Origin of the sequence: Plantibacter flavus (assembly GCF_051487245.1) — a bacterium.
Taxonomy (GTDB): Bacteria; Actinomycetota; Actinomycetes; order Actinomycetales; family Microbacteriaceae; genus Plantibacter; species Plantibacter flavus_B.
The window spans coordinates 513803-570806 of record NZ_JAHVDH010000001.1; the positions used below are offsets into that span (position 1 = coordinate 513803).

The window sequence follows — 57004 nt, forward strand, 5'->3', positions numbered from 1 at the left end:
CTCTCGGCAGGTCAGAGGGCTTCACGAAGCTCTGGCCGACGGTCACCTTCGGTGTCGCGCTCGTGCTCAGCATGGCCGGCCTCGCGTGGGCCATGCGCGACATCCAGGTCGGAACCGCCTACGCCGTCTGGGTCGGCATCGGTGCCGCGCTCACCGTCGGCTACGCGATGACCTTCGGTGGCGAGCAGCTGTCCGTCGTCAAGGTCCTGCTCATCCTCGGCCTCATCGGCTGCGTCATCGGCCTGAAACTCGTCGGCGGCGAGCACTAGCCGCCGCCTCCGGGCACGTGCCCGGTCTCGCGGCACGTCGTGCAACGCGTGCCCCGGGCACTCAGGCGTGCCCGACCTCCGGGCACGTGCCCCGTCGGTCGGCGTCAGGACAGGTGGACGGCCGCCAGCGCCAGCAGGGCGATCAACAGCCACGAGCCGAGTCCGACGACGAGTGCCCGCCAGCCGGTGGTCACGAGCGTCCGCACGCGGATCGCGGCACCGAGGGCGAACAGCGCCATCGCGAGGAGCGCGGTCTGCAGTGTGTCGGCCACCGCGAGCACGACCTCCGGCACCGGCAGCAGCGTGCGGACGAGCACGGCCGCGATGAACCCCGCGACGAAGAGCGGCACGAGCGGTGGACGCGCGGCAGGGACATCATCACCGGTGCCGCCCGCGCCCGTCGCGACCGTCTGCAGGCGTCGACGTTCGACGGCAGCGGCTACGGCCACCATGGGAGCGAGGAGCACCACACGCGTGAGCTTGACGACGACCGCGACGGCGAGAGCACTGGTCCCGGCGATCTGCGCGGTCGCGACCACCTGACCGACGTCGTGCACGCTCGCGCCGACCCAATGGCCGAACTGCTCCTCGGTCAGCCCGAGCGGACCGCGCAACGCGGGCAGCACGAAGATCGCGAGGGTGCCGCACAGCGTCACCAAAGCCACCGGTGTCGCCTGCTCCTGGTCTTTCGCCTTCACCACTCCAGCCATCGCGCCGATCGCTGAGGCGCCGCAGATCGAGAAGCCCGTGGCGATGAGGAGCGGTTCGGGCCCGGTGAGGCCCATCCGCTGCCCCAACCACAGTGTTGCGACCAAAGTGATGACGACGATGGCCACCGTCGTCGCGACGGTGACCCAGCCGAGACCCGCGATGTCGACGAGGCTGAGCTTCAGTCCGAGCAGCACGATGCCGATCCGCATGAAGCGCTTCGCACTGATGCCGAGACCGGCTCTCAGCGCGCCGCCCGCGAGCCGCTGAAAGGCGGGGACCTGGCCCGCGACCATGCCGAGCAGGACGCTCGCCGTGAGGAGGGGCACGACCGGGAACACCGAGTGCAGCCCGAGGGCGAGGAGGGCCGCGAACCCAGCGACGAGCACGCCGGGCAGTGCGCGGCGCGCCCCCGCGGGCGTGCCGATCATCGCGAGGATCTGATGCATGGCGCTCCGATCAGATCCAGGACGGCAGCCACGCGTGCAGGTGCCAGAACCAGTAGGGCACGGTGATCGCGGTCCACAGCGGATACCAGAAGATGCTCAGGAGCGTCGTGATGGTGAGGAACACTCCCGTCACCCCGACACCGGCGACGCGTCGTTCATCAGGGTCGTCGCGTGAGCCGAGGATCTTCCCGATCGCGAACACGAGCCCGAGGATCAGGTACGGCTCGAACACGATCGTGTAGAACTGGAACACCGTGCGGTTCAGGTACAGGAGCCACGGCAGGTAGCCGGCCGCGACGCCCAGCAGGATCAGTCCGACCTGCCATTCGCGGTAGCGCACGAGCCGGTACACCAGGTAGCCGAGCGCGACCGCGGCACCCCACCAGATCAGCGGGTTGCCGATCGACGTGATCGCCGAGGAGCAGGCGTCCCAGGAGCAGCCGGGGTCGCCGGTGGCAGGGGACTGGTAGTACATGCTCGTGGGCCGCAGCATGAGGAGCCAGCCGAGCGGGTTCGCCGCGTACGGATGCGGTGTGCTGAGGCCGACGTGGAAGCCGTACGCGCTCTGGTGGTAGTGCACGAGGCTCTGGAACCACAGCGGCACCCAGGAGAACAGACCCGTCCAGGCGTTTCCGGCCACGGTCGCCCACTGTCGGTCGTAGCCGCCCGAGGTCGTGATCCAACCGCTCCAGCTCGCGAGGTACACGACGGCCGCCGGCGGCACGAACGTCAGGAACGACACGGGCCCCTGCTTGAGGATCGCGGCGCTCGCCCAGAGGGTGAGCCCGAGGCGTCGTCGGAGCAGGAGGTCGGTGACGATCACGTAGACGCCGAAGGCCGCGAGGAAGTACAGCCCGTTCCACTTGACCGCGGTCGCCGCGCCGAACGCGATGCCGGCGGCGAGGAGCCAGGGTCGCCACCACAGCACTGGGCCCCAGGCAGGGTCGTGCCCCGATGCCCGATCGGCAGCCACTCTCGCCGCGAGACGGGACGCATGCCACGAGCGGTCGAGCAGGATCGCCCCGAAGCCCGCGAGCACGAACAGCATGACGAAGTTGTCGAGGAGCGAGACGCGGGCCATCACGATCGCGTGGCCGTCGATCGCGAAGAGGAACCCCGCCATCACCGCGAGGATCGACGACGTGAAGAGCCGCTTGGCGATGAGCGTGATGAGCAACACCGCGAGTGTGCCCGCGATGACCGTCGAGATCCGCCAACCGGTGCTGTCGTCGATGCCGAACACCGCGATGCCGAGTGCGATCAGCCATTTGCCGAGGGGCGGGTGCACGACGTAGGAGGGTGTCGTGCCGGGGCTGCCGGCGTCACCGCTCGCGAATCCGTCGTCGGCGCCCTCCGGCCAGGCGCTCTCGTAGCCGTTCAACCACAACGACCACGCGTCCTTCACGTAGAACGTCTCGTCGAAGACGAGTGAATGCGGATGGCCGAGGTTCCAGAACCGCAGCAGGAACGCGAGGAGCGTCACCGCCGCCGGACCACCCCAGACCCACAGCTTGCGGCGGCGCTCCGTGCGGAGCATCCGCTCCCACCAGCGGTCGAGGGGGGAACCCGTCGCAGGGGTTTCGAGAAGATCGACCGACACCGTCTCATCTAACCACTCCGCCCGGGTGGGAGACTGGTCGGGTGATCATCCTCGGCGCGACCCCCATCGGCAATCTCGGCGACGCCTCGCCCAGGCTCCGGGAGGCGTTGCAATCGGCAGAGGTCATCGCGGCCGAAGACACCAGGACGGCGATCCACCTGCTCCGAGCGCTCGGGATCGAGTCCCGTCCGCGGCTCATCGCCATGCACGACCACAACGAGCGCGAACGCGCCGCGGAGATCGTCGAGCTCGCGCGGGGGACCGACGTCCTCGTCCTCAGTGACGCCGGCATGCCGACGGTGTCCGATCCCGGTTTCCACCTCGTCGACGCCGCCGCTGCGGCCGACGTCCAGGTGACGGCCATCCCCGGACCCTCCGCAGTCGTGACGGCGCTCGCCGTCTCCGGCCTCGCGACGGACCGCTTCACCTTCGAAGGGTTCCTGCCGCGGAAGCCCGGCGACCGCCGCAGTGCGCTCCGGGCGCTCGTGACGGAGCCGCGCACGATGGTCTTCTTCGAGTCACCCAACCGCATCGCCTCGTCACTGGCAGACGTCGCGGCCGTGCTGGGAGCCGATCGTCGCGTGGCCGTCTGCCGGGAGCTGACGAAGCTCTACGAGGAGGTCAAGCGCGGCACTGCGGCGGAGCTCGCCGAGTGGGCCGCCGCTGGCGTGAAGGGGGAGATCTGCCTCGTCATCGCGGGCGCCGAGGGGGTCGCCGCCGACTCCGACACCGCGCTCGAGCAGGTGCTCGCGCTGGTCGCCTCCGGAACGCGCCTGAAGGACGCCTCGAACGAGGTCGCCGAGGCCACCGGCCTCTCGAAGCGCGACCTCTACCAGGCCGCCCTCGCCGCCCGCCCGGCGAAGGCGGCACCGACGCGGTAGTCGCCGCCGAAGGTAACAGGCGCGGCGGTGGCGTCCGCTCGTCCTAGGATTGACCCCATGGCCGACGGCAGCTCCTTCTACATCACCACGCCCATCTTCTACGTCAACGATGCGCCCCACATCGGGCACGCGTACACGGAGGTGGCGGCCGACGTCCTCGCGCGCTGGCACCGCCAGGCGGGCGACCGCACCTGGTTCCTCACCGGTACGGACGAGCACGGCCAGAAGATCCTCCGCACGGCGACCGCGAACGGGGTCACGCCGAAGGAGTGGGCCGACAAGCTCGTCAGCGAGTCGTGGTACCCACTGCTGGACACCATCGACATCTCCAACGACGACTTCATCCGAACCACGGACGAGCGTCACGAGACCAACGTGCAGCTGTTCCTGCAGCGCCTGTACGACGCCGGGTTCATCTACACCGGCGAGTTCGAGGGCTACTACTGCGTTGGCTGTGAGGAGTACAAGCAGGAGAGCGACCTCGTGCAGGGCACCGGCGAGTACGTCGGCCAGCTCGTCTGCGCGATCCACTCGAAGCCCGTCGAACTGCTCCAGGAGAGCAACTACTTCTTCCGCATGAGCGACTTCGCCGAGCGTCTCCTCGCGCTCTATGAGGAGCGCCCCGACTTCGTGCAGCCCGAGTCGGCCCGCAACGAGGTCATCCAGTTCGTCCGCCAGGGCCTCAAGGACCTCTCGATCTCCCGGTCGACCTTCGACTGGGGCATCAAGGTGCCGTGGGACGAGAGCCACGTCGTCTACGTGTGGTTCGACGCGCTGCTGAACTACATCACCGCTGCCGGGTACGGCTCCGACGACGAGGCCTTCGCTGAGCGCTGGCCGGCGACCCAGATCGTCGGCAAGGACATCCTGCGCTTCCACGCGGTCATCTGGCCCGCCATGCTCATGGCTGCCGGTATCGAGGTCCCGAAGCGGGTCTTCGGCCACGGCTGGTTGCTCGTCGGTGGCGAGAAGATGTCGAAGTCGAAGCTCACGGGCATCGCGCCGAGCGAGATCACCGACACCTTCGGATCGGACGCGTTCCGCTACTACTTCATGCGCGCCATCGCCTTCGGGCAGGACGGGTCGTTCAGCTGGGAGGATCTCTCGGCGCGCTATCAGGCGGAACTCGCGAACGGCTTCGGCAACCTCGCCTCACGCGTCATCGCCATGGTCACCCGCTACTTCGAGGGCGTCGTCCCGCCGAGCGGTCCCGCTGAGGCGTCCGACCTCGCGATCCAGCAGACCGTCCAGACCGCGGTCGTCGATGCGAACGCCGCGATCGAGCGCCTGGCCATCCAGGACTCGCTGGCGGCCATCTGGAAGATCGTCGACGAGCTGAACGGCTACATCACCGAGCAGGAGCCCTGGGCTCTCGCGAAGGACGATGCCAAGCGTGAGCGTCTCGGCACGGTGCTGTACACGGCCGTCGAGGGGCTGCGGTCGTTGTCCGTCCTGCTGCACCCGTTCGTGCCGAAGGCGACGACGAAGCTCTGGGCCGCTCTCGGCGCCGAGGACTCGCTCGGTGCGCTCGGTGCGCAGCGCATCACCGACGTCGGGAACTGGGGTCAGCTGCCCGCCGGCACTGCCGTGAACGGACTCGAGCCGCTCTTCCCACGGATCGAGGCCGTCGCCGAATGACGGGCGGAGGCGAGGCGCAACCGCACCTGCGGCAGCGGGAAGCGGGGGAGCGCAAGCAGCTGAGCTTCCCTGAAGCGCCCGCACCCCTGCCGTTCGCGGTGTACGACAACCACACGCACCTCGAACACGCCGACGGCGACGCCCCCCTGACCCCCGATGAGCACCTCGACCGTGCGGCGGCGGTGGGGGTGCGTGGCATCGTGCAGGTCGGTACCGACGTCGAGACCTCGCGGTGGTCTGCTGCGCTGGCCGCTCGCGACCCTCGGGTGCTCGCGGCGGTCGCCATCCACCCGAACGACGCACCGGAGCTCGAGCGTCGCGGTGCGCTCGCCGAGGCGCTCGCGGAGATCGACCGGCTTGCTGCCGAACCGCGCGTGCGTGCCGTCGGCGAGACGGGCCTCGACTTCTTCCGGACGGAGGAAGACGGCCGCGCTGCGCAGTTCGCGTCGTTCGAGGAGCACATCGCGATCGCGAAGCGTCACGGCATCGCCCTGCAGATCCACGACCGCGACGCGCATGACGAGGTCGTCGAGACGCTGCTGCGGGTCGGTGCTCCTGAGCGCACGGTCTTCCACTGCTTCTCCGGCGGTCGAGAGCTCGCACGGGTGTGCGCCGAACACGGGTGGTACACCTCGTTCGCCGGGACGGTCACGTTCAAGAACGCGGCGCCGCTCCGGGAGGCGCTGTCGATCATCCCGCGCGAGCTGATCATGGTCGAGACCGATGCGCCGTACCTCACGCCGTCGCCGTTCCGCGGTCGGCCGAACGCGCCGTACCTGCTGCCCTACACGCTCCGAGGTATGGCCGACCACCTCGGTGAGGACGTCGCCGCGCTCGCCGCGACCGTCGCCGAGAACACCGAGCGCGTCTACGGCCCCTGGTGACCCCGCCCGCCTGACTCCCGCCGGCGCGGTGCGCTGGACCGAGCGGCTCGCGTCAGCGGCGCCGAGCGAGTGAGCGACGACGCAGTGCGCCGTACCCCTGCATCAAGCGGGGGACGACGACGTACACGGCGAGCGGCACGACGACGAGGGTGAGGACGAACGCGCGCAGGACGGGGTGCCAGTCGCTGCTCACCGGCGCGAGCAGCGTCATCCCGAGGGCGACGAGGGGGAAGATCGCGAGCCAGGTGATCACGGCGCGCAGATGCGTCGATGGGATGTGGGGCAGGTGCGGCACATGCGGTGCCGTCGGGGTGCTCGCGGTGGCGGTCTGCTCGCTCAATGGATCTCCAACTGACTGGTTGCTTTCGGGGCTGGGATCACCGTAGACCCGTTCCCGTCAATCTGCAACTATACGGTTGGATTCAGTTAGACTCGCCGCATGGCCTGGGATACGGAGCGCACCAAACGCCTGTTGCTGGACGCGGCGACGGCGGAGTTCTGCGCCAACGGACTCGCGGGAGCCCGTGTCGACCGCATCGCCTCCGAAGCGGGAGTCAACAAGGAACGGATCTACCAGTACTTCGGGCGCAAGGACGAGCTCTTCGACGTCGTGATCGCGAGCCAGCTCCGCCGGGTCATGGACGAGGTCCCGATCGAAGGAAGCGGCCCCGAGGCCCTCGCCGCGTACGCGGGGCGGCTCTTCGACCACCATCAGGCCGACGCGGTCCTGCCGCGGCTGGTGTTCTGGGAGGGGCTCGAGCGCGGAGACCACGTGGTCGACCGCGCCGAACGCACTGACCGCTGCCGCAGCAAGATCGACCGGACGCTCGAAGCACTGCCCGGCGTCTCGCGCGAGGACGCCGCAGACCTCCTGCTCACGATCATCGCGCTCTGCGACGCCTGGGCGGTCCTTCCCGAGCTCGACGGCCTGATGGTCGCGAGGGACGAGGGTCGCGCGGCGCGGCGACGGGCGGTGGTCGTCGCGACGGTGCGTCTCGCGGCGCAGTCGCTGGTCGATGATGTCGCCCCCGCCTGACGGACTCGGAAGCTGCGGCAAACGTGGATACGGCCTCGGCCAGCGCGATGCGCTGGCTCGAGCGCGCCGCTCGGGAGGCCCGTGCTCTCGCCAGCGGGGTGCGCTCGGTCCAGCGCACCGCGCTGGGGGTCTGCGATCGGGGATACTGGGGGGATGACCGCTTCCGTCTCACTGCTCGGCCCAGCCGAGATCCGTGATCTCGCCACCCTGCTCGATGTGACACCGACGAAGAAGCTCGGTCAGAACTTCGTCATCGACGCGAACACCGTCCGCAAGATCGTCTCCGTCGCCCATGTCGCCCCCGGTGACGTCGTCGTCGAGATCGGCCCTGGCCTCGGCTCGCTGACCCTCGGCCTGCTCGAAGCGGACGCGAGCGTCGTCGCGGTCGAGATCGACGGCAGGCTCGCCAAGCAGCTGCCGATCACCGTCGGCCAGATGGCGCCCGGCATGATCGATCGCCTCTCGGTCGTGCACGAGGACGCGCTCCGCATCGTCGAACTCCCCGCGCAACCCAACCGGCTCGTCGCGAACCTCCCCTACAACATCTCCGTGCCGGTCCTCCTGCACTTCCTGGAGCACTTCACCTCGCTCACCGCCGGGGTCGTCATGGTCCAGGCGGAGGTCGGCTACCGCCTCGCCGCGGTCCCCGGCAGCAAGGTCTACGGTGCCCCGAGCGCGAAGGCCGCGTGGTACGGCGCCTGGCGGATCGCCGGCCAGGTGAGCCGCCAGGTGTTCTGGCCGATCCCCAACGTCGACTCCGTCCTCGTCGGCTTCGAGCGGCGCAGCGACGTCATCGGCACCGAGGAAGAGCGGGTCGAGACCTTCGCGCTCATCGACGCGGCCTTCCAGCAGCGCCGGAAGATGCTCCGCCAGGCACTCGGCGGCGTCCTCGGCAGCTCGCAGGCGGCGACGGACCGGATGGAGGCGGCCGGCGTCAAGCCGACCGCCCGCGGTGAGGAACTGACCGTCCACGACTTCCTGTCGATCGTGCGCGCCGGGCGCTAGCGTTGGGTGCATGAGCACAGATCCGCGCTTCCCCACGAACGTCCCCGACATCCACCGCCCCTACGCAGCGTCGCCAGAGCGGTACTCCAACACCTCGTACCGGCAGGTCGGCACCTCAGGGCTGTTCCTGCCGCCCATCTCGCTGGGCCTCTGGTACAACTTCGGCGACAACCGTCCGTTCGACTCCCAGCGCGCGCTGCTGCGGCATGCGTTCGACCACGGCATCACCCACTTCGACCTCGCGAACAACTACGGTCCGCCCTACGGGTCCGCTGAGACGAACTTCGGTCGGATGGTGCGTGAGGACTTCGGTGCGTACCGCAACGAGCTCATCATCTCCTCGAAGGCGGGCTACGACTTCTGGCCGGGCCCGTACGGCAACTTCGGTTCGAAGAAGTACCTCACGGCGAGTCTCGACGAGTCGCTCGAGCGCATGAGCCTCGACTACGTCGACATCTTCTACTCGCACCGAGTCGACGAGGTCACGCCCATCGAGGAGACCGTCGGGGCACTCGACGCCATCGTGCGCTCAGGCAAGGCGCTCTACGTCGGGATCTCGTCGTACTCGGCGGAGCGCACGGCCGCCGCCCATGCTGTCGCTCGCGAGCTCGGCACACCGCTCGTCATCCACCAGCCGTCGTACTCGATCCTCAACCGGTGGGTCGAGGACGGCCTCACCGAGGTGTTGACCGAGACGGGCCTCGGCGCGATCGCGTTCGTCCCGCTCGCCCAGGGACTCCTCACGGACAAGTACCTGGGCGACGGCCCGGCGGAGCGTGCCACGAACCGTCCGTCGTTGCCGAACCGCCAGGTGAGCGAGGAGATGTCCACCCGCCTGCACGCTCTGAACGAGATCGCCGCGCGCCGCGGTCAGACCCTTGCCCAGATGTCCCTCGCGTGGGTGCTCAACAACCCGGCCATCACCTCCGCGCTCATCGGTGCCTCGCGTCCCGAGCAACTCGACGAGAACCTCGCCGCGCTCGACGGGCCGGCCTTCGACGCCGAGGAACTGGCCGAGATCGATCGCCTCGCCGAGGGCGCCGACGTCAACATCTGGGCCGACTCGTCCGACAAATGATCGAGCGGTCGGGGGCAGTCGGCGGATCGGCTAACTTGGAGGGATGACCACCACGGCCAGCCTCGACCACGTGCACGTGAGAGCCCCGGGGAAGATCAACGTCTTCCTCAAGGTGGGCGACGTCATGGACGACGGCTACCACGACGTCGCGACCGCGTACCAGGCGATCTCGTTGTACGAGGACGTCCACGCGTACCCGGCCGACGGTTTCAGCGTGTCGTTCACGGGCTCGGTCGACGTCTCCGGCGTACCCACCGACTCCAGCAACCTGGCGATCCGCGCGGCGAAGGCGCTCGCCCGGCGCACCGGCTACAAGGGAGGCGTGCGGCTCGAGATCGAGAAGCACGTGCCCGTCGCCGGTGGGATGGGCGGCGGCTCCGCCGATGCCGCTGCCACCCTGCTCGCGTGCGACGCCCTCTGGGGCACGGAACGGAGCCGTGACGAACTCCTGGCGCTCGCCGCCCGCCTCGGTGCCGATGTCCCGTTCGCCCTGCTGGGCGGGACGGCCGTCGGCACCGGTCGTGGTGACCAGCTGAGCGCCGCCCTCGCGAAGGGCACCTTCGAGTGGGTGCTGGCGCTCGCCGACTTCGGGATGTCGACGCCGCAGGTCTACCAGGAGCTCGACGCGCATCGCGCCCGCCACGTGCTCGACATCTCGCCCGCAGGGACGCAACCGACGGTCGACACGGCCGTCCTGCAGGCGCTCCGGGCCGGCGACGCCCATCTGCTGGGCGAGGTCATGTTCAACGACCTCCAGGCCGCTGCGCTGCAGTTGCGTCCCGTCCTCGGTGAGGTGTTGGAGTTCGGAGACTCCGAGGGTGCGCTCGGCAGCCTCGTGTCGGGATCGGGCCCCACGATCGCGTTCCTCGCCGGCGACGCCGACGACGCCCTCGAGCTGCAGGTCACGCTCGCGTCCTCCGGTTTGAAGGCGATCCGCGCGCACGGTCCGGTGCACGGCGCCCGCATCATCTCCCAGCGCTGAGATTCAGAATTCAGGGAATCCGTGCGGAACCCCGCGCGAATGTCCGTTTTCCGCTCGTGGAGAGCCGGTTTCACGGCAGCCGGCGCAGGATTCCCTGAATTCTGAACAGGCGGAACGGAGGCAGGTCAGGCGGCGACGCCCCGGACGCGCAGGGAGTTCTCGATGATCGTGAGACCCTCCATGCCCGGGAGCTTCGCGATGTGGCTGTCGATGCGCCGCACCTCGTCGAGGCCGTCGGCGTCGCCGAACAGGTGACCCATCACGTGAGTGACCTCGGAGTCCGGCATGACACCGGAGCCGACCGGACCCCACACCTTGCGGAGCAGGAAGCGGGTGAGCCGGCGGGCGCTCTTCGACGACTCGAGTCGGGCACGGGCCTGACTCGCATAGAAGGCCACGTGGCGGGTCTCCTGCTTCGCGATGCGCTTGAGGAGCACGGAGAGCACCGGGTGGCGCTCCAGCTGTGCGAGGCGCGTGTAGGCGGCGGTCGCAGACCACTCGTTCGCGGCACCCCAGCTCATGTGCACGGCGATGAAGTCGGTGCCGACGAGGTTGCCGAGGATCGACTGCTTGATCGGGTCCAGACGGTCCTTCCATCCGAGCTTCAGACGCGTGGCCTTCAGCTCGTCGAAGTCGACCGTGATGTCGTGCGCGGCGAGCACGGCGGCGAGCGCCTCACCGTGCCAGAACTCCTCGCGGTTCCACATCGTCATGAACGCACCGATGTCGTCGTCCTCGTGGGACGGCGTCATGAGCATGTCGCGGAGGTAGCAGACCGTGTGGTACTCGATGTCGCACATGTAGCGGAGGCTGCGGAGCGTGGAAGCGGGCAACGGGTTCGTCTTGAACTCGTCGAAGTCGAGGTCGCTCCAGTTCACCGAGACGCTCGTCTCGGTGAACTTGTCGATGTCAAACGCCATGTGCGGTGGGGCGGTCGGGGATCGTGTCCTCGGCCGTCCGCTCTCCTCTCGGCTCAGCGGGGCGCGGTGCGCGGGTCAGTTCGTCTTCGGAGCGGACGCCTCCGGTGGTTCGGGCCCATTCTCTCACCGTCCAGCGGTTCGCCTGCGCGAGCGTGTACAGACGGTGGTCGGGGTTCACGGCGACCGGGTTGCCGAGCAGCTGCAGCCAGGCGTGGTCGGCGTGCGAGTCGCCGTAGCCGTAGGAGTGCGCGAGGTCCATGCCGTGCTGCTCCGCGTACTGCGTGAGCCACGCGCCGCGCGCCTCGTCGACGAGCGGGGGTGCGTCGAGGTAGCCCGTCAGGCGGCCGTTCTCGGCGTGCATGGCGCCGGCGACGACCTCGTCGAAGAACGGCTCGAGCGGGGCGGCCATCAGGTCGATCGTGCCGGTCACGAGGATGGTGCGGTGTCCGGCGGCGCGATGCGCGGCGATCTGTTCGAGCGCCTGGGGGAGGAGCCTCGCGCGGACGGCCTTGCCGAAGCCGCCACGCACGATCTTCTCGAGCTGTGCCACGTCGACACCCTCGTAGCGCCGCATGAAGGTGCGGATGAACTCGCCGCGGTCGCGGAGCTCCGCACCGATGTAGCCGGGCATGGAGGCGCCGAGCGCGGCGATCTCGATCGGCCAGCGGGAACGGGAGGTCGCAGCGAGACGCAGCCACAGGTACTGCTCGATGAGGTTCCAGGCGAGCACGGTGCCCTCGAGGTCGAACACCGCGAGCACGTCGTCGCGCACCGGCAGGATCTTCTGCTGTTTCGCGGCTCCCGCCTTCCGGTTCGCGAACGCCCGGGTGAGCGTCGTCACGGCCGGGAAGTGGATGCGCTGGAAGTAGTCGTCCCAGTCGATCGTCGTGACGTCGAAGCCGCGATCAGCCTGCTGGTCGGCGGGCAGGGACGCGTGGAGCTCGCGGGTGCGCTGGTCGTCGAAGACGATCTCGCTCTGTACGTAGGAGCGGTAGAGGCCGGTGAAGTCGCGGAGGGAACCGAGGTCGCTCGACGCCTTGCGGATGCGGTCCTGCCACCCACGCGTCCGGCTGTTCGCGGGCAGGTGGGAGACGATGCGACCGGCTGCCGTCGTCGCCTTCTGCCGGCGGTCGATCGAGCGCTCGATCGCGCGGCCGCCCGGGAAGTTCCAGGTGGGGACGCTGATGTCGCCACCGTCGGCCGGGATCGGGTGCTCGGAGAAGTAGCTGTGCACGTTCTGGTACATCTTGTGGAACGGCAGCGGGTTGCTCGCGCCGGAGCTCACATGGAAGTACCGGGCGGCGGATGGTTCCGGGGGCGTCTGCGCTGCCGCGAGGATCGCGTTGACGACGAAGTCGACGGGGATGATGTCGAGCACGCTGTCCGGCAGGCCGGGGAAGTCGGGCAACTGGCCGCGACCGTAGGCGATGATGAGCGGGTCGGCCACCTTGTAGCCGTCGATCCACCCGGGGAACGGGTGCGCGAGGGCGCTCTCGATGATGGACGGACGCACGACGGACAGGCGGTTGCCGGTGCCGGCCCAGCGCTCCTCGGCGACGCGCTCGGCGAGCGCCTTCGTGAAGGTGTAGACGTCGGTCCAGCCGAGGCTCTCGGCACGCGCGCGCCCGTGGGCGACGAGGCGGCTGTCGACCCACGCGATGCGTGCGGCCTCGGCTGCGCTCGAGACGGCCTGCGGGCCGGCCTTGCCGTTCTCGCGGCGAGCGTTCGCCATGAGCTTCTTGAGCACCTCCGGGCGACGTGACGACTCCTCGGCACGGATGCGCGCTGAGCGGGCGGCTTCGGCCTCGACGCGCCAGTCAGCGCTGTGGACGAGGCTGCGCTCCGGCTGGATGCCCTTGCGGGTACCGCCGACGTAGGCGGTGGAGACGTGCACGACGTGCGGAGTCGCTCCGCTCTTCGCGAGAGCCGCGTACAGCGTCGTCGCGCCGCCGACGTTCGTGGCGAAGGCTTCGTCGATCGGCGGGTCGAAGGAGACGGTCGATGCGCTGTGGACGACGACGTCGAGGTCTGCCGGCAACGCCATGTCGTCGAGTCCGCCCTCGATCACCGAGACCCGCTCGGCGACGATCGCCGCAGCGGCCTCAGCACCGACGCGCTCGCGCCAGGCCTTGAAGACGGGCTTGCGCAGCAGCGTCTGGAGGCGGGCGCTGCCGGCCACCGAGCCCTTCTTCCGGATGAGGAGGCTCACGCGGGTCGTCGGGTGGTCGGCGAGGATGCGCTCGAGCACGGCCTGGCCGAGGAAGCCGGTGCCGCCGGTGACGAGCACGTGGGCGCCGTCGAGGGCGTCGGGGGTGAAGGCCGCCGGCGTGGTGTCGGTCTGCTCCACGGCGTCAGGGGTGGGGGCGTCGGTCATCGGTTCTCCTCGAGGCTTCCGTGGCGTCCACGGCGGGCGAGCTTGGCGGCGAGATGGAGGCCGGACTGTCCGGGCAGCGCATCGATCGATGCGTCGATGGCCGTGACGGCCGGGTCGCTCCAGGTGGCGGTGCTGCGGAAGACGAGCGCGGCGAACCGCGCGGTCTGCTGGGGGCCGTGCGCATCGGAGCCCGTGGGCCAGACGGCGCTGCGGATGCGGCGGCGGGTGATGCCCTGCGCTCGCGGGGAGGTGGCGAGGCGGTCGCGCGCCTGCGCCTCGAAGAACACCAGATGGCGTGCCTTCGTCTCGAGGATCTCGTCGATGAGTCGGTCGAGCGCGGGATGCGGCTCACGTTCGCGCACGGAGGCGTACGCGGCGCGGGTGATGAGGTCGTCGACCGTGCCGATCGTCATGTGCCAGGCGATGATGTCCTCGCCGAGCACGTTCGCGACGACGGCCTGACCGATGGGGGCGAAGCGGTCGCGGAACCCGCGGAACCGGCTGCGGAGGTTCTTGGTGCGGCCAGTGATGCGTGGCGTGCCGTTCGCCTTGAGGACGGTGTCGAGCGTGTCGGTGATCCAGTACTTCTCGTACGCCCAGGTGATCAGGAACGCGGTGACGCGGGCGTCCTTGTGCGTGGGCGTCACGAGGACTCCGCGCAGATACTGCATGGTCGCTCGCTCGATGTCGGACAGCGCGCGCAGCAGGGCGACCGTCTCGGCGCTCAGCGGCGTGGCTGCGAAGGCCTCGACGTCGATGTCCTTCCGGCGGCTGCCGACGGCCGACTTCGCGTAGTCGCGCACGCTGAAGTCGTGGGCGGGGCGCAGCAGTTCGCTCTCCTGCTCGGCGCCGTCGAGCGCGGCAGTGCCCGCCTCGAGCGGCGATTCCCGGTTCACCATGGCGTCTCCGTTCCGTGACGATCCGACCTCATCACTGTAGCTTGCAACGATACGCAACGCGTAGCGTATTCTGATCCCCATGGCTTCAGCTCTCGTCACGGGTGGCACGTCCGGCATCGGCGCCGCATTCGCGACGGCGCTCGCCGCGCGCGGTTTCGATCTCATCCTCGTCGCACGGGACGCCGACCGGCTCGAGCGCTCCGCCGAGCAGCTCCGCGCCACGGGCCGCACGGTCGAGGTCATCGCAGCGGATCTCTCTGACCGTGCCGACGTCGCGAAGCTCGCCGCCCGAATCGAGGACCCGGCCTCGCCCATAGAGGTCGTCGTGAACAACGCAGGGTTCGGTGTGCATGCGCGCCTGACCGATCCCGACACGACCGAGCTGGACAACGCCATCGAGGTCATGGTCCGCAGCGTCACCGTGCTCTCCGGTGCCGCGGCACGAGCCATGCGCGAGCGCGGCCACGGCACGATCATCAACGTCTCGAGCACCGCCGGGTACATCACCACCGGCGGCTACTCCGCCGTGAAGCGCTTCGTCACCACCTACACGGAGGCCCTCGCGGTCGAACTGGCGGGCACCGGTGTCCGCGTGACGGCGCTCTGCCCCGGCTGGGTCCGTACCGAGTTCCACGAGCGCGCCGGCATCAGCACGCGGTCCATCCCCGCGGGGCTGTGGATCGACGTCGACCGGCTCGTGGCCGACGCGCTCCGCGACGCCGGCCGTGGTGTCGTCGTCTCCATCCCGAGCTTCCGCTTCAAAGCCCTCATGACCCTCGTGAAGTTCGCTCCGCGTTCCTCGATCCGTTGGATCTCCGGTCGCATGTCCTCGAGTCGCCGTGCAGCGACCGCCGCCGCCCAGTCAGGAGCCCGCCGATGACCGCAGAGACGCGGTTCACCTCCGCAGCGCACGCCAGCGCCCGCTTCGTCGCCCAACGGATGCTGCTGAAGCCGCTCGTCTGGTCGCTCACCAGGGTCACGGTGACCGGACGGGAACGGCTCGCAGCCGTGGAAGGCACCTTCATCGTCGTGGCGAACCACCAGTCCCACCTCGACGCACCGCTCGTCGTCGGCGCCATGCCGCGGCGACTGTCGCGCTACCTTGCAGCCGGTGTCGCCGCCGACTACTTCTTCGACGTTCCGGCCCGCCGCTGGTTCGCCGCACTGTTCTTCAACGCCTTCCCGGTGGACCGCTCCGGCGACCGCAAGCGCGCCGGCGTCTCCCGCGAGCTCCTCGAGAGCGGCGTGCCGATCCTGATCTTCCCTGAGGGCGGACGATCGCGGACCGGCGAGCTCGGACGCTTCAAGCCGGGCGCCGCCGCCCTCGCCACCCGCCAGGGCATCCCGTGCCTCCCGGTCGCCGTCCTCGGCACGCACTCGGCCATGCCGAAGGGGCGCAACTGGCCTGTCCCGGGACGACCCCGTGTCAAGGTCGTCTTCGGCCGCCCGATCCACCCGCAGCCCAACGAGACACCGGTCCAACTGATGGACCGCGTCGTCGCCGAGATCGTCGCCCTGCGCGCCTCGGCAGAGCCGGGAGCCGCCGTATCGATCGACACACCACGAAAGGAAGCCGGATGACGTCTGTGGAGCACATGAAGTGGTGGGGTTGGGGAGTCGAAGGCGTCGCCTTCAACCACAGCAACAAGCCGGACTTCGCGCCGTTCGTGAAGCAGGCGGTCGGACTCGACCTCCGGAAGCCGGCCCAGCCGCACCTCGACTTCGACGAGCTCACGGTCCCCGCCTCGATCGCCCCGGAGTCGTTCATCGCCGAGTTGTCGACGCTGGTCGGTCAGGGGCACGTCGTCGTCGACGACCTCGACCGCGTCGTCCACACCTACGGGAAGAGCATCCGCGATCTCCTCCGGATCCGCGCCAACCACCTGCCGCGCACCCCCGACGTGGTCGTGTACCCCGCGAACGAGGCCGAGGTCGCATCCGTTGTCGCCGCCGCTGTCGCAGCGGACGCCGTCATCATCCCGTTCGGTGGCGGTACGAACATCGCCGGCTCGCTCGACCCGCAGCCCACCGAGACCCGCGTGATCATCTCGCTCGACCTCGGGCGCCTCGACCGCGTGCTGTCGATCGACGAGGGCTCCGGTCTGGCGACCATCCAGGCCGGAGCGCAGGGCCCGTCCATCGAGGAGCAGCTCGGAGCCAAGGGCTGGACGATGGGGCACTTCCCAGACAGCTTCACGCACTCCACGCTCGGTGGCTGGGTCGCGACCCGCTCCTCCGGCATGCAGTCCGACAAGTACGGTGACATCGCCGACATCACCAAGGGTCTCCGCATGGTGCGCCCCAACGGGATCGTCGCCATCCGCCCGGTGCCGAGCGCCTCGACCGGACCGAGCGTCCGCGAGATGATCATCGGCAGCGAGGGGCGCCTCGGCATCATCACCGAGGTCACCGTGCAGGTCCACCGCGTGCCGGCCGTCAGGGAGGTGCTCGGCTACTTCTTCCCCACTTGGGAGGCGGGTCTCGCCGCCATGCAGGAGATCGCCGAGAGCGACGCCAGCCCGTCGGTCACGCGCGTGTCGAACGCTCGCGAGAGCGGCTTCTCGCTGGCCACCCGCAAGGCGTCGACGGGCGTCTCCGCGCAGGTCACGAAGGGCCTCATGAAGGTGCTCACCGCGCGCGGTTGGGACCTCGAGCAGCTCTGCCTGTCGTTCATCGGCTATGAGGGCTCGGCGTCGCACGTCCGCTACGAGAAGCACCTCGTCGGCGCGATCGTCCGCAAGCACGGTGGGATCGGCGTCGGCAAGGGCCCTGGTGCCATGTACGACCAGAAGAAGTTCGACACCCCGTACCTGCGCGACTTCCTGCTGGACCGCGGAGCCGCGGCGGACGTGTCGGAGACGGCAGCACCGTGGTCTCGTCTCCAGGAGGTCTACGACGCTGCGAACGACGCCGCCAACGCCGCGTACGACAAGCTCGGGGTGCACGGCTGGATCATGTGTCACCTGTCGCACTCATACCACTCGGGCGCGTGCCTGTACTTCACCTTCGCGTTCATCACCGGCGACGACCCGATCGGCGAGTACGAGCAGGTGAAGTCGGCGATCCAGCAGTCGTTCGTCGACCACGGTGCGACGCTGTCGCACCACCACGCCGTCGGCAGCGAGCACTCGCCGTGGATGGAGCAGGACATCTCTCCGGAGGGTGTCGCCATCATGCGTGGACTCTTCGACAGCGCCGACCCGGGGTCGAACTTCAACCCGGGCAAGATCCTCGTCGACTAGCACCTCGACAGGCTCGGTGGCCGGCAGGAGTGGCCCATGGGCCGGTTCCTCCGGTCGCTGAGCCTGTCGATGGGCGGTCGTCTCAGGTCCGTCCGAGTCGCGCCGTCCGCGGCGTCGTCGCGGGCAGGCGAACGAGCAGCGAGCCGGCATCGACGGTGACGCGCGCGGCGGTCACGGGGCCGATGGCGTCGCCGTCGGCCTGGAACTCCGCCGCCGGTGAGACCCGCACGTCGATCCGGCCGACGCGCAGGTAGTGGAGCGCACCGCCGGCCTCCTGTGCCGTGTCGACCGCGCTCGGGGGTGCGTCGGAGTTCTCCGTGCCTCGGGCCTTCTTGATCCTGGCGACGGGGTTGTTCGCGCGGTGCAGCCAGCGCGTGACCCGCACGCCGTCCCAGCCTTCGAGCGAGCGGACCATGAGCACGTCGAGGATGCCGTCGTCGAGCAGCGCGTCCGGCAGCACTTCGAGGCCGGCGGAGACGGTGCCGCAGTTGCCGATGAACATCGTGTGCATCCGGCCGCTCGCGATGGGGCCGCCGTCCTCCTTCCACGAGACGCGTGGTCGATCCCGGCGGAAGAGGCCGCGGATGATGGGCACGACGTAGGCGATCCAGCCGAAGCGGCGCTTGAGCGCGGGGTCGGCGTAGGCCACCATGTCCGCGTCGACGCCGAAGCCGGTCATCACGAGGAAGGGCGTCTTGCGCTGCACGGCTTCAGGCGTGCGGTACTCGATCAGCCCGACGTCGATCGGCCGTTGCTCGCCCGTGAAGGCGACACGGACGGCGGCCACCGTGTCGATCGGGATCCCGGCGTTCCGTGCGAAGAGGTTGGCGGTGCCCACCGGGACGACCGCGAACGGGGTGTTCGTGTGACGCATCGCCCCGGCGACCTCACGCACGGTGCCGTCGCCACCCGCGGCGATGACGAGGGATGCTCCGCCGTCGAGGGCCTCCGCCACCTGGTCGACAGCTGTGCTGTGCTCGCGTGTCTCGATCCAGGTGCTCTCGCCCCAGCCGGCCGATGCTGCGGCTTCGTCCACGATCCGTCGGACCCGTTCGAGGTTGATGCGGGTGGGGTTGTAGACGACCGCTGCGTGCGGGTTCCGCGCCGCCGTCATGCCTCGAGCGCCGGCCACAGGACCGACAGGACCTGGTCGGCCCAGTCGTCGTCCATGTCGGCGCCACGGACGAGCTGGCCGAGCACCGCGCCGAGGAGGAGGGTCGCGACGAGTCTGCCGTCGAGACCCGGCTTGAGGTCGCCCGTCGCGATCCGTTCGTCGACGAGGGTGGAGAGCGCACGCGCGCGGTTGCGGGTGAGGTCTCGGAGGAGCGTCGAGAACTCCGGGTCGTCCTGCAGCAGGATCGAGGCGATCGTGCCGCGGCCGACGACGTCCTCGATCATGGCGCGAGCCTCGTGGAGCAGCCAGGTGAAGGTCTCGTACGTGGGCAGGTCCGCCGGGATCTCGACGGGCGTCGCCATGGCCCGGGCAACGGCCGCGGTGAGGAGTTCGGACCGGTTGCGGTAGCGGCGGTAGATCGTCGTCTTCGCGACCCCGGTGGTCTCGGCGACGGCCTCGATGTTGACCGCGACGGACCCGCGCGCACGCATGAGGTCGAGGGCGGCGTCGAGGATGCGGTCACTCATCAGCTGGGCACGGGAGACGCGGCGGGAGACGGTGGGCACGGTCCACCTCCTCAGGCTGTTGCACCGGTATGCGGTCGCGAGGACGATCGGGCTGACTCATCGCGCTACGCATACCGTAGCGCAATGACCCGGGCTGGACCAGGACGTCCAGCGCAACCAGGGCGGGCATCTGGTGTCCGTCGGAGCTGCGACCGCCTACCCTGGACAGGTGGCCCATCTTCTCGGCGCTGAAGCGCTCCATCTCGAATACCCGACCAAAGTCGTCTTCGACGGCATCACGATCGGGGTGAACGAGGGCGACCGCATCGGCATCGTCGGCCGGAACGGCGACGGCAAGTCGACGCTCCTCGGCCTGCTCGCAGGACGCAAGGAACCGGACTCCGGTCGCGTGACCGTCCGGAACGGTGTCACCGTCGGCGTCCTCGACCAGTCGGACACGCTCGACCACGGCAAGACCGTCGGGCAGACCATCGTCGGTGGTCTCGACGAGCACGAGTGGGCTGGCGACCCGAAGGTCCGCGACGTCATCTCCGGCCTCGCCTCCGACATCGCCTGGGACGCCCTCGTCGGTGACCTGAGCGGTGGCCAGCGTCGTCGGGTCGCCCTCGCAGCGCTCCTCGTGGGCGACCACGACATCATCTTCCTCGACGAGCCCACCAACCACCTCGACGTCGAGGGCATCACCTGGCTGGCCGAGCATCTCAACCGGCGCTGGTCGAAGAACTCGGGCGGCCTCCTCGTCGTGACCCACGACCGCTGGTTCCTCGACGCCATCTGCACCGCCACGTGGGAGGTCCACGACCGCATCGTCGAGCCCTTCGAGGGCGGATACGCCGCGTATGTGCTGCAACGGGTGGAGCGCGACCGCTCGGCCGCCGTCAGCGAGGCGAAGCGTCAGAACCTCATGAAGAAGGAGCTCGCGTGGCTCCGCCGCGGCGCCCCGGCTCGCACGGCGAAGCCGAAGTTCCGCATCGAGGCCGCGAACGCCCTCATCGCCGACGAGCCGCCCGTGAGGAACACGGTCGAACTGGCCGGGATGGCGACCGCCAGGCTGGGTAAGGACGTCGTCGACATCCTGGACGTCACCGTGTCCTACGGGGACCGCACGGTCATCAAGGACGTCGAGTGGCGGATCGCCCCGGGGGAGCGGACCGGCATCCTCGGCGTGAACGGCGCCGGCAAGTCCACGCTCCTCGGACTCGTCACCGGTGAGGTCGAGCCGACCGAGGGGCGTGTGAAGCGTGGCAAGACCGTGCAGGTCGCCACCCTCACGCAGCAGCTCGACGAGCTCGCCGAGTTCGAACAGGATCGCGTGAGCGACGTCATCGGCCGGAAGCGGACGAGCTACGTCGCCGGCGGCAAGGAGATGACGCCAGGCCAGCTCCTCGAGCGCCTCGGTTTCACGAGTGCCCAGCTCTCCACGCCGGTCAAGGACCTCTCGGGTGGCCAGCGTCGCCGCCTGCAGCTGCTCCTCATCCTGCTCGACGAGCCGAACGTCCTCGTGCTCGACGAGCCCACCAACGACCTCGACACCGACATGCTCGCCGCGATGGAGGACCTCCTCGACTCGTGGCCCGGAACCCTCCTCGTCGTCTCCCACGACCGGTACTTCCTCGAGCGCGTCACCGACCAGCAGTACGCGATCATGGACGGGCACTTCCGTCACCTGCCGGGCGGCATCGACCAGTACCTGAAGCTCAACGCGGGGACCGCCGGCAGCCGCTCACAGGAGCACGACCGCCCGACGGCCTCGGGTGGCGGGGCGACCAAGAAGACCCCGGCGCTGAGTGGAGCGGAGCTCCGCAACGCCCAGCAGGAGATCAAGGCGATCGACCGCAAGCTGCACAAGCTCAACGGCCAGATCGAGCAGACGCACGAGAAGGTGGCCGTCCACGACCAGAACGACTTCGCCGGGCTCACGGCCCTCGGCGCGAAGGTGCAGGCCATGTACGAGGAGATCGCCGACCTCGAGGTGCGCTGGCTGGAGCTCTCCGAGCTCGTCGAGTAGTCGGTCGCGGCGCTCTGCGTCCGTCAGCCGCCGCTCTGTTCCGAAGTGTTACGTCACGGTTCGTGATCTCTGGTAGGCCGACGTACCGTCGAATCAGCGTCCACCGACGCGCACCACCCGAAAGAGGACTCACAGCAATGAAACTCTCCAAGAAGCTTCTGGCCGGTCTGGCCATCATCCCCGCGATCGCCCTCCTGGCCGGTTGCGCGAGCGGCGCGGGTTCCGACGCCGCCGAGAAGGGCACCGAGTCGAACCCCGTCAAGATCGGCGTCGTCGGCGCGAGCGACCCGTACTGGGAGACGTACAAGGAAGCTGCTGAGAAAGAGGGCATCTTCGTCGACATCGTCGACTTCGGCGAGTACACGCAGCCGAACCCGGCGCTGACCGAGGGCGAGATCGACCTCAACCAGTTCCAGCACATCGTCTACCTCGCGCAGTACAACGAGTCCGCCGGCGAAGACCTCACGCCCGTCGGCTCGACGGCGATCTACCCGCTCGGCCTGTACTCCACCAAGGTGAAGAGCGTCGACGACATCAAGAAGGGCGACACCGTCGCCATCCCGAACGACGAGTCGAACCTCGCCCGCTCGCTCCTCGTGCTCCAGTCCGCCGGGCTCGTCGAGCTGAAGGACGGCGGCAGCATCTTCTCGACCGTCGACGACATCGACGCCTCGAAGTCCAAGGTGCAGGTGACCACGCTCGAAGCCTCCCTGACCCCGACGTCGCTGCCCGATGTCGCCGCCGCGATCATCAACAACGACTTCGTCGAGCCGGCCGGTCTCAAGGCCTCCGACGCGATCGCCCAGGACGACCCGTCCGACCCGAACGCGCTGCCCTACGTCAACATCTTCGCCGCCAAGGCCGAGGACGCCGACAACGAGACGTACAAGAAGCTCGTCTCGATCTACCAGGACACGCAGTCGGTCATCGACGGCGTCGTCGAGAAGTCCGGTGGAACCGCGGTGCCCGTGAAGACGCCGGTCGCCGACCTCGTCAAGTCGCTCGCGAAGGTCCAGAAGGACGTCGCTGCGCAGGGTTGATTCCCGAACCGGTGCGTTCCTGTGGGAGGCTGTTCGTCGCCCGCAGGAACGCATCGGCGTTTCCGCTCCGTCCGCTCCGTCCGCGCCGATCCCGGGCGGACGCCTCGACCCCCCGATCCGCTGAGGAGCCCGATGCCCCTGGTCAGCCTGCGAGACGTCGCCAAGTGCTACCCCTCGCCCCAGAAGGGAGCCCCTCCGATCAGTGCGATCGACGGGGTCGACCTCGACATCGAAGCCGGTGACGTCTACGGCATCATCGGCTACTCGGGTGCCGGCAAGTCCACGCTCGTGCGGCTCATCAACGCGCTCGAGCCTGCGACATCCGGTTCCATCGTCGTCGATGGCACCGAGATCACGTCGCTGCCCGAATCGAAGCTTCGGGAACTCCGCCTCGGCATCGGCATGATCTTCCAGCAGTTCAACCTCTTCAACTCGAAGACGGTGAAGCGGAACATCTCCTACCCGCTCGAGGTCGCCGGCACGCCGAAGGCGGAGCGCCAGGCCCGCGTGGCGGAGCTCCTCGACTTCGTCGGCCTGACCGACAAGGCGAACAGCTACCCCGACCAGCTGTCGGGCGGTCAGAAGCAGCGTGTCGGCATCGCCCGCGCGCTCGCGACGTCTCCACGCATCCTCCTCGCCGACGAAGCGACGAGCGCCCTCGACCCTGAGACGACGCAGGAGGTCCTCTCGCTGCTGAAGCGCGTCAATGAGGACTTCGGCGTCACCATCGTGGTCATCACCCACGAGATGGACGTCATCCAGACCCTCGCGACGAAGGTCGCTGTGATGGAGAACGGCAAGGTCATCGAGCAGGGAGAGGTCTTCGAGGTCTTCTCCGCCCCGCAGCACGCCGCTTCCCGGAAGTTCGTGTCCACGGTCATCAAGGGCGTGCCGTCACCGGCAGAGCTCGCGGTGCTCAAGGAGCGGCACGAGGGGCGCATCGTCACCCTGTCCTTCCGCGACGGCGACGTCGACCAGGCGGGCGTCTTCCTCACCCTCGCGGAGGCGGGAGTGGCCTTCGAACTCGTCTACGGCGGGATCAACGACATCCGCGGTCGGGCCTTCGGACACCTGACCCTCGCCCTGCGCGGCGATGACGCGGCCATCGACCGTGCCCTGACCGGCGTCGCCGAACGCGCCACCGTGACGGAGGCCCGCTGATGGACACGCTCATCCCACTCCTCCCGAAGCTCTTCGAAGCCTTCGGTGAGACGATCAACCTCGTCGTCTTCTCGCTGCTCTTCGGTGGGTTCGGCGGCTTCGTCATCGGACTCGGCCTCTACGTCACCCGCACGGGGAGCATCCTGCAGAACCGCCTGGTGTTCGGCATCCTCAACGTGCTGGTCAACATCTTCCGGCCGATCCCGTTCGTGATCTTCATCGCCGCGGCCCAGCCGTTGGCGCGGCTCGTCATCGGCTCCGGGATCAACGACGCGGCGTTCATCTTCATCGTCTCGCTCGGGGCATCGTTCGGCATCAGTCGGATCGTCGAGCAGAACCTGCTGACCGTCTCGCCGGGCGTCATCGAGGCGTCGCGAGCAGCCGGTGCGAGCCGCCTCAGGACGATCTTCCGCATCGTGGTGCCGGAAGCGCTCGGGCCACTGATCCTCGGCTACACCTTCGTGTTCGTCGTGCTCGTCGACATGTCCGCGCTCGCCGGCTTCGTCGGCGGAGGCGGGCTTGGCGCATTCGCGATCCAATGGGGCTTCCGGCAGTTCGAGCCGGTCGTCACCTGGGCCGCGGTGATCCTCATCATCATCCTCGTGCAGGTGATCCAGTTCGCGGGCAACTGGTTGGCACGCAAGGTACTGCGCCGCTAGCGCCTCGACGAGTTCGGCGGTCGGGTCCGACCGGTCGCAGGGAACTCAGTCGAAGTCGAGGCTGAGTTTGCGCAGGAGCACGGTGAGGCGCGCCTGCTCCGTCGAACTCAGACCGCCGAGCAGATCGGCTTCGGCGTCGACGAGTCGGGTGATGGCGGCGTCGACGGTGTTGAGCCCGGCGTTCGTCATCTGGACGAGGATGCCTCGGCCGTCATTGGGGTCGCCCTGGCGTTCGACGAGGCCCCGTTCGACGAGCCGGTCGATGCGGTTGGTCATCGTGCCGCTGGAGACGAGCGTCTGCTGGAGGAGGGCCTTCGGGCTGAGTCGGTAGGGCGAGCCCGCCCGGCGGAGCGCGGCGAGGACGTCGAACTCCCACGGCTCGAGGTTGGAGCGGGTGAAGGCGGCACGACGTGCACGATCGAGGTGCCTGGACAGCCGCGCGACCCGGGAGAGGACCTGGAGCGGCGAGAAGTCGAGGTCCGGACGCTCGCGGTTCCAGGCGTCGACGATGCGGTCGACTTCGTCGGTGCTTGCTGGCATCCACCCATTATCGAGGAAGCGCGTCTCATCGAGGAAGCGCGTCGATTCGGAGTGCGCGCATTCATGGCAGAATTGACGACGCTGCTCGGTCTCCGGGTGGTGGTCCGCCATAGTGTAACGGCAGCACGGCAGCCTTTGGAGCTGTTCGGTCCAGGTTCGAATCCTGGTGGCGGAGCGACCGATCACCGACGGGCGAGCGCCCGGACCGAGGGGGAACCATCGTGACCGACGACCGTCTGGCCATCATCATCCTGGCCGCTGGCCAGGGCACCCGTATGAAGTCGGCGACGCCGAAACTGCTGCACCCCTTGGGTGGTGTGCCGATCGTGGGTCACGTCCTCGCGACCGCTCGCTCGCTCGATGCCGCGCACGTCATCGCCGTCGTCCGCCACGAGCGCGACCGCCTGGTGGAGGCGATCGAGGTCGAGCTGCCCGGTGCGACGATCGTCGACCAGGACGAGGTCCCCGGCACCGGTCGTGCCGTCGAGCAGGCGCTCGCGGCGCTGCCCGCGGACTTCGCGGGCGACGTCCTCGTCGTCAACGGGGATGTGCCGCTCCTGAACGCTGCGACGCTCCAGACGCTCATCGAGCGCCACCGCACGCACGACGTCGCCGCGACGATCCTCTCCGCGATGCCCGACGACGCGACCGGGTACGGACGGATCATCCGCACCGACTCAGGGGCGCTCGACTACATCGTCGAGCAGAAGGACGCGAACGACGCCGAGCGTGCCGTCGGTGAGATCAACGCCGGCGTCTACCTCTTCGGGGTCGGTCAGCTGCGCGACGCTCTCGCCGAGGTCACGACCGACAACGCCCAGGGCGAGAAGTACCTGACGGACGTCATCGGCCTGCTGCGTCGTGCGGGCTCCGAGGTCTCCGCGCTGCCGGTGAGCGACTCCTGGCTCGTCGAGGGCATCAACGACCGTGCGCAGCTGAGCGCGGCGGCGGCCAAGCTCAACGCCCTCCTCGTCCGCGCCTGGCAGCTTGCCGGTGTCACGGTGCAGGACCCGGCGACCACGTGGATCGACATCAAGGCGCGCCTGAACCCCGACGTCACCCTGCTCCCCGGAACCCAGATCCTCGGAGCGACCGTCGTGGAGTCCGGTGCGACGATCGGCCCCGACACGACGCTGGTGGACACGGAGGTGGGCGCTGGTGCCCGGGTGAAGCGCACTGACGCGACACTCGCGGTCATCGGCGCCGGTGCCGAGGTCGGACCGTTCGCCTACCTCCGGCCCGGTACCGTGCTCGGTGCGCGAGGCAAGATCGGCACGTTCGTGGAGACGAAGAACGCTCAGATCGGCGACGGCAGCAAGGTGCCGCATCTGAGCTACATCGGTGACACCGAGGTCGGCGTCGAGTCGAACGTCGGTGCCGGGACGATCACCTCGAACTATGACGGCGTGAACAAGCACCGAACGACGATCGGTTCGCACGTCCGGACGGGCGCTCACAACACGCTCGTCGCCCCCGTGAGCGTCGGTGACGGCGCCTACTCCGGTGCCGGCGCCGTCATCCGGAAGAACGTCCCTGCGGGTGCTCTGGCGCTCAGCGTGGCGCAGCAGCGCAACGTCGAGGGATGGGTCGAGCAGAAGCGTCCCGGCACCGCTGCCGCAGCTGCTGCAGCGGCTGCAGCGGAACCCGTGTCTGGGGACCCGGCTGCGGCTGGTAACGTCGACTCCTGAGTGAGGCCGGAGACATCCGGCGGAAGGCAGGGTCTGTGTCAGGCATCACGGCGGACAACAAGAAGCAGCTGGTTCTCGTCTCCGGACGAGCGCACCCGGAGCTCGCTGAGGCGATCGCCGCAGAGCTCGATTCGGAGCTCCTCCCCACCGACGCACGGACCTTCGCCAACGGCGAGATCTATGCGCGCTACGACGAGAGCATCCGCGGCACCGACGTCTTCGTCATCCAGTCGCACACCGCACCCATCAACGAGTGGCTCATGGAGCAGCTCATCATGGTCGACGCCGCGAAGCGAGCGAGTGCGAAGCGCATCACCGTGGTCGCCCCGTTCTACCCCTACGCCCGACAGGACAAGAAGGGTCGCGGCCGGGAGCCGATCTCGGCCCGTCTCGTCGCCGACCTCTTCAAGGCCGCCGGAGCCGACCGCATCATGTCGGTCGACCTCCACGCCGCACAGATCCAGGGCTTCTTCGACGGCCCGGTCGACCACCTGTTCGCCATGCCGGTGCTCCTCGAGCACTTCCGCGCGAAGCTCGACCCGTCGACGCTGACGGTCGTCTCGCCCGACATGGGCCGCGTCCGCGTCGCCGACATCTGGAGCGACAAGCTCGGTGCCCCGCTCGCGATCATTCACAAGCGTCGCGACCCGCTCGTCCCGAACCAGGTCAGCGTCCACGAGATCGTCGGTCAGGTCGAGGGTCGCGTCTGCCTCCTGGTGGACGACCTCATCGACACCGGTCGCACCATCGTCAAGGCGGCCGAGGCGCTCAAGAAGGCCGGTGCCATCGGCGTCGTCGTCGCGGCGACCCACGCGGTCTTCTCGGACCCGGCAGTCGAGCTCCTCCAGAGCGAGGCCATCGACCAGGTCGTCGTCACCGACACGCTGCCGCTCGAGGAGTCCAAGCGCTTCGAGAAGCTCACGGTCCTCTCGATCGCTCCGCTGATCGCGCGCGCGATCCACGAGGTCTTCGACGACGGATCCGTCACGAGCATGTTCGACGGCGCCGCGTAGCCCGTCACCTGCACGCCAGTACGCAGAACGCCCGGTCCGAATCGGACCGGGCGTTCTGGCGTCACGGGAGCGTGCGGGCTAGTGGCTCGAGCCCTCCTGCTCGACCTCGCTGCGGTCTCCGGACCACAGCGTGTGGAACGTGCCGTCGAGGTCGACGCGCTTGTAGGTGTGCGCTCCGAAGAAGTCGCGCTGACCCTGCACGAGCGCTGCAGGCAGACGCTCGGCGCGGAGGCCGTCGTAGTACGACAGCGACGAGGAGAACGCGGGGGAGGGGATCCCGGCCTGGGCGGCCGCGACGACGACCCGACGCCAGCTGTCCTGCGCTTCGGCGACGGCGTCGCTGAAGTAGGGGGCCGTCACGAGCGCGACCAGCTCGGGGTTCTCGTCATACGCCTCGGTGATGCGGTTGAGGAACTGGGCGCGGATGATGCAGCCGCCACGCCAGATCTTCGCGATCTCACCCTTCTTGATGTCCCAGCCGTACTGCTCGGCACCGGCGACGATCTCGTCGAAGCCCTGCGAGTACGCGATGATCTTCGACGCGTAGAGCGCCTGACGGACGTCTTCGACGAACTGCTCGGGGTCGGCGACGGTCCACTCCTCGGAGGGACCGGCGAGCTCGCGGGCCGCAGCACGCTGGGCGGGCTTGGACGACAGCGAGCGGGCGAACACGGCCTCGGCGATGCCGGAGACCGGGATGCCGAGGTCGAGCGCGGTCTGGACGGTCCAGGCGCCGGTGCCCTTGGCGCCGGCCTGGTCGAGGATGACGTCGACGAGCGGCTGGCCAGTCTTCGCGTCGACCTGCTTGAGGACCTCCGCGGTGATCTCGATGAGGTAGCTCTCGAGCGTGCCGCGGTTCCACTCGGCGAAGATCTCGGCGATCTCCGCGGGCGACTTGCCCGTGCCGCGGCGGATGAGGTCGTAGGCCTCGGCGATCAGCTGCATGTCGGCGTATTCGATGCCGTTGTGGATCATCTTGACGAAGTGCCCGGCGCCGTCGGTGCCGACGTGGGTGACGCAGGGCTCGCCCTCGGCGACGGCCGCGATGGACTTGAGGATCGGGCCAAGGGTCTCCCACGCTTCTGCGGAGCCACCGGGCATGATCGACGGGCCCTTGAGCGCGCCCTCCTCGCCACCGGAGATGCCGGCGCCGACGAAGTTGATGCCGGTCTCGCGAACGGCCTTCTCGCGTCGGATCGTGTCGGTGAACAGCGCGTTGCCGCCGTCGACGATGATGTCGCCCGGCTCGAAGACCTGGGTCAGCTGCTCGATGACGGCGTCGGTGCCCTTGCCGGCCTGCACCATGATGATCGCGGTGCGCGGCTTGGACAGCGACGCGGCGAACTCCTCGATCGTCTTCGAGGCCACGAAGCCCGCCTCGGGGTGCTCGGACACGAGCAGTTCGGTGCGTTCAGGGGAGCGGTTGTACACGGCGACCGTGTTGCCCTCTCGGCTCGCCAGGTTCCGTGCGAGGTTGCTGCCCATGACGGCCAGGCCGACGACGCCGATGTTGGCACTCGCGGAAGCGGTGTTCACCATGTGGTTCTCCTTCAGAGGTGGGTGGTGCGGGAAAGGTCGAGCATCCGCTCGGCATCGTCCGATGCGATCCTCGGCGGGTACCCGCCGAAGCGGCTCCAGTGAGGGTCCTGCACGCCTTCAACCGTAGCAAGGCGTCTCGCGTCTGCGCCCGGGAAGTCGGCATCTCTGCGCGGTTTCCGCGCTCAGCGGATCGGTGCCGGCGGATCGCGGAGATGTGCGGATCGAGCGGCGTGCCGGCGGGCTGTGCTCCTGCCGGGCGGTGCGGTCCGCGCGGGTGATGCGGAGCTCCCGTCCAGCGTAGCGTCCGTCGTATGCCGCGCGGGCGATGCCGATCGCGTCCGGTAGGGTCCTCTGTGTCGGGCGGGAACGGCCCCGCGACAGAACTCGGAGGAACCGGTATGGGTGGACCACTCGTCGTCGTCATGGGGGTGTCCGGTTCCGGCAAGAGCACGACGGGCGTCCTCATCGCCGATCGGCTCGGCATCCCGTTCGCCGACGCGGACGACCTGCACCCGCTGGAGAACGTCCGCAAGATGGCGGCCGGGACGCCGCTCGAGGACGCCGATCGCTGGCCGTGGCTCGCCCTCGTCGGGAAGGCGCTCGCCGACGCCTCCGACACCGGCCTCGTGATGGCCTGCTCCGCACTGAAGCGCGCGTACCGCGACGCGATCCTCGCCGAGGCGCCCGGAGTCCGTTTCGTGCTCCTGCACGGCACCCGCGAGGTGCTCGGGCTGCGGATGGAGGGCCGGACGGACCACTTCATGCCGGCCTCGCTCCTCGACTCGCAGTTCGCGCTCCTCGAGGAGCTCGACGCGGACGAACCGGGGTTCGTCGTGGACATCGACGCCACCGTCGACCAGGTCGTGGACGACGCGGTCGCGGGCCTCGGCGTGGTGCGGTAGACTCTCCCACTGAACTTCGGCGAGGGAAGCACCCAGGTGGCTTCCGTGATCGACGCGGTGGTCTGGCCCCGGCTTTTCCTCACGCAGATACGCGTTCGAGTTGACTCATCCATTCCGCCGCGCGTCGCCGCGGCACGACCAATCGGGTGCAAGACCCGTGAGGAGAACACCATGTCAGATGACCTGAAGGTCAGCGCGGAACTCCGCGAATCGTTCGGCAAGGGCGCTGCCCGCAAGCTCCGCGCCCTCGGCAAGATCCCCGCCGTGCTCTACGGCCACGGCACCGACCCCGTGCACGTCTCGCTGCCCGGCCACCAGATGCTGCTCATCCTCCGCAAGTCCAACGCGGTCCTCGAGCTCGACATCGCCGGCAAGCAGCAGCTCGCGCTCGTCAAGGACGTCCAGAAGGACCCCGTGCGCCAGATCATCGAGCACCTCGACCTCATCGTCGTCAAGAAGGGCGAGAAGGTCGAAGTGAACATCCCCGTGCACATCGAGGGCGAGTCCGCCGCCGGCACGATCCTCAACCAGGACGCCACCACGGTCAGCCTCGAGGTCGAGGCGACCCACATCCCCGAGCGCGTCACCGTCAGCGTCGAGGGCCTGGAGGAGGGCGCTCAGATCCTCGCCGGCGACCTCGAGCTGCCGAAGGGTGCTTCGCTCATCACCGACGCCGATGTCCTCATCGTCGCCGTCACCACGCCGGCCGCACCGGTCGACGAGGAGACCGAGGCAGCTGAGGCTGCCGCTGAGGAGACCGCAGCCGAGGCCGCCGAGTAGTCACAGCGCTTCACCCGGACCTGCCGTCCGCCTGCCCGATAGTCTCGGAGCATGGCAGACGGCAGGTTCGTTCGTTTCCTCGCCTCGCTTCGCGGCAGGCCGGGAACCGACCACGACGACAGCACGCAGGGCGAGAGGCCCGCGCAGACCGACGCGCTCGGTCGGACCGATTCAGACGGTCAGGAAGGCGGCATGGCTGCAGACACGTGGCTCATCATCGGACTCGGCAATCCGGGGGAGCAGTACGCGCGCAACCGGCACAACGTCGGGCAGATGGTGCTCGACGAACTCGCCAAGCGGATCGGCGCGACGTTCAAGTCGCACAAGGGCAACGCCCGCGTCGCTGAGGGACGCCTCGTGCCCGGCGGACCGAAGCTCATCCTCGCGAAACCCAACAGCTACATGAACCTCTCGGGTGGGCCGACGGCCGCACTCGCCCAGTTCTTCTCCGTCGAGCCCGACCACATCATCGCGGTGCACGACGAGCTCGACATCCCCTTCGACACCATCAAGTTGAAGCAGGGAGGTGGGCACGGAGGTCACAACGGCATCCGCGACATCGCCTCAGCGATGAAGACCCCCGACTTCCTCCGTGTCCGCATCGGTGTCGGGCGCCCGCCCGGACGGCAGGACGCCGCCGACTTCGTCCTCCGCGACTTCGCGGGGCCGGAACGCGAGCAGCTCCCGATGCTGATCTCCGACGGTGCCGACGCCGTGGAGATCCTCGTCAACGACGGGCTCCTGGCTGCGCAGACGAGGTTCCACGGCGCCTGAGGAGGGATGTCGCGTCGCGCGCGGCGGTCAGCTCCGGACGTAGCGCGAGAGCAGGAGCTCCTCCGAGCGCAGCAGGTGCTGCAGTCGCAGGTCGCGGGGCGTGTCCGAGACGGGGCCGGCAGCGATGCGTCGACTGTCCCCACCGACCAGCCGCGGGCTGATGGTCAAGCACAGCTCGTCGACTGCGTCTGCGGCGATGAACGAGCCGAAGACGCTCGGTCCGCCCTCGCAGAGGATCTGGTGCAGGCCACGTGACTCGAGCGCGGCGATCGCCTGCCGCGGGTCGACGTGCTCGTCTCCGCAGTCGATCACCTCGGCGACGACGTCGAGCGCAGCACGTCTCGCTGGGTCGGCCCGCGTCGTCGTGAGGACGAGCGGCCGGACCGGTGCCGCGGTGAAGACCTCCGACTGCGGGTCGAGGTCGAGCGAACCCGACACGAGCGCGAACACCGGGTGGAGCGGGAGCCCATGGTCGTCACGCCAGGCTGCAGCCTCGACCTCGAGCCGCATCGGGCCGTAGCCCTCGTCACGCACCGTGCCCGCGCCGACGAGGACGACGTCGCTCAAACGGCGAAGGACGTCGAACACCGTCTTGTCCGCCGGCCGGCCGAGCCCGCCCGAGACGCCGTCGACCGTGGCCCCGCCGTCGAGGCTCGTGACGAAGTTCACCCGGACGGTCGTCGCTGCGCGGTCCGGCACGGTGTAGGCGTCGATGACCGCGTCGAGCGTCAGGGGTTCCGACGTGGCCGGGACGAGGCTCGTGATGGTCGGGATCGACATGCGGGCTCCTGGGATGCGGGGTGCGGTGGTCAGAGGTTGTGGACGGGGTCGATCGGCTCGCGGAAGCCCAGGATCGCCTCGGTCATCCGGACGGCGGCGATCGACTCGGGGACGGCGTGCATCCGGACGATGCGGGCACCGAGGAGGATGCACGCGGTCGCAGCCACGAGTGAGCCCTCGAGACGGTCGTTCTTCGGGCGACCGAGCGATTCGCCGATGAAGTCCTTGTTCGAGACGGCGGCGAGGGTCGGCAGGCCGAGGGCCGTGATCGCCGCGAGGTTCCGGGTCAGCTCGAGCGTCTGCACGGTGTTCTTGTTGAGGTCGTGGCCCGGATCGACGATGATGCGGTCCTCGGGGATGCCGCGCGACACGGCGAACTCCACGCGGGCGGCGAGGAAGTCTGCGACCTCTCGGGCCACGTCGTCGTAGTGCGGTCGAGGATGCGGACGGCGCGGCTCCGCGAGGCTGTGGGTGATGACGAGGGTCGCCTCGCTGTCGGCGACGACGTCTGCGAGGGCCGGGTCGTGGATGCCCGTCGTGTCGTTCACGACGGACGCTCCGGCGGCGATGCATGCCGCGGCGACCTCCGGACGGAACGTGTCGACGGAGATGACGACGTCGCTGCGGGCGGCGAGCGCCTCGACGACGGGCAGGACTCGGTCGATCTCCTCCGACGCCGGGATCTCGGGGCCGGGGGCGAACTTCGCGCCGCCGATGTCGACCCAGTCCGCTCCCTGCTCGGCTGCGGCGACGGCGGCGTCCACAGCGCGGTCGAGCGCGAACGTCGCGCCCTGGTCGAAGAACGAGTCCGGGGTGCGGTTGATGATCGCCATCACGGCGACCCGTCGCGAGAAGTCGAAGGTGTGACCGCCGATGGTGCGCACCGGATGACGGAGTGGGGGCAGCACGAACCCGTGTGCCACGCTGGTGTCCGTCTCGATCCTGGGCTCGGCGCTCATGGCTCAATCATGTCGCCTCGATCGTCGAACGAGCGCCTGCGGCGTGCCGTCCGCAGTCGATTGTCAGCGATCCGGCCTGCCTCCAGGGGAGACGGTCGTTCGTGTCGGTGGACCCGCGTAGGCTGTCCCGGTGACGCTTCAGGGTTTGACTCACGCGCTTCGGCGCGCCACGACGATCGACGACGCCCTCGCGTACGCGAGCAAGAGCGCCGACTTCTCGGTGATCGACGGGCTACGGGCGCCGCTCCTCGCGGCCCTCATCGACGAACGCGGGCGCTCCGGTGGGTCGACTGCGGCGCTCGTGGTCACGCCGACGGGCCGCGACTCGGAGAAGCTGCGTTCGGCGCTCGCCGACCTCATGCCGGGCGCCGAGATCGTCGAGTTCCCGGCCTGGGAGACCCTGCCGCACGAGCGGTTGAGTCCGAGTGCCGAGATCGTCGGGCGACGCCTCGAGGCGCTGCGCCGGCTCTCGACGTGGACCGGGGAACACCCCTTCCTCCTGGTCGCATCGGTGCGCGCCGCGCTGCAACCCGTCGCCGACAACCTCACCGACACGGCGCCGATCGAGCTCGTCCAGGGTGGCCGCGGGCACGACCTCGCGGCCATCGCGCTCCAGCTCGTCGAGCTCGCCTACACGCGCGTGGACATGGTGTCCCGGCGTGGCGAGTTCGCGCTGCGCGGCGGCATCCTCGACGTCTTCCCGCCCGTCGCCGACCACCCGTACCGGGTCGAGTTCTTCGGCGACGAGGTCGACGGCATCCGCGCCTTCTCGGTGGCCGATCAGCGCTCCCTCCCGGACCCCGTCGCGTCGGTGAGCCTGCCACCGAGTCGTGAGCTCCTGCTCAGCCCGGCGGTCCGCCAGCGGGCAGCGGAGATGCAGCACGAGTTCCCGAGCCTCGCGGGGATCCTCGAGAAGATCGCCGAGGGGATCTCGGTCGAGGGCATGGAGTCGCTGACGCCCGCGCTCGTCGACCGCCTCGTGCCCATCACCCACTACCTGCCGGACGGCGCGGCGGTCGCCGTCATGTCGCCCGAGCGGGTCGTCACCCGTTCGATCAGCCTCGCGGAGACCAACCGGGAGTTCCTGGCGGCGGCCTGGAGCGCGGCGACCGTCGGCGCCAACGCCCCGATCGACCTCGCATCGGGCGACTTCATGCCGCTCGGTGCACTCAAGGACTCGGTCAGGTTCAGCGCGCCGGGGGCGCCGGCGCCCGACCACCCGTGGTGGACACTCAGCGGGTTCCGACAGGGCCCGGATGTCGAGACCCTGCCGGAGCACCTGGAGCTCGACGAACTCCTCACCGTCAACGTGGCGGGGGAGGCCGTGCCGAGCTTCCACGGCAACGTCGAAGGCGCGATCGCGCACGTCGCCGAGCGGGTGCGCGCCGGCTGGACCGTCGTCGTCGCCGCCCGCGGCGTCGGCCTCGTCGAGCGCGCCGCGGACGTCCTCGCGGAACACGAGATCGCCGCGCGGATCGTCGAGGAACTGCCCGCCACTCCCGAGACCGGCGTCGCGTACCTCCTGCAGGCGGACGTCGAGGCGGGCTTCGAACTTGCCGAGTCGCAGCTGGCGCTCCTCAGTGAGACGGAGTTCTACGGGCGCACGGCCGGCTACGACTCCCGGCTCGTCAAGAAGCTCGCCACCCGGCGAAAGAACGTCGTCGACCCCATGCAACTGCGCTCCGGCGACTTCGTCGTGCACCAGACGCACGGCATCGGCAAGTTCGTCGAGATGACCCAGCGCGAGGTGTCGAGCGGCGGGCGGAATGCCGTGAAGAGCACACGCGAGTACCTCGTCATCGAGTACGCACCGTCCAAGCGCGGGTACCCGGGCGACAAGCTGCTCGTCCCCACCGATCAGCTCGACCTCCTCACCCGCTATGTGGGCGGCGAGGCGCCGCAGCTCAGCAAGATGGGCGGCAGCGACTGGTCGCAGGCGAAGAGCAAGGCCCGGAAGGCCGTCCGTGACATCGCGGTCGAGCTCGTGAAGCTCTACTCGGCACGCATGGCGTCGAAGGGGTACGCCTTCGGGCCGGACACCCCGTGGCAGCGAGAGCTCGAGGAGGCGTTCCCCTTCGCCGAGACGCCCGACCAGTTGCAGACGATCGACGAGGTCAAGGCCGACATGGAGCGCGAGATCCCGATGGACCGACTGCTCTCGGGCGACGTCGGCTTCGGCAAGACCGAGGTCGCGGTGCGGGCCGCGTTCAAAGCCGTGCAGGACGGCAAGCAGGTCGCGATGCTCGTTCCGACGACACTGCTGGTGAAGCAGCACTTCGAGACGTTCCAGGAGCGGTTCGCGGGCTTCCCGGTGCACCTGCGCCCGCTCAGCCGGTTCCAGACCGACAAGGAGGCGCGGGAGGCGCTCGCCGGACTCGCCGACGGCACGGTCGACGTCATCATCGGCACCCACCGTCTGCTCACCGACAAGGTGCAGTTCAAAGACCTCGGTCTGGTCATCATCGACGAGGAACAGCGGTTCGGTGTCGAGCACAAGGACGCCCTGAAAAAGCTCAAGACCAACGTCGACATCCTCGCGATGAGCGCGACGCCGATTCCGCGCACCCTGGAGATGGCGGTCACCGGCATCCGTGAGATGTCGACGCTCGCGACCCCGCCGGAGGACCGTCACCCGATCCTCTCGTTCGTCGGCCCCTACAACCCCAAGCAGGTGTCCGCGGCGATCCGACGCGAACTCCTGCGCGAGGGGCAGATCTTCTTCGTGCACAATCGGGTCTCCTCGATCAGTCGCGTCGCTGCCGATCTCGCGGAGCTCGTGCCAGAGGCCCGCATCGCGATCGCCCACGGACAGCTGGGGGAGGCCGCACTCGAACAGGTCGTCGTCGACTTCTGGGAGCGCCGGTTCGACGTGCTCGTCTGCACGACGATCATCGAGACCGGCCTCGACATCTCGAACGCGAACACGATCATCATCGACCGGGCGGACAAGTACGGGCTCAGCCAGCTGCACCAGCTGCGTGGCCGCGTCGGTCGTGGCCGTGAGCGCGCGTACGCGTACTTCCTGTACGACGAGCACAAGCCGTTGTCCGAGACCGCGCACGACCGCCTGTCGACGATCGCTGCGAACAACGAGCTCGGCAGCGGCATGCAGGTGGCGTTGAAGGACCTCGAGATCCGTGGCGCCGGCAACATGCTGGGTGGCGAGCAGGCGGGCCACATCGCGGGTGTCGGATTCGACCTCTACCTGCGCATGATCGGCGAGGCCGTGTCGACCTTCCGTGGTGACGTCGCCGACGGTCAGACCGAGCTCCGTCTCGAGCTCCCGGTCGACGCCCACATCCCGGAGGAGTACGTCGACAGCGAGCGACTCCGGCTCGAGGCCTACCAGAAGCTGTCCGCAGCGTCCGGCCCGAACGCGAAGGACGGCCAGATCGACCTGGTCATCGACGAGCTCGCAGACCGTTACGGCGAGCCACCGGCACAGGTGAGGACGCTCATCGCCGTGTCGCGGCTGCGTCAGCGTGCACAGCGCTCCGGGCTCAGCGATCTCATCGCGGTCGGTCCCAACCTGCGGGTGACCCCGGCAGACCTCCCGGACTCGATCCAGACCCGCCTGCGGCGGATGTACCCGGGTGCGAAGTACCTCGCACAGACGAACGCCGTGATCGTGCCCATGCCGCGCGTGGGCGATGAGCCGTTGGCAGACGCCGACCTCATCGCCTGGGTGCAGCAGTTCCTCACCGCGATCTACCCGCTGCCGGAGGCCCCGTCGGCCTAGACGACCGTTGCAGGATGGGCCTCGGGGACGACATCGTCGGTACCCGGGGCCGATCCGAGCGGGCGTTCGGCTCCCTAGCGTTGCAGGATGAAGAAGTTCCTCCGCTTTGTCCTCACCGGTGTCGCGGCGCTCGTCGCGCTCGTCCTCGCCGGTCTCCTCACCACGACCGTCGTGAACGCCGTCGCCACCAGCTCGGAGGCCGCACGCATCGAACCGTACGGGCAACGCGTCACCGTGGACGGCAAACGGATGAACGTGCTCGTCGCCGGGCAGGGGGAGGAGACGATCGTCCTCCTCCCGGGCTTCGGTACCGGCTCGCCGGCGCTCGACTTCTCACCGCTCATCGACGAGCTCTCCGTCGACCACCGGGTCGTGGCCGTCGAGCCCTTCGGCTACGGTCTGAGCGACGAGACCGACGTACCGCGCACCACCGAGAACATCGTCTCCGAGGTCCATGAGGCGCTGGCCGGCCTCGGCGTCGACCGCTACGTGCTCATGGGTCACTCGATCGCGGGCATCTACGCGCTCGACTACGTCGAGCGGTACCGTGACGAGGTCACCGCGTTCGTCGGGATCGACAGCAGCGTCCCCGGCCAGCCGGGCATGGACGCCGACCTCCCGGTCGACGCGCTGCGCGTCGCGAAGACGCTCGGGATCACCCGTCTCGTGACCGCACTCGGCCCGGATCCGTACGCCGACCTGCCGTACAGCGAGACGATGCGCGAGCAGCTCGGGATGATCTCGTTGCGGAACACGTCGAGCGCGACGTACTCCGACGAGATGTCGCGCATCCAGGCGAACTTCGCCGACGCCGCCGACAAGGTGTTCCCGCCGGACCTCCCGGTGCTGCTGTTCGTCCAGGCCGACAACCCGACCGTGCGCGGCTGGTTGCCGTTGCACGAGGAGCAGGCTGCGAGCGTCGATCGCGGTGAGGTCGTCACGTTCGACGCGGACCACTACCTGCATCACACGAAGTCGGTCGAGATCGCCGACGGCACCCGTCGGTTCCTGGCGGAACCCGTCGGCTAGGAGGTCTCGACCCGCTTCGCAGCGCGCTCGCGTCGGTACTTCGATGCGAGCGTGCTCACGAAGATCCCGGCGAGCACGATGGAGATGCCTGACCCGAGGAGGACGGCGAGCGTGCCCTCGTCTCGGATCTCCGGGGTGCCGGCGAAGGCGAGTTCGTTCATCAGCAGCGAGACGGTGAAGCCGATGCCGCCGAGGGACCCCGCCGCGAGCAGGGTGTGCAGGGAGATGCTCGGCTTCGAGCCCTTCGGCCCGACGAACGTCGAGATCCAGCCACCGAGGCCGATACCGATGATCTTGCCGACGGGCAGAGCGACGAGGATCGCCCAGAACGGCGCGCTGAGCTCGGAGATCGGCAACTGCGGGATCGCGACGAGGGCCGCTGAGAGGGCGAACACCGGCAGCACGAAGCCGTTCGTGAAGGGCTCGAGTCGATGCCGGAGTCGCATGGCCGGTTTGTGGCGCATGGCGAGGCCGAGGCCCACGCCGGCGATCGTCGCATGCACCCCGGACTGCGACACGAGACCCCAGGCGACGAGTGCCAGCACGACCATGACGATGGCGGCGGGAACCCTCCACCGACCGCCGAGGAGGCGGCTCATGAGACCGAAGGCGACGACGACGACCGCGGCCGCGACGAGCAGGAGGAGCTGCGGCTGCTCGGTGAAGAAGACGGCGATGATGATGATCGCGATGATGTCGTCGAGGATCGCCAGCGCGAGGAGGAAGGTCCGGAGGCTCGTCGGAAGTCCCTTGCCGAACACCGCGAGCACGCCGAGCGCGAACGCGATGTCGGTGGCGGTGGGAATCGGCCAGCCGCGTTCGAACCCCGAACCGTTCGTGATGAGCAGGAAGATGACGGATGGGACGACGACGCCGCCGACGGCGGCGATCGCCGGGCGGATCGCTTTCGACACGGTGTCCAGATCGCCAGCGACGAGTTCGTGTTTCAGCTCGATCGCGGCGACGAAGAAGAAGATCGCGAGTAGGCCGTCGCTGATCCAGTGTCCGATCGAGAGGTCGATCGGGGTGCCGGGGACGGCGAGATGGGCGCTCTGCACCGCGAAGGCGCCTTTTGCGAGGGGGCTGTTCGCGAGGATGAGGCCTGCCACGGCTGCGAGCAGCAGTAGGACGGCGGCGACGCGTTCGGATCGAACGATGCTCATGGGGCTCCTGGTCTGCGCGCAGCAGTGAAGCGGTGCGCGGTGGGTCGTCGAGGTCAGTGCCGACCAGACTTCCCGGCTCACCTCCGTCCATCGTAGCCGCTGCACCCTGGGTGTCGTCGGACTCTCGCCCGCTCCGGCCATCCGTGCGCGCGGCGGTCGTATGCTGGTGCGCACGGCGACGTCGAGTTGGAGGAACCCATGGCGACCAGCACCCGGACGAAGCGCACGACAGCTCCCGAGACCACTGGGTCGGTGCCCGATGCCACGGTGTCAGCGGCCGTCACCACGCTGAGACAGTGTTTCGACCGTGGCACCACGAAGCCCCTCGCGTGGCGCCTGCGGCAGCTCCGCGCGCTCAAACGGATGCTCGTCGAGCGCGGTGGCGAACTCGAGCAGGCGCTCGCGGCCGACCTCGGCAAGAGCGGCACGGAATCGCAGCTCACCGAGATCGGACTCCTCGTCGGCGAGATCGACCACGCGCTCAAGCACCTGCGCAGCTGGGTGCGTCCACGCCGGGTCTCGGTCCCGCTCGCGCTCGCACCGGCGGCGGCCTCGGTCGTCGCGGAGCCGGTCGGTGTCGTGCTCGTCATCGGGCCGTGGAACTATCCCGTCCAGCTGTGCCTCGGCCCACTCATCGGTGCCCTCGCCGCCGGTGACGCCGTCCTCGTCAAGCCGAGCGAACTCGCCCCGGCCACGAGCGCCGCACTCGCGCGCCTGCTGCCGGAGTACCTCGACGACCGCGCCGTCGTCGTCCTCGAAGGCGGTGTCGAGCTCTCGACAGCCCTCCTCGCCGAGCGGTTCGATCACATCTTCTACACCGGTGGGGCAGCCGTCGGGCGTGTGGTCGCACGGGCTGCGGCCGAGCACCTGACCCCGATCACCCTCGAACTCGGCGGGAAGTCCCCGGTGTACGTCGACGACACCGTCGACCTCGCCGACGCCGCCCGCCGGATCGTGTGGGGCAAACTCCTGAACGCAGGTCAGACCTGTGTTGCACCCGACTACCTGCTCGCCACCCGGGCGGTCGCCGACCGGCTCGTCCCGTACCTCCGCGACGCCATCACGGAGCTCTACGGGCCTGACCCTGCGACGAGTTCGGACTACGGCCGGATCGTCACCGACAAACACTTCGCGCGGGTGAGCGGGCTGTTGGGCGGACTCGAAGCCGCGATCGGGGGTGAGCACGATGCATCCACCCGGTACATCGCGCCGACCGTCGTGAACGGTGTCGACCCGGCTGCCAGGGTCATGCAGGAGGAGATCTTCGGTCCGATCCTGCCGATCCTGCACGTCAGCGGCTTGGAGCAGGCGATCGCCCACATCAGGGCGGGCGAGAAGCCGCTCGCGCTGTACGTGTTCAGTGACGACAAGGCGACCCGTCGCCGCTTCACCCGTGACACCTCGTCGGGTGCGCTCGCCTTCGGTGTGCCGGCGGCACACCTCCTGGTGCCGGGGCTGCCGTTCGGCGGGGTCGGCGCCAGCGGCATGGGGGCGTATCACGGCCGGTACTCCTTCGACACGTTCAGCCATGCCAAGGCCGTGCTGGCGAAGCCCCTGTCGCCGGACACGCTCTCGCTCGTGTATCCGCCGTTCACCGAGGTGCGCGACCGCATCGCGCGCGTGATCGCTCGGACGGGGCGGCCCGACGGGCGCCCGGCGAAGGGCGGGCGTCGATGACCCGCGAACCCGTCGGCGATACGCCGACCGCACGTCTCGTCGACGCGATGCGCCAGGTGCGGGACCGCTGCGTGTGGACGCAGGGCATCGACCATGAGGCACTCGTCCCCTACCTGATCGAGGAGAGTTACGAGCTCGTGGAGGCTGTCGAGGACGGCACCCGGGACGAGCTCGTCGAGGAGCTGGGCGACGTGCTCTGGCAGGTGGTGTTCCACGCGGAGATCGCCTCGCGCGACGCCGAAGCCCCGTTCGACTTCGACGACGTCGCCGAGGCCGCCACCCGCAAGATGGTGCACCGGCACCCGCACGTCTTCGGCGAGCAGGACGCCGCGACCCCCGAGGACGTCGTGCGGGTGTGGAACGCGGCGAAGGCGGAGGAGAAGGCCAAGCGCAGCAGCGTGCTCGAAGGCATCCCTCAGGCGATGCCGTCGCTGGCGCTCGCCGACAAGGTACTCGGTCGAGCGGCCTCCGTCGGTGTCCGGCCGTCGCCCGAGGCCGTCGAAGCGGTCCTGACGGAGGATGAGGACGCGCTGGGGGAGCGGTTGCTCGCGATCGTCGCCGCTGCACGCGCCACCGGCCTGGATGCCGAGCGTGCGCTGCGGGGCGCCGTCCGGCGATTGAGTGCCGAGGTCCGCGAGGTCGAACAGGCCGCGGTGGTCAGCGGCTCGGCTCCCTGAGCGCTGGTGCCCGGCGAGTCCGCTCGCACCGATGGGTCGCGCGCCCGCATGCCAGAATTGAGGCATGGCAGCTCCAGTGACCCCGCCGCGCGGCATGCGTGACTTCCTCCCCGCCGACAAGGCCCGCCGGGAGCACGCGCTCGGCACCATCCGCCGTGTCTTCAGCTCCCACGGCTTCGACGAGATCGAGACCCCGGTGGTCGAGGACTTCGACCGGCTGCACTCCGGCCTCGGCGGAGACAACGAGAAGCTCGCCTTCAACATCCTGAAGCGCGGCCTGACCCCCGAGGCGGTCGTCGCCGCGGCGGACGACCAGGCGGCACTCACCGACCTCGGTCTGCGCTTCGACCTCACCGTCCCGTTGGCGCGGTTCTACGCCTCGCACCGGGCGGAGCTGCCACCGGTCTTCCGTTCGATCCAGATCGCGCCCGTGTGGCGCGCCGAGCGACCGCAGAAGGGCCGCTACCGCCAGTTCGTGCAGTGCGACATCGACATCATCGGTGAGGCTGGGTACCTCGCCGAGACCGAGCTCATCACGGCGACCCTCGCGACCCTGACCGAGCTCGGCATCACCGGGTGCAGCGTGCGGATCAACGACCGGCGGCTCCTCATCGGGATGCTCGACGCGCTCGGATTCCCCGCCGACTCGCACGCCCAGGTGCTCATCACGATCGACAAGCTCGACAAGGTCGGGCAGGAGGGTGTCGTCGCCGAACTCCGTGACCGCGGGGTCGACGCCGCGGCGGTCGACGCCCTCGACGCGTTCTTCCGCCGCCCGCAGACGATGGAGTTCAACACCTTCGGCGAGCGGGCGATCCGCAAGGCCCTGCCGGCCGGTGCGGACGACACGGTCGTCGCCGAACTCGCGGCCCTCGGGGCGGCGGTCGCTGCGGCTTCGACGTTGCAGGGGCAGCAGCCGGATCCGTTCGCGAACCCGCTCGTGTTCGACCCGTTCCTCGTCCGTGGCATGGGCTACTACACCGGAACGATCTTCGAGATCGCCCACCCCGAGCTCGGCTATTCGCTGGGTGGCGGCGGGCGCTACGACGGCATGATCGGCCGGTTCCTCGGCCAGGACGTTCCAGCGGCGGGATTCTCCATCGGGTTCGAGCGGATCGTCGACCTCGTCGAGCTGCCGTCCGACACCCTCTCCGAGTCGATCGTCCTCGTCCACGACCGCGATGTCGAGCCGGCGAAGCTCGTCGCCCTCAAAGCGGGACTCGTCGCGCAGGGGCGTCGTGTCCGGCTCGAGGCCCGCGTCAAGAACCTGAAGGCGCTGCTCGAACGGGTCGGTGCAGCCGGCTTCGGATCGTTCGCGTTCGTCAGCGCGGAAACGACCCTCGATGCGCTCGAGGTCAAGCCGCTCGACTGACGCCTCCTGCTCCGGTTCGCGACGCACGGCGCGCTTCCGAGCACCTGTCCAGCTCTTCGGGGGAGGATGGACCATTCGGACGGATCGCACCCCATGAACGCGATCGTCCGGGTCCGCCCCCGACTGAAACCTGGTTCCTCCGATGACCCTCACGGCTCCCGCAGCGCGGCCGTCCCGCGCGCCGGAAACGTCGCGCGTCGGGCGTCGCCGCGTGAGTGGCGCGCGACGTCGGGCGACGGTGTTGGCGCTCGTCGTCGGCCTGCCGCTCGCGGTCCTCACCGCGGCCCACGCCCTCGTCCCCGACATCCTCGGTCTCGGCCTGGTGTGGGACAACGCCCTCCCGTGGACGTGGGTGCTGCTGCCGGTGCTGGCTGTGGTGGTCCTCGTCGCACGCACTCCCGGTGCGTTCATCGGCCTCCTCGCACCGACGCTCGTCTGGGCGTTCATCTTCGGTCCTGGCGTGCTTCCCCTCGGCGACAGCCGTGCCGCGGTGCCTGCAGAGTCGTCCCTCACGGTGGCCAGTCAGAACCTCGGTCCGCAGGGGGACCCGTCGATCATCGCCAGCTCGCTCGCCGCAAGCGGTGCCGACCTCATCGCGCTGCAGGAGATCGAGGCGCACGATCGCGAGCCACTCGCCGCCGTCCTCGACGCCGAGTACCCCTACTCGGTCCTCACCGGCACCGTCGGCCTCTGGAGCCGCTACCCGATCGACGACTCGATCGGGTTGAAACTCGGACTCGACTGGTACCGGGCGATCAACGCCGTGGTCGACACGCCGTCGGGCGCGGTGAGCGTCTACGTGATCCACGCCGACTCAGCTCGTCCCGGTGCACACGCCGAGCGCGACGTCATGCTCGCCGAACTCGCCGAGGAGGTGGCGGCGAACACGCGCGACCGGGTCGTGGTCATGGGTGACTTCAACGCTTCCGGGTCCGATCGTGCGCTCGCGGCACTGCAGGGCGAACTCGAGGAGCCGAACCAGAGCGAGGGCGGACTCGGGCTGACCTGGCCGGCCGGCACCCCGCTGATCCGGCTCGACCACGTGTTCACGCGCGGGATGACCGCGACGCACAACGCCGTGCTCGGCGACGCCGGCAGCGACCACCACGGCATCGTGTCGAGCTTCCGCCTCGACCAGTGAGCTGGAGGCCGCGCTCTGCGGCCGTCCACCCGGAGTCACTAGACTGAGCCGCGGGCGGTCGTCGTACCCGTCCCACTCACCAATCCCCACAAGGAGAACACCCGTGGCACTCATCGAGGCAGTAGGCGCTCGCGAAATTCTTGACTCCCGTGGCAACCCGACCGTCGAGGTCGAGGTTCTGCTCGAGGACGGCACGGTCAGCCGTGCAGCAGTCCCGTCCGGCGCATCGACCGGTGCGTTCGAAGCCTACGAGCTGCGCGACGGCGATACCGCGCGCTACCTCGGCAAGGGCGTCGAGAAGGCGGTCGACGCCGTTCTCGACGAGATCGGCCCGGCACTCGAGGGCATCGAGGCAGACGACCAGCGTCTGGTCGACCACACCATGATCGAGCTCGACGGCACCGAGAACAAGAGCCGCCTCGGCGCGAACGCCATCCTCGGCGCGAGCCTCGCGGTCGCCCGCGCGGCTGCCGACTCCGCAGACCTGTCGCTCTACCGCTACGTCGGCGGCGCCAACGCCCACGTCCTCCCGGTCCCGATGATGAACATCATCAACGGTGGTTCGCACGCCGACACCGGCGTCGACATCCAGGAGTTCATGATCCTCCCGATCGGTGCTCCGAGCTTCCGCGAGGCGCTCCGCTGGGGCACCGAGACGTACCACACGCTCAAGGGCCTGCTGAAGTCGAAGGGCTTCGCCACCGGCCTCGGCGACGAGGGCGGCTTCGCTCCGGACTTCGAGCACAACCGTGCCGCTCTCGACTTCATCGTCGAAGCGATCGAGAAGGCCGGCTTCACCGTCGGCACCGACATCGCCCTCGGTCTCGACGTCGCGTCGAGCGAGTTCTACAAGGAGGGTGCCTACCAGTTCGAGGGCAAGGCCCTGAACAGCACCGAGCTGACCGCGTACTACGCCGACCTCGTCGCGAACTACCCGCTCATCACCATCGAGGACCCGCTGGCCGAGGACGACTGGGCCGGCTACGCCCACCTCACCCCGGAGCTCGGCTCCAAGGTGCAGATCGTCGGCGACGACCTCTTCGTCACGAACCCGAAGCGCCTCGCCGACGGCATCGCCAAGGGCGCCGCGAACTCGCTGCTCGTCAAGGTGAACCAGATCGGCACCCTCACCGAGACGCTCGACGCAGTCTCCCTCGCACAGCGCTCCGGCTACACCACGATCCTCTCGCACCGTTCCGGTGAGACCGAGGACACCACCATCGCCGACCTCGCCGTCGCGACGAACGCGGGCCAGATCAAGACCGGTGCGCCTGCGCGCAGCGAGCGGGTCGCGAAGTACAATCAGTTGCTGAGGATCGAAGAGGAGCTGGGTCAGGCTGCCGTCTACGCCGGTCGCAGCGCCTTCCCGCGGTTCACCGCCTAAGCATCGTCACCTGAACGCTCTCAGGGGTGCCGATCGGCATTCCTGAGAGCGTTCGTCGTGTGCGGGAGGCGCCTGTGAAGAAGCCAACGATGCCGGCCGCCGGCGAGCCGAAGCGTGCTCCCTCGGAAGCTGCGCCCGCGCAGTCTGCATCGAAACGTCCGTCGTCGGCGAAGTCCTCCGCGAAGCCCGTGGCGAAGCGCACCTCGGGTGCAGCCGGGCGGCAGGCCCCCGGGAAGACCCCGTCGAAGCCGTCCTCGGGCGGTGGCCAGAAGTCGTCGCGCCAGTCGAAGGCCTCGCGAGCGGCCACCGGATCGACGACGAGCACCAGGACCGGCTCGTCCCGCACCGCACCCGTGCGAACCGGCGACGCGGGAGCCGGCGGATGGCTGCGGAGTCTCCGCCTCTCCGGGTTCAGCGTGCTGCTGCTCGGCATCCTCATCCTCGGGGTGGTCGTGCTGGCACCGAACCTCAAGACCTTCCTCGAACAGCGGCAGCAGATCGCCGCCCTCGAGGCCGGGGTCGCCGACACCCAGGCCAAGGTCGACGCCCAGACCGCTGAGCGCGAGCGGTGGAACGATCAGAGCTACGTCATGACGCAGGCGAGGGATCGCCTCTTCTACGCGCTGCCCGGTGAGGTCAGCTACATCATCATCAACGACATCGACCCCGCGTCGTTGCCGGCGAGCGATGCGCCGGTGAGCGACACGCTCGTCGACTCGCAGACGGACTGGCTCGACGGACTGCTCTCCTCGCTCGTCGCGACCGGGTATTCTCCGGCTCCCGTGCAATCCGAGACCCCTGCGCCGGCCGAGACGCCTCCCGCGACCCAGGCACCGGCGCCCGCCGAGGGCTGACGTCGAGCGGGGTCGGTGATCCCGGCGATAATGGATTCATGACCACCCCACCCTTCGGCCCCGTCTCCGAACGCGACGTCGAGATCGTGTCCGCGCAGCTCGGGCGACCGGCTCGTGACGTCGTCGGCATCGCTGCGCGCTGCGTCTGCGGTGCCCCGACGGTCGTCTCGACCGCTCCGCGCCTCGCCGACGGAACGCCGTTCCCCACCTTCTACTACCTCACCCACCCGGCAGCGACCGCTTCGGTGTCATCGCTGGAGGCGACGCTCGTCATGAACGAGTACACCGCGCTGCTCGCCGAGGACGAGGCCGTCCGAGACGCGTACGCCGCCGCTCACCGGGCGTACCTCGCCGACCGCACCTCCATCGCCGAGGTCGCCGAGATCGACGGCATCTCCGCCGGCGGCATGCCCGTCCGCGTCAAGTGCCTCCACGCCCTCGTCGGACACGCCCTCGCGGCGGGTCCCGGCGTCAACCCGATCGGTGATCTCGCGCTCGAGCGCGCCAGCTGGAGCCCGGAGGTCTGCGCATGCGCCGACGATCAGGTGGGCCAGGGATAACGCCCGCACGCGACGGGGGTCGCACGCGGGGGAGTGCAGTGGGCGGCCGAGGGCGTCGTGCCGGTCGTGCCTGGAGATCCGGTGCGCTCGCGAGCCTGCTCGCGCTGCTCCTCCTCGGCGCGCAGGCGATGCCGGCGCACGCCGACACGGTGCGCGACATGCAGTACTGGCTCGGTGACTACGGGTTCACGACCGCGTGGGAGACCACGAGGGGCGCCGGTGTCACGGTGGCCGTCATCGACACGGGCATCGCCGACGGCCCGGCTGAGTTGAACGGCGCGGTCGCCGGCGGCGTCGACGTCTCCGGACTCGGTTCCCCGGACGGACGGACGCCCGTCGGATCGGAGGGCAGTGAGCACGGCACGCTCGTCGCGTCGATGATCGCGGGTCGAGGGAAGACCGGCGGTGCCGGCGTCATCGGCGTGGCCCCGGAGGCACGACTCCTGTCGGTGTCGGTCGGCTTCGGGTCCGACGGTTCCGCCATCGTGCCCTGGGACGACCAGATCGCGACCGCGGTGCGGTGGGCGGTCGACAACGGTGCGGACGTCATCAACATGTCCCTCACCCGGAACAGTCTCGACTGGCCGGAGAGCTGGGACGACGCGTTCCTGTACGCCTTCTCGCACGACGTGGTCGTGGTCGCTGCGGCTGGGAACCGCGGGAGTGGCACCGTGGAGGTCGGTGCGCCGGCCACGATTCCCGGTGTGCTGACGGTCGCGGGTGTCGACCGGGCGGGGTCGGCGAGCTTCGACGCGTCGAGCCAGGGCATCACGATCGCCGTCGCGGCACCGAGCGAGCAGCTCGTGGGCGTGACGCCCGCCGGCTCCTATGTGCAGTGGCAGGGGACGAGCGGTGCGGCACCGATCGTGTCCGGTCTCGTGGCCCTCGTGCGTTCGGCGTGGCCCGAGCTGAGCGCTGCGGACGTGATGCAGCGCGTGACGGCGACCGCGAAGCAGGTGGGCGACTCGGCGCAGAGTCCGATCTACGGTGCCGGACTGATCGATGCCGCGAAGGCCGTGACGGGTTCGGTGGGGCCGGCGTCGACCACGCCGGAGCAACAGCTGTCGGACTGGATCACGCTCTATCGTCGGGCCGAGCAGGTGCCCGATCCGGATGCCGGTGCCGCCCAACCTCCGGCGACGCGATCGCCGCTGCCGCCGACGATTCCGCAGGGCGAGTCGATCGAGGTGCGGGCGAATCCCTTCCTCCCCACGCCTGCCACCCTGCTCTACGGGTCATTGCCGCTCGCGCTCCTGCTCGGAACTGGTAGCCTGGTTGTGCTCGGTGTCATAGGCGCTACCAGGCATTTCAAGCGGGTACTGCAGGAGTAGTACTCTGTTCCGATATTCTCAGATGCTCATCTGAACCAATCGTCTTGACGTAGGAGATCGTTCGCCGTGCCCAAAATTCTGATCGTCGGTGGTGGTTACGCCGGGTTCTACACCGCATGGAAGCTCGAGAAGCAGCTTCGTCGTGGTGAGGCCGAAGTCACCATGGTCGACCCGCTGCCGTACATGACCTACCAGCCCTTCCTCCCCGAGGTGGCCGCAGGCTCCATCGAGCCGCGTCACGCCGTCGTCGCGCCGCGCCGTCACCTGAAGTCCACCAACGTCATCACGGCGAAGGTCACTGGCATCAACCACGCCGAGAAGAAGGCCACGCTCACCCCCGAGGTCGGTGAGCCCTGGGAGGTCGACTACGACATCATCGTCGTCACCGCCGGCGCTGTCTCGCGCACCTTCCCGATCCCCGGCGTCGCCGACAACGCGATCGGTCTGAAGACGATCGAGGAGGCCGTCGCCATCCGCGACCGCGTGCTCACCAACTTCGACAAGGCCGCCAACCTGCCCGCTGGCCCCGAGCGCGACCGCCTCCTCACCTTCACCGTGGTCGGTGGCGGCTTCGCCGGTATCGAGGTCTTCGCCGAGCTCCGCTCCTTCGCGAGCTCGCTGCTGAAGAGCTACCCGCAGCTGTCCTTCGAGGACACGCACTTCCACCTGATCGAGGCCATGGGGCGCATCATGCCCGAGGTCAAGATCGAGACCAGCCACTGGGTGCTCAAGAACCTCGCCGAGCGTGGTGCGAACGTGCACCTCGACACGCAGCTGCAGTCGGCTGTCGACGGCAAGATCGAGCTCTCCACGGGTGAGTCCTTCGAGTCCGACCTCATCGTCTGGACCGCCGGTGTCATGGCCAACCCGGGCGTCGTCCGTGGCGGCGACCTCCCCGTCGAGGAGCGCGGTCGCATCAAGACCCGCGCAGACCTCCGCGTCGGTACCGAGGATGAGATCGTCGAGGGCGCTTGGGCGGCCGGCGACGTCTCCGCCGTCCCCGACCTCACCGGTGGTGGCGTCGGCGGCTTCTGCGTGCCGAACGCGCAGCACGCCGTGCGTCAGGGCAAGCTCCTCGCGAAGAACATCACCGCGGTCATCCGTGGCGAGAAGCCGAAGGACTACTTCCACAAGAACGCTGGAGCGGTCGCCGGTCTCGGCATCGGCGTCGGCGTCTTCCAGTCCGGCAACATCGCGATCAAGGGCCTCCCGGCCTGGATCGCGCACCGTGGCTACCACGGTCTGGCCATGCCGAGCTTCGAGCGCAAGTTCCGCGTGTTCGGCGGCTGGTGGAACAACTTCTGGCTCGGCCGCGACATCGTGTCGCTGGCGGCGACCCAGCACCCGCGTGAGGCCTTCGAGACCTTCGCGTCGCGTCCCAAGCCTCCGGTCGAGGCTGCGGCTCCGGCAGCTGCTCCTGCAGCCGCCGAGAAGCCCGCTCGGAAGGCTCCCGTGAAGCGCAAGCCGAAGGCAGCTCCCGCCGACGCACCCACCGGTGCCGAGCCCGAGCAGGCCGTCGCGACTCCCGCCGAGGAAGTCGGCGCCACCAAGTAGTCCCGCTGGAGCCACAGGCTCTGGTCTCGAGAGGCGCATGCCCGGTTCGCCGGTCGTGCGCCTCTCGTCGTTCCGCCCCTCGATACGATGAGGTGCACGCCCCCGTAGCCCAACTGGCAGAGGCAGGCGACTTAAAATCGCCGCAGTGTGGGTTCGAACCCCACCGGGGGTACCAGGATCCCGTCGCGATTCGTGCGTGCCGTGCCTGGGTGGTCATGGCCCCGAACGCCGCGGCTCGGCCGTGGCTGTCGGTAGGCTCGATCGGGGATTCGAACGGGGGACAGGTCGATGGGGCGACGGGGGAGGCGGCCGCACGAGCGCGCGCGGCAGACGCATGAGGAGTTGCCGCCGACTCCTCGGCTGGTGATGGTCGACGTGGCTCGGACGACCGTGGTCGCGGCGCTGCTCGGTTGCGCTGCCGCGATCATGCTCGACACGCTCGGGATGATCGTCGCCGGTGCAGCCCTCGGGGACGCGGCCGCGGATTCGGGCAGGTTGGGTCGAGGCATCCTCGCGGTTGCAGCGATCGGCACGGTCGTCCTCGCGCTCGTGGCGGGCGTGCTGTCGACGGCCGCGCGGTTCGCACTCGCGGACCTGTACTCGCGGGTCGAGTCGAGGGATCGCCGGCTCGCGGACACCCTGCTCGTGCGCGGTCAGGTGACCGTCTCGCCGAGCGGGCCCGCGATGGCGAGTTTCGTCGGGCTCGGCGGACTCGCCCTCCTCGCCGCGATCCCGTGCATCGTGCTCGCCGCAGAGCACGCGGGGCGACTCTCCGACGAGCTCCACCGGGGCGAGTTCGTCCTCTGGATGCTCTGGAGCGGCGGTTGTGTCGCCGTCGCCCTCCTCGCCGCAGCGACCGTCTGGTGGCTCAGCGCGGTGGATCGGCGCTGGCGGACCAGCGGCTCCGAACGCCTCCCGGATGGCACCGTCGGCCATGCCGGACCGGCCGTGCGACGCACCTCGCGGGCAGGACGGCGCCGCGCCCGTCGCACGTGGGGAACGCTTGAGCGAACCCAGTGGATCGCCGGTCTCCTCGTCATCGTCGGTGCGGGACTGGTGTTCCTCGGCGTCTTCCTGCATCAACCGGGTCTGTATGCGGAGCCCGTCCGGTTCCGGTCAGACGTCGAAGCCGTGATCGGGACGGGCACCGTGATCGGGGGCGTCGTGCTGGCGCTCGGCGTCGCCGCAGCGATCTTCACGGGTTCCGTCTCAAGCCTGCAGACGATCCGAGCGCTCCGTCGATCGAGCGTCGACCCGAGCAGCGTGACCGCCGACGATCGGCGCCGGGTTCGTGCGGTGACGACCTCCCTCTCCTCGTCGGTGACCACCGCACAGGCCCTCTGGACCGCCGTCGCGGTCGTCGCCGGTGGCTGGTGGTTCGCCGCTCGCGTCGACACGCCTGTGGACGCCGGCACGACCATCGCCGAGCCCATCGCCGATGTCGGTGGTGCGCTGCTGGTGATCGCCTGGCTGCTGGGCGGCGCGGTCCTCGTCGGCGTCCGCGCGCTGCTGCTGGCGAACGGGTCGGAGCTCCGCAACCGTTTCGGGTACGCGGTCCCGAGCGAGGCCGACGACCGGGAGTTCCCGGATCTGCCGCTCTTCGGCCAATGACGGCGTCGTGGGCCGAGTGCAGTGACCGGGGCCGCGATCCTGGGGAACGACAGGCTCGACGGGCCAGCCCGAATTCGCCGACGGCGACCGTGTTCCAGCACTGATCAGGGGTTCCTGGAGAAGACGCTGCGGGATTGCGAGGACCCCCGTTCGTGCGCCGGTTGTGTGCGTCGACATCGTTGTCGCCGAACGAATGTGCGCTGTCCCCCGAACGGGGTGCAAGAAAACGGACCCGACTGCCGCGACACGACGGCGACGCGTCACGCAAGCCGTCAGGAGTCCGCTACCTTCGAGTGGGGGCGTCACCCGTGAGCCGGTCCCGAAAGCCGCAAGCTTTCAGGTCGACCGGTTGCTAGACGCCCCAAGTGAGGGCGAGGTATTCGGGTTACCTCGCCCTCACGCCTGCCTGCTGCCCGTCGGGAGCGTGGGGGCCATGAGCGCGGGTAGGCTGCAGGCATGCAGGAGATCACGCCAACCGAATTGAGCACCCTCGAACAGGCCGTCATCATCGACGTCCGTGAAGCCGACGAAGTCGCCGTCATGAGCGTGCCGGGTGCGCTCCACCTGCCGATGTCCTCGTTCCTCGATCACCTCGAAGACGTGCCGCGTGAGGAGACCGTCTACGTGCTCTGCCACTCCGGCGGTCGCAGCGCCCGCGTGACGGGCTACCTCGAGCAGCAGGGCTACGACGCGGTGAACGTGACGGGTGGCATCCTCGCATGGTCGGCGAGCGGACTTCCCGTCCAGCGCGCCACTGACGCCGGCTGAGCCCGAGGGCGGATCCGCTGTTCTGAATGGTGCTTCAGCGGGCGTCGAGCATTGGGCGGATGTGACGCCGCCACGCCCAGGCCCCCCATGCGACCGCGGCGAACGCGAGCGCGGCCATCAGGAGCCCGAGCAGGGTGTCCGCAGCGCCGGGCGCGGTCGCCGTCGGACCGAGGAGTCCGAAGAGGAGCGTGAAGACGACGAGCGAGGACACGAGCCACGCCGGTTTCGACCAGTCCAGCACGGCTCGTCCCCCGAGACCGCCCAGCGGGAGCAGGGCGATCGCTGCCGAGCCGATGCCGGCGATCGCTGTGAGGTTCACGGCTTCGACGAGGAGCGTGCCGAATCCACCGCTGGGCTCACCGGCGAGGGCCGACACGAGCCAGGCCGCGCCGCCGAGCAGTGCCGCTGCAGCGATCCGCGCGAGGGCGAGGTGGCCGGCCGGCCGGGCAGGCACGGCACTGGCGGGGTGCGCCTCGTCTGAGGACGGCCGCGCGGGGCGGAGGTCGGCGAGCAGCGCGAAGAGCAATGCTGGTTGCAGGCTGAGGAGCCGGGAGATGGCGGTGACGAGGCCGACGGCCACGAGGCTGCCCGGTTGGACCACGATGCGCATGGCGCCGAGTCGGGTGAGACGGGCGACGACCAGCTGGCCGAGGAGCGCTGCGCCGTTGAGCGCGATGACGGCGATCAGTGAAGCGACCCAGAGTCTCAGGTAGGCCGGCTGTCCGCTGACGGGATGAGCGAAGATGACGATGCCAGCCGCCGTAGCAGCGGTGACCGCCGCGACGGCGGCCTGTCCCGGGAGGTGCAGGACGGGAGCGCGTTCGAACTCGGCACGAGCGCGGTTGCGTCCGGTCAGGGACGTCCGACGTCGTTCGGCGACCCGCGCACGCCAGGGGGCGAGGCTGGTCGCGAGCACCCGTGCCGGGAGCGCGACGAGCGCCACCGCTGCGAGGGCGAGCAGCGCCGCGAGCCACCACACGGGCTGGCCACGGCCGTCGATCGCGGAGGCGAGGGTTTTCGAGAAGGGCGTCGCGCCCGCCCAGGTACCGCCTCCACCCGTGGGAGGTGCGGCACCGGGGGCGGGCTCGCCGCTCGGCGACGGAGACGGCTGTGCGGTCCCCGGCGGCTGCGTGCCCGGCACGACGGGTGGTGCCGCGCCGCTCGACGGGGCGGGGGAGCTGCTCGGTGTGGGAGTCGGTGTGCCCGGCGCAGTGGAAGCATCGCCGAACGCCAGGGTCAGGGGAGTGCTCGCGCCGCTCGTGTTACCGGCCGCGTCCTGCTGGATGGCGAGGACCACATGGGTCCCCGCAGGAACTCCGGCGCCCGAGCAGGCCCACGCACCACCGGCGACCACCGTGCTGCACACCGAGGCGGAGTCGGCGAACACGGTGACGGTCGCGCCGTCCTCGCCGGTGCCTGCGTAGCCTGTCCCTCCGAGCGGAATCGCCTGGCCCGCGACGGGTGTCGTCATGACGGGGGCCGCGGGCGCCTCCCGGTCGATGGTGAGCGCCACGGGTGCGGACGCGTCTGAGGACTGGTCGCCGCTGAAGCCGGACTGTTGCGTCGCCGTCACGCGGAGCTCCCCTGAGGGCAGCGGTTCGCCCAGCACGCAGAACCAGCTGCCCGAACTGTCGGCGGCGAAGGTGCAGCTCGCGCCGGAGTCGGCCCGGACGGTGACGGTCGCGCCGGGGTAGGCCGTCCCGCGGACGCCTCCGTTGCTGGGTGCGCCAGTCGTGACGGTGGGCGGGCCCAGGGCCGACACGGAGATCTGCGCGGTCAGGGTTTGTGCGCCGGCGACTTCGACCGCGGTGACGGCCTGCCCGCCGCCGTCCGGGAGTTCGATGTCGCAACTCCACGCGGTGCCCTCGTCCGACGGCAGGATGCAGACCGGTTCGAGCGCAGCACCGAGCTTCAGCTGGATTCCCGTCCCAGCGTCCTTCGTGCCGCTCACCCTCGTGCCGCCGCTGCCGATGAACGACCCGGACGCAGGACTCGTGATCGTGGGGCCGTCGAGTGGTGGCAGTGTGGGGCTCGCGGCGCTCTCGCTGGGAGCCGGGAGCGGCTCGGGTTCTGCTGCGGCCGGCCCGCTGAACGAGAGCGCCCACAGCACGCCCACGACGAGCGCGGTCGTGGAGAGCGCGACGCGTCCGATCGAACGATTCGATCGGACTGATTGTCCTGCGCCTGTGTGGTCCCCGGTCACCGTGTATCCATTCCCCCAAGTTCCACCGGGGAAGTCAACCTCCCGCGCCACATCTGGAAGGATTCTCGGCTGATCCGGACGGAAAAAGCTGGTCTGCGGAAAATCACCTGGTGCGCTCCGGTGCTCGATCCGCCATACTGACCCGACTGGGTCATCTGTCCCAGTCGGGTCGTCCGCGAAGATGCGACGGCACCCGTGGACGCTCCTGGAGAGGGATGCGATGGCGAGGATCTCAGCGGTCGACCGACGAGCCGACCTGATCAGTGCCGCGTTGCGGGTCGTCGCCGCGAACGGCGTCGCAGCAGCCACCACCCGAGCCATCGTCGCCGAGGCAGGGATGTCGCTCGCGAGCTTCCACTACGCCTTCTCCTCGCGCGACGAGCTGCTGGCTGAGCTCGTCGCCCACGTCGTCGAGCAGGAGCGCGTGGTCCTCGACGTCGGTGACCTGGTCGGAGCCGCCACCGATCGGGCATCCGACGAGGTCGCCCCGCTCGAGCTGCGCGCGGTCGTCCAAGCCGGCCTCGAGCGCTACTTCGAGCTGCTGCGGGCGGATCCCGGACGCGAGGCTGCGATGCAGGAACTCAGCTACTACGCCATGCGGACGCCCGGGCTCGAACACGTCGCGGGCGAGCAGTACCGCCGGTACGCCGAACTCGCGGGGGAGGCGCTCACCCTCGCCGCCGAGGTCAGCGGTACCCGCTGGGTGCGCCCCCTCGAAGAACTGTCACGCATCGTCATCGCGTTCACCGATGGTCTGACGGTCGCGTGGCTCGTCCGGCGCGACGACCGGGAGGCGCTGCAGCTCATCGCCTCGGTCGCCTCTCTCATCGCATCGCTGGCCGAGCCGAGGCGAGGATGAGCGGGCCGACGCTTGCGACGTCACCCAGCGCGGACCGCCGCGTCACCGGACGCTGGATCGCCGCCTTCGCCGTCGCCTGGCTCGGGGTCTGGATGGCGCAGCTCGCGCCACTGCAGTTGCTGCTCCCCGCCCAGATCGACGCGCAACTCGCGCCGGAGCACTGGGTCGACAGCGTCGTGGCGTTCGGGATCGTCGCCGGCGCGGCCGGGCTCTGCTCGATCGTCGCGTACCCGCTGACCGGTGCCCTGTCCGACCGCACACGTTCCCGGTTCGGGCGGCGTCGACCCTGGATCGCCGGCGGGGCCCTGCTCTTCGCCGTCGGGCTCGTGCTGCTCGGACTGCAGACCGGCATCGTCGGCATCGGTGTCTGCTGGTGCCTCGCGATCATCGGCTTCTGCATCCTCGGCGCAGCGCTGACCGCGACGATCTCCGACCAGGTGCCCGTCGCCCAACGCGGGTACGTCTCCGGCTGGATCTCAGCGCCGCAGGCGGTCGGCGTCATCCTCGGCATCGCCCTGCTCCTGCTGCTCGGCACACAGATGGTGGCCGGCTACCTCGCGCTCGCCGTGCTGCTCCTCGTGCTCGTGATCCCGTTCCTCCGCCTGCCCGATCCGCTGCCGGCAGGACCACGCCTCGAGCGGATCACCGCTCGTGCACTGGTCGAGAGTCTCTGGATCTCGCCGAGGAGACACCCGGACTTCGGATGGACCATGCTGAGCCGCGTCCTCGTGAACCTCGGCAACGCCTTCAGCACCTCGCTCCTGTTCTACTTCCTCCTCTTCGGGCTCGGCGACGCCGACGCGGAGACGGACCTCCTCCTGTTCACGATCGTGTACACGGTCTTCGTCGTCCTCGCCTCCCTCGTGCTCGGCAGACTGTCCGACCGGCTCGGTCGCAGGCGCATCTTCGTCGTGGCGGCGTCGGCCTCGCAGGCGCTCGCCGCCCTGCTCCTCGCGATCTGGCCGTCGCTGCCGATGGGGTTCGTGGCGGCGGCGCTCATCGGCCTCGGCTACGGCTGCTTCATGTCCGTCGACCAGGCGCTCGCGACCCAGGTCCTTCCAGACCCGGCATCGCACGGGAAGGACCTCGGCATCATGAACATCGCGCAGGCGGTGCCGCAAGCGGTCGCTCCGCTCATCGGCGCCCTCCTCGTCGCGTGGCTCGGCGGTTTCGCCGGGCTGTACCTCGTCTCGGCGGCCTGCGCGGTGGCCGGGGCGATCGCCGTCACCCGAGTACGAGGAGTGCGCTGATGACCATCGACCTGAACGCGGGTGGACGCGTGTCGGACCCGACCCCCTGGCTGGACCCACGCCGGTACTGGGGCGGCATCTCCCGGGCGGTCGCCGATGTCGACTCCCCGGTCGCGGTGCTGCACCTCGGCGCGCTGCGGTCGAACACGCATGACATGCTGCGCCGCGCTGCGGGCAAGCCGATCCGGGTGGCGAGCAAGTCGATCCGCGTGCGCGGGGTCATCGACGCGCTGCTGCGCCAGCCGGGCTATGCCGGCGTGCTGGCGTACACGCTCGCCGAGGCGCTCTGGCTGGCGGAGTCGATCGACGACGTCGTCGTCGGTTACCCGACGGCCGAACGCGGGGCGATCGCGCGACTCGCGGTCGACGAGCACGCCGCCCGG

At 69.4% G+C, this 57004-nt stretch carries 50 protein-coding genes and 2 tRNA genes (2 of these 52 cut by a window edge); 38 read left to right on the plus strand and 14 right to left on the minus strand.

Annotated elements, in window-relative coordinates:
• Nucleotides 1–269 carry the 3' portion of a DMT family transporter gene (locus KXS11_RS02360; RefSeq protein WP_437383839.1) on the plus strand. 55 nt of this gene lie to the left of the window's left edge, so 269 of the gene's 324 nt are visible here — the last part of the coding sequence; its start codon lies off the left edge, out of view; it ends in the stop codon at nt 267–269.
• A 104-nt stretch (nt 270–373) separates the two neighbouring features.
• Here the strand turns inward: KXS11_RS02360 and KXS11_RS02365 are convergent, their stop codons facing one another.
• Nucleotides 374–1426, minus strand: coding sequence for a YeiH family protein (locus KXS11_RS02365; RefSeq protein WP_437383840.1), 1053 nt, complete (start codon nt 1424–1426; stop codon nt 374–376).
• Nucleotides 1427–1436: 10 nt separating this feature from the next.
• Complete coding sequence (locus KXS11_RS02370) at nt 1437–3026, minus strand: dolichyl-phosphate-mannose--protein mannosyltransferase (protein WP_437383841.1); 1590 nt, start codon at nt 3024–3026, stop codon at nt 1437–1439.
• Between the two features lie 41 nt (nt 3027–3067).
• Between KXS11_RS02370 and rsmI the strand changes: the two genes are divergently transcribed.
• The 3 genes from rsmI to KXS11_RS02385 are packed head-to-tail and all read left to right on the plus strand — an operon-like array spanning nt 3068 to nt 6429.
• Nucleotides 3068–3907, plus strand: coding sequence for a 16S rRNA (cytidine(1402)-2'-O)-methyltransferase (gene rsmI / locus KXS11_RS02375; protein WP_437383842.1), 840 nt, complete (start codon nt 3068–3070; stop codon nt 3905–3907).
• A gap of 57 nt (nt 3908–3964) precedes the next feature.
• Entirely contained in the window at nt 3965–5545 is a 1581-nt protein-coding gene (gene metG / locus KXS11_RS02380; RefSeq protein WP_437383843.1) for a methionine--tRNA ligase, read from the plus strand.
• Nucleotides 5542–6429 (plus strand): TatD family hydrolase, encoded by an 888-nt coding sequence (locus KXS11_RS02385; RefSeq protein ID WP_437383844.1) that lies wholly within the window; start codon nt 5542–5544, stop codon nt 6427–6429. The genes metG and KXS11_RS02385 overlap by 4 nt, the downstream gene beginning before the upstream one ends.
• Before the next feature lie 52 nt (nt 6430–6481).
• On the opposite strand, the gene KXS11_RS02390 is transcribed toward KXS11_RS02385, so the two are convergent.
• Nucleotides 6482–6769 (minus strand): hypothetical protein, encoded by a 288-nt coding sequence (locus KXS11_RS02390; RefSeq protein ID WP_437383845.1) that lies wholly within the window; start codon nt 6767–6769, stop codon nt 6482–6484.
• 99 nt (nt 6770–6868) lie between these two features.
• On the opposite strand from KXS11_RS02390, the gene KXS11_RS02395 reads away from it, so the two are divergent.
• From KXS11_RS02395 to KXS11_RS02410, 4 genes are all read left to right on the plus strand, one after another.
• Nucleotides 6869–7465 (plus strand): TetR/AcrR family transcriptional regulator, encoded by a 597-nt coding sequence (locus KXS11_RS02395; protein WP_437383846.1) that lies wholly within the window; start codon nt 6869–6871, stop codon nt 7463–7465.
• A gap of 153 nt (nt 7466–7618) precedes the next feature.
• Nucleotides 7619–8470 (plus strand): 16S rRNA (adenine(1518)-N(6)/adenine(1519)-N(6))-dimethyltransferase RsmA, encoded by an 852-nt coding sequence (gene rsmA, locus KXS11_RS02400; protein ID WP_437383847.1) that lies wholly within the window; start codon nt 7619–7621, stop codon nt 8468–8470.
• A 10-nt stretch (nt 8471–8480) separates the two neighbouring features.
• Nucleotides 8481–9548, plus strand: coding sequence for an L-glyceraldehyde 3-phosphate reductase (gene mgrA / locus KXS11_RS02405; RefSeq protein WP_437383848.1), 1068 nt, complete (start codon nt 8481–8483; stop codon nt 9546–9548).
• A 43-nt stretch (nt 9549–9591) separates the two neighbouring features.
• The gene (locus KXS11_RS02410) at nt 9592–10530 is read left to right on the plus strand and encodes a 4-(cytidine 5'-diphospho)-2-C-methyl-D-erythritol kinase (RefSeq protein WP_437383849.1); all 939 of its coding nucleotides are present in this window, start codon (nt 9592–9594) and stop codon (nt 10528–10530) included.
• A gap of 125 nt (nt 10531–10655) precedes the next feature.
• Here the strand turns inward: KXS11_RS02410 and KXS11_RS02415 are convergent, their stop codons facing one another.
• Genes KXS11_RS02415 through KXS11_RS02425 form a run of 3 tightly spaced genes read right to left on the minus strand, consistent with a single transcriptional unit; the run spans nt 10656 to nt 14723 of the window.
• Nucleotides 10656–11450: a ferritin-like domain-containing protein gene (locus KXS11_RS02415; RefSeq protein ID WP_437383850.1), complete on the minus strand. Its 795-nt coding sequence runs from the start codon at nt 11448–11450 to the stop codon at nt 10656–10658.
• Nucleotides 11440–13824, minus strand: coding sequence for an SDR family oxidoreductase (locus KXS11_RS02420; protein ID WP_437383851.1), 2385 nt, complete (start codon nt 13822–13824; stop codon nt 11440–11442). The genes KXS11_RS02415 and KXS11_RS02420 overlap by 11 nt, the downstream gene beginning before the upstream one ends.
• Nucleotides 13821–14723 carry a hypothetical protein gene (locus KXS11_RS02425; protein ID WP_437383852.1) on the minus strand — a complete coding sequence of 301 codons (903 nt, stop codon included), beginning with the start codon at nt 14721–14723 and terminating at the stop codon, nt 13821–13823. The genes KXS11_RS02420 and KXS11_RS02425 overlap by 4 nt, the downstream gene beginning before the upstream one ends.
• 79 nt (nt 14724–14802) lie before the next feature.
• On the opposite strand from KXS11_RS02425, the gene KXS11_RS02430 reads away from it, so the two are divergent.
• The 3 genes from KXS11_RS02430 to KXS11_RS02440 are packed head-to-tail and all read left to right on the plus strand — an operon-like array spanning nt 14803 to nt 17965.
• Entirely contained in the window at nt 14803–15603 is an 801-nt protein-coding gene (locus KXS11_RS02430; protein ID WP_437383853.1) for an SDR family NAD(P)-dependent oxidoreductase, read from the plus strand.
• The gene (locus tag KXS11_RS02435) at nt 15600–16304 is read left to right on the plus strand and encodes a lysophospholipid acyltransferase family protein (protein ID WP_437383854.1); all 705 of its coding nucleotides are present in this window, start codon (nt 15600–15602) and stop codon (nt 16302–16304) included. Before KXS11_RS02430 ends, KXS11_RS02435 begins: the two co-directional genes overlap by 4 nt.
• Nucleotides 16301–17965 (plus strand): FAD-binding oxidoreductase, encoded by a 1665-nt coding sequence (locus KXS11_RS02440; RefSeq protein WP_437383855.1) that lies wholly within the window; start codon nt 16301–16303, stop codon nt 17963–17965. The genes KXS11_RS02435 and KXS11_RS02440 overlap by 4 nt, the downstream gene beginning before the upstream one ends.
• 82 nt (nt 17966–18047) lie before the next feature.
• On the opposite strand, the gene KXS11_RS02445 is transcribed toward KXS11_RS02440, so the two are convergent.
• Together KXS11_RS02445 and KXS11_RS02450 are read right to left on the minus strand one after the other, a co-directional pair.
• A complete protein-coding gene (locus tag KXS11_RS02445) occupies nt 18048–19079 on the minus strand; it encodes a diacylglycerol/lipid kinase family protein (protein ID WP_437383856.1) in 1032 nt (343 codons plus the stop codon).
• A complete protein-coding gene (locus tag KXS11_RS02450) occupies nt 19076–19645 on the minus strand; it encodes a TetR/AcrR family transcriptional regulator (protein ID WP_437383857.1) in 570 nt (189 codons plus the stop codon). Before KXS11_RS02450 ends, KXS11_RS02445 begins: the two co-directional genes overlap by 4 nt.
• A gap of 169 nt (nt 19646–19814) precedes the next feature.
• On the opposite strand from KXS11_RS02450, the gene KXS11_RS02455 reads away from it, so the two are divergent.
• The 4 genes from KXS11_RS02455 to KXS11_RS02470 all read left to right on the plus strand — a co-directional run bounded on the left by KXS11_RS02455 (nt 19815) and on the right by KXS11_RS02470 (nt 24474).
• Nucleotides 19815–21614, plus strand: coding sequence for an ABC-F family ATP-binding cassette domain-containing protein (locus tag KXS11_RS02455; protein WP_437383858.1), 1800 nt, complete (start codon nt 19815–19817; stop codon nt 21612–21614).
• 137 nt (nt 21615–21751) lie between these two features.
• On the plus strand, nt 21752–22654 hold the full coding sequence (locus KXS11_RS02460; RefSeq protein ID WP_437383859.1) for a MetQ/NlpA family ABC transporter substrate-binding protein: 903 nt from the start codon (nt 21752–21754) through the stop codon (nt 22652–22654).
• Between the two features lie 132 nt (nt 22655–22786).
• Nucleotides 22787–23815 (plus strand): methionine ABC transporter ATP-binding protein, encoded by a 1029-nt coding sequence (locus tag KXS11_RS02465; RefSeq protein ID WP_437383860.1) that lies wholly within the window; start codon nt 22787–22789, stop codon nt 23813–23815.
• Nucleotides 23815–24474: a methionine ABC transporter permease gene (locus KXS11_RS02470; RefSeq protein ID WP_437383861.1), complete on the plus strand. Its 660-nt coding sequence runs from the start codon at nt 23815–23817 to the stop codon at nt 24472–24474. The genes KXS11_RS02465 and KXS11_RS02470 overlap by 1 nt, the downstream gene beginning before the upstream one ends.
• Before the next feature lie 45 nt (nt 24475–24519).
• Here the strand turns inward: KXS11_RS02470 and KXS11_RS02475 are convergent, their stop codons facing one another.
• Complete coding sequence (locus KXS11_RS02475) at nt 24520–25014, minus strand: MarR family winged helix-turn-helix transcriptional regulator (RefSeq protein WP_437383862.1); 495 nt, start codon at nt 25012–25014, stop codon at nt 24520–24522.
• Between the two features lie 103 nt (nt 25015–25117).
• On the opposite strand from KXS11_RS02475, the gene KXS11_RS02480 reads away from it, so the two are divergent.
• The 3 genes from KXS11_RS02480 (at nt 25118) to KXS11_RS02490 (ending at nt 27715) form a co-directional block, all read left to right on the plus strand.
• Nucleotides 25118–25189 (plus strand) — tRNA-Gln (locus KXS11_RS02480).
• A 46-nt stretch (nt 25190–25235) separates the two neighbouring features.
• Nucleotides 25236–26702, plus strand: a complete 1467-nt coding sequence (gene glmU / locus KXS11_RS02485) for a bifunctional UDP-N-acetylglucosamine diphosphorylase/glucosamine-1-phosphate N-acetyltransferase GlmU (protein WP_437383863.1) — start codon at nt 25236–25238, stop codon at nt 26700–26702.
• A gap of 35 nt (nt 26703–26737) precedes the next feature.
• The gene (locus KXS11_RS02490; protein WP_437383864.1) at nt 26738–27715 is read left to right on the plus strand and encodes a ribose-phosphate diphosphokinase; all 978 of its coding nucleotides are present in this window, start codon (nt 26738–26740) and stop codon (nt 27713–27715) included.
• A gap of 78 nt (nt 27716–27793) precedes the next feature.
• Here KXS11_RS02490 and gndA read toward each other — a convergent pair whose 3' ends face one another.
• Nucleotides 27794–29254, minus strand: a complete 1461-nt coding sequence (gndA, locus tag KXS11_RS02495; protein ID WP_437383865.1) for an NADP-dependent phosphogluconate dehydrogenase — start codon at nt 29252–29254, stop codon at nt 27794–27796.
• 398 nt (nt 29255–29652) lie between these two features.
• Between gndA and KXS11_RS02500 the strand changes: the two genes are divergently transcribed.
• The 3 genes from KXS11_RS02500 (at nt 29653) to pth (ending at nt 31710) form a co-directional block, all read left to right on the plus strand.
• Nucleotides 29653–30156 (plus strand): gluconokinase, encoded by a 504-nt coding sequence (locus KXS11_RS02500; protein ID WP_437383866.1) that lies wholly within the window; start codon nt 29653–29655, stop codon nt 30154–30156.
• 171 nt (nt 30157–30327) lie between these two features.
• Nucleotides 30328–30936, plus strand: coding sequence for a 50S ribosomal protein L25/general stress protein Ctc (locus KXS11_RS02505; protein WP_437383867.1), 609 nt, complete (start codon nt 30328–30330; stop codon nt 30934–30936).
• A gap of 192 nt (nt 30937–31128) precedes the next feature.
• Nucleotides 31129–31710: an aminoacyl-tRNA hydrolase gene (pth, locus tag KXS11_RS02510; protein WP_437383868.1), complete on the plus strand. Its 582-nt coding sequence runs from the start codon at nt 31129–31131 to the stop codon at nt 31708–31710.
• Nucleotides 31711–31737: 27 nt separating this feature from the next.
• On the opposite strand, the gene KXS11_RS02515 is transcribed toward pth, so the two are convergent.
• Both KXS11_RS02515 and folP read right to left on the minus strand, forming a co-directional pair.
• Complete coding sequence (locus tag KXS11_RS02515) at nt 31738–32490, minus strand: pyrimidine reductase family protein (RefSeq protein ID WP_437383869.1); 753 nt, start codon at nt 32488–32490, stop codon at nt 31738–31740.
• Nucleotides 32491–32519: 29 nt separating this feature from the next.
• Entirely contained in the window at nt 32520–33449 is a 930-nt protein-coding gene (folP, locus tag KXS11_RS02520; RefSeq protein WP_437383870.1) for a dihydropteroate synthase, read from the minus strand.
• Between the two features lie 130 nt (nt 33450–33579).
• Between folP and mfd the strand changes: the two genes are divergently transcribed.
• Both mfd and KXS11_RS02530 read left to right on the plus strand, forming a co-directional pair.
• Nucleotides 33580–37188, plus strand: a complete 3609-nt coding sequence (mfd, locus tag KXS11_RS02525) for a transcription-repair coupling factor (protein WP_437383871.1) — start codon at nt 33580–33582, stop codon at nt 37186–37188.
• Between the two features lie 87 nt (nt 37189–37275).
• Entirely contained in the window at nt 37276–38217 is a 942-nt protein-coding gene (locus tag KXS11_RS02530) for an alpha/beta fold hydrolase (RefSeq protein ID WP_437383872.1), read from the plus strand.
• Here the strand turns inward: KXS11_RS02530 and KXS11_RS02535 are convergent.
• Nucleotides 38214–39380, minus strand: a complete 1167-nt coding sequence (locus KXS11_RS02535; protein ID WP_437383873.1) for a Na+/H+ antiporter NhaA — start codon at nt 39378–39380, stop codon at nt 38214–38216. The genes KXS11_RS02530 and KXS11_RS02535 overlap by 4 nt on opposite strands.
• Before the next feature lie 198 nt (nt 39381–39578).
• Here KXS11_RS02535 and KXS11_RS02540 point away from each other — a divergent pair, with 198 nt between their 5' ends.
• The 12 genes from KXS11_RS02540 (at nt 39579) to KXS11_RS02595 (ending at nt 52309) form a co-directional block, all read left to right on the plus strand.
• Nucleotides 39579–41057 (plus strand): aldehyde dehydrogenase family protein, encoded by a 1479-nt coding sequence (locus KXS11_RS02540; protein WP_437383874.1) that lies wholly within the window; start codon nt 39579–39581, stop codon nt 41055–41057.
• Nucleotides 41054–41734, plus strand: coding sequence for a MazG family protein (locus KXS11_RS02545; RefSeq protein ID WP_437383875.1), 681 nt, complete (start codon nt 41054–41056; stop codon nt 41732–41734). The genes KXS11_RS02540 and KXS11_RS02545 overlap by 4 nt, the downstream gene beginning before the upstream one ends.
• 64 nt (nt 41735–41798) lie before the next feature.
• A complete protein-coding gene (gene hisS / locus KXS11_RS02550) occupies nt 41799–43106 on the plus strand; it encodes a histidine--tRNA ligase (RefSeq protein WP_437383876.1) in 1308 nt (435 codons plus the stop codon).
• Between the two features lie 211 nt (nt 43107–43317).
• Nucleotides 43318–44247 carry an endonuclease/exonuclease/phosphatase family protein gene (locus KXS11_RS02555; protein WP_437383877.1) on the plus strand — a complete coding sequence of 310 codons (930 nt, stop codon included), beginning with the start codon at nt 43318–43320 and terminating at the stop codon, nt 44245–44247.
• Between the two features lie 103 nt (nt 44248–44350).
• A complete protein-coding gene (eno, locus tag KXS11_RS02560) occupies nt 44351–45631 on the plus strand; it encodes a phosphopyruvate hydratase (RefSeq protein ID WP_437383878.1) in 1281 nt (426 codons plus the stop codon).
• 74 nt (nt 45632–45705) lie between these two features.
• Nucleotides 45706–46485, plus strand: a complete 780-nt coding sequence (locus KXS11_RS02565; protein ID WP_437383879.1) for a septum formation initiator family protein — start codon at nt 45706–45708, stop codon at nt 46483–46485.
• A 38-nt stretch (nt 46486–46523) separates the two neighbouring features.
• Entirely contained in the window at nt 46524–47045 is a 522-nt protein-coding gene (locus KXS11_RS02570) for a DUF501 domain-containing protein (protein WP_437383880.1), read from the plus strand.
• 38 nt (nt 47046–47083) lie between these two features.
• Nucleotides 47084–48376, plus strand: coding sequence for a S8 family serine peptidase (locus KXS11_RS02575; RefSeq protein ID WP_437383881.1), 1293 nt, complete (start codon nt 47084–47086; stop codon nt 48374–48376).
• A 66-nt stretch (nt 48377–48442) separates the two neighbouring features.
• Nucleotides 48443–49930, plus strand: a complete 1488-nt coding sequence (locus tag KXS11_RS02580) for an NAD(P)/FAD-dependent oxidoreductase (protein WP_437383882.1) — start codon at nt 48443–48445, stop codon at nt 49928–49930.
• Between the two features lie 98 nt (nt 49931–50028).
• Nucleotides 50029–50105: transfer RNA gene (locus tag KXS11_RS02585), tRNA-Leu, on the plus strand.
• Nucleotides 50106–50305: 200 nt separating this feature from the next.
• Nucleotides 50306–51541, plus strand: coding sequence for a hypothetical protein (locus KXS11_RS02590; RefSeq protein ID WP_437383883.1), 1236 nt, complete (start codon nt 50306–50308; stop codon nt 51539–51541).
• A gap of 456 nt (nt 51542–51997) precedes the next feature.
• Complete coding sequence (locus tag KXS11_RS02595) at nt 51998–52309, plus strand: rhodanese-like domain-containing protein (protein WP_437383884.1); 312 nt, start codon at nt 51998–52000, stop codon at nt 52307–52309.
• A 34-nt stretch (nt 52310–52343) separates the two neighbouring features.
• Here KXS11_RS02595 and KXS11_RS02600 read toward each other — a convergent pair whose 3' ends face one another.
• Nucleotides 52344–54512 carry a hypothetical protein gene (locus KXS11_RS02600; RefSeq protein WP_437383885.1) on the minus strand — a complete coding sequence of 723 codons (2169 nt, stop codon included), beginning with the start codon at nt 54510–54512 and terminating at the stop codon, nt 52344–52346.
• A gap of 220 nt (nt 54513–54732) precedes the next feature.
• Here KXS11_RS02600 and KXS11_RS02605 point away from each other — a divergent pair, with 220 nt between their 5' ends.
• The 3 genes in view from KXS11_RS02605 to KXS11_RS02615 are tightly spaced (each overlapping or abutting the next) and all read left to right on the plus strand, a layout consistent with a single transcriptional unit that may run on beyond the window.
• Nucleotides 54733–55371, plus strand: coding sequence for a TetR/AcrR family transcriptional regulator (locus KXS11_RS02605; RefSeq protein ID WP_437383886.1), 639 nt, complete (start codon nt 54733–54735; stop codon nt 55369–55371).
• Complete coding sequence (locus KXS11_RS02610) at nt 55368–56621, plus strand: MFS transporter (protein WP_437383887.1); 1254 nt, start codon at nt 55368–55370, stop codon at nt 56619–56621. The genes KXS11_RS02605 and KXS11_RS02610 overlap by 4 nt, the downstream gene beginning before the upstream one ends.
• Nucleotides 56621–57004: the 5' portion of an alanine racemase gene (locus KXS11_RS02615; RefSeq protein WP_437383888.1), read on the plus strand. It continues 861 nt past the right edge of the window; 384 of the gene's 1245 nt are visible here — the first part of the coding sequence; its start codon is at nt 56621–56623; its stop codon lies beyond the right edge, outside the window. The genes KXS11_RS02610 and KXS11_RS02615 overlap by 1 nt, the downstream gene beginning before the upstream one ends.

Bases quoted from the DNA above. Each gene is read 5' to 3' on its own strand.
- KXS11_RS02545 (WP_437383875.1), top strand. From the start codon at position 41,054: ATGACCCGCGAACCCGTCGGCGATACGCCGACCGCACGTCTCGTCGAC.
- gndA (WP_437383865.1), bottom strand. From the start codon at position 29,254: ATGGTGAACACCGCTTCCGCGAGTGCCAACATCGGCGTCGTCGGCCTG.
- KXS11_RS02440 (WP_437383855.1), top strand. From the start codon at position 16,301: ATGACGTCTGTGGAGCACATGAAGTGGTGGGGTTGGGGAGTCGAAGGC.
- KXS11_RS02475 (WP_437383862.1), bottom strand. From the start codon at position 25,014: ATGCCAGCAAGCACCGACGAAGTCGACCGCATCGTCGACGCCTGGAAC.
- KXS11_RS02470 (WP_437383861.1), top strand. From the start codon at position 23,815: ATGGACACGCTCATCCCACTCCTCCCGAAGCTCTTCGAAGCCTTCGGT.
- KXS11_RS02610 (WP_437383887.1), top strand. From the start codon at position 55,368: ATGAGCGGGCCGACGCTTGCGACGTCACCCAGCGCGGACCGCCGCGTC.
- mgrA (WP_437383848.1), top strand. From the start codon at position 8,481: ATGAGCACAGATCCGCGCTTCCCCACGAACGTCCCCGACATCCACCGC.
- KXS11_RS02395 (WP_437383846.1), top strand. From the start codon at position 6,869: ATGGCCTGGGATACGGAGCGCACCAAACGCCTGTTGCTGGACGCGGCG.
- hisS (WP_437383876.1), top strand. From the start codon at position 41,799: ATGGCAGCTCCAGTGACCCCGCCGCGCGGCATGCGTGACTTCCTCCCC.
- metG (WP_437383843.1), top strand. From the start codon at position 3,965: ATGGCCGACGGCAGCTCCTTCTACATCACCACGCCCATCTTCTACGTC.
- KXS11_RS02365 (WP_437383840.1), bottom strand. From the start codon at position 1,426: ATGCATCAGATCCTCGCGATGATCGGCACGCCCGCGGGGGCGCGCCGC.
- KXS11_RS02420 (WP_437383851.1), bottom strand. From the start codon at position 13,824: ATGACCGACGCCCCCACCCCTGACGCCGTGGAGCAGACCGACACCACG.
- KXS11_RS02410 (WP_437383849.1), top strand. From the start codon at position 9,592: ATGACCACCACGGCCAGCCTCGACCACGTGCACGTGAGAGCCCCGGGG.
- KXS11_RS02435 (WP_437383854.1), top strand. From the start codon at position 15,600: ATGACCGCAGAGACGCGGTTCACCTCCGCAGCGCACGCCAGCGCCCGC.
- KXS11_RS02425 (WP_437383852.1), bottom strand. From the start codon at position 14,723: ATGGTGAACCGGGAATCGCCGCTCGAGGCGGGCACTGCCGCGCTCGAC.
- KXS11_RS02530 (WP_437383872.1), top strand. From the start codon at position 37,276: ATGAAGAAGTTCCTCCGCTTTGTCCTCACCGGTGTCGCGGCGCTCGTC.
- KXS11_RS02460 (WP_437383859.1), top strand. From the start codon at position 21,752: ATGAAACTCTCCAAGAAGCTTCTGGCCGGTCTGGCCATCATCCCCGCG.
- KXS11_RS02500 (WP_437383866.1), top strand. From the start codon at position 29,653: ATGGGTGGACCACTCGTCGTCGTCATGGGGGTGTCCGGTTCCGGCAAG.
- KXS11_RS02570 (WP_437383880.1), top strand. From the start codon at position 46,524: ATGACCACCCCACCCTTCGGCCCCGTCTCCGAACGCGACGTCGAGATC.
- pth (WP_437383868.1), top strand. From the start codon at position 31,129: ATGGCTGCAGACACGTGGCTCATCATCGGACTCGGCAATCCGGGGGAG.
- folP (WP_437383870.1), bottom strand. From the start codon at position 33,449: ATGAGCGCCGAGCCCAGGATCGAGACGGACACCAGCGTGGCACACGGG.
- KXS11_RS02430 (WP_437383853.1), top strand. From the start codon at position 14,803: ATGGCTTCAGCTCTCGTCACGGGTGGCACGTCCGGCATCGGCGCCGCA.
- KXS11_RS02595 (WP_437383884.1), top strand. From the start codon at position 51,998: ATGCAGGAGATCACGCCAACCGAATTGAGCACCCTCGAACAGGCCGTC.
- KXS11_RS02540 (WP_437383874.1), top strand. From the start codon at position 39,579: ATGGCGACCAGCACCCGGACGAAGCGCACGACAGCTCCCGAGACCACT.
- KXS11_RS02415 (WP_437383850.1), bottom strand. From the start codon at position 11,450: ATGGCGTTTGACATCGACAAGTTCACCGAGACGAGCGTCTCGGTGAAC.
- KXS11_RS02515 (WP_437383869.1), bottom strand. From the start codon at position 32,490: ATGTCGATCCCGACCATCACGAGCCTCGTCCCGGCCACGTCGGAACCC.
- KXS11_RS02445 (WP_437383856.1), bottom strand. From the start codon at position 19,079: ATGACGGCGGCGCGGAACCCGCACGCAGCGGTCGTCTACAACCCCACC.
- KXS11_RS02605 (WP_437383886.1), top strand. From the start codon at position 54,733: ATGGCGAGGATCTCAGCGGTCGACCGACGAGCCGACCTGATCAGTGCC.
- KXS11_RS02505 (WP_437383867.1), top strand. From the start codon at position 30,328: ATGTCAGATGACCTGAAGGTCAGCGCGGAACTCCGCGAATCGTTCGGC.
- KXS11_RS02465 (WP_437383860.1), top strand. From the start codon at position 22,787: ATGCCCCTGGTCAGCCTGCGAGACGTCGCCAAGTGCTACCCCTCGCCC.
- KXS11_RS02385 (WP_437383844.1), top strand. From the start codon at position 5,542: ATGACGGGCGGAGGCGAGGCGCAACCGCACCTGCGGCAGCGGGAAGCG.
- rsmA (WP_437383847.1), top strand. From the start codon at position 7,619: ATGACCGCTTCCGTCTCACTGCTCGGCCCAGCCGAGATCCGTGATCTC.
- KXS11_RS02535 (WP_437383873.1), bottom strand. From the start codon at position 39,380: ATGAGCATCGTTCGATCCGAACGCGTCGCCGCCGTCCTACTGCTGCTC.